The sequence below is a fragment of the Eisenibacter elegans DSM 3317 genome, from assembly GCF_000430505.1.
Classification (GTDB): domain Bacteria; phylum Bacteroidota; class Bacteroidia; order Cytophagales; family Microscillaceae; genus Eisenibacter; species Eisenibacter elegans.
This window is the reverse complement of the sequence record NZ_KE387153.1, coordinates 292,213-349,883: the sequence shown is the minus strand read 5'-3', so window position 1 is coordinate 349,883 and position 57,671 is coordinate 292,213. Positions and strand designations below refer to the sequence as shown.

At 45.6% G+C, this 57,671-nt stretch carries 54 protein-coding genes, 2 tRNA genes and 2 pseudogenes (2 of these 58 only partly in view); 17 read left to right on the top strand and 41 right to left on the bottom strand.

The window, feature by feature from the left end; genetic code table 11:
* The 4 genes in view from G499_RS20290 to G499_RS0115150 are tightly spaced (at most 6 nt apart) and all read right to left on the bottom strand, a layout consistent with a single transcriptional unit that may run on beyond the window.
* Positions 1–570: the 5' portion of an iron-containing alcohol dehydrogenase gene (locus G499_RS20290; protein ID WP_051296301.1), read on the bottom strand. Its footprint begins 483 nt before the window's first position; only the first 570 of its 1,053 coding nucleotides appear in the window; the start codon lies at positions 568–570; the stop codon falls past the left edge of the window.
* A 4-nt stretch (positions 571–574) separates the two neighbouring features.
* Complete coding sequence (gene pcaF / locus G499_RS0115160; RefSeq protein ID WP_027000641.1) at positions 575–1,783, bottom strand: 3-oxoadipyl-CoA thiolase; 1,209 nt, start codon at positions 1,781–1,783, stop codon at positions 575–577.
* 4 nt (positions 1,784–1,787) lie between these two features.
* Positions 1,788–2,567 (bottom strand): CoA-transferase subunit beta, encoded by a 780-nt coding sequence (locus G499_RS0115155; RefSeq protein WP_027000640.1) that lies wholly within the window; start codon positions 2,565–2,567, stop codon positions 1,788–1,790.
* A gap of 6 nt (positions 2,568–2,573) precedes the next feature.
* The gene (locus G499_RS0115150) at positions 2,574–3,398 is read right to left on the bottom strand and encodes a CoA transferase subunit A (protein WP_027000639.1); all 825 of its coding nucleotides are present in this window, start codon (positions 3,396–3,398) and stop codon (positions 2,574–2,576) included.
* 239 nt (positions 3,399–3,637) lie between these two features.
* On the opposite strand from G499_RS0115150, the gene G499_RS0115140 reads away from it, so the two are divergent.
* Positions 3,638–4,633 (top strand): YheT family hydrolase, encoded by a 996-nt coding sequence (locus tag G499_RS0115140; RefSeq protein ID WP_027000638.1) that lies wholly within the window; start codon positions 3,638–3,640, stop codon positions 4,631–4,633.
* Here G499_RS0115140 and nuoK read toward each other — a convergent pair.
* From nuoK to G499_RS21290, 5 genes are all read right to left on the bottom strand, one after another.
* Complete coding sequence (gene nuoK, locus G499_RS0115135; protein ID WP_027000637.1) at positions 4,623–4,928, bottom strand: NADH-quinone oxidoreductase subunit NuoK; 306 nt, start codon at positions 4,926–4,928, stop codon at positions 4,623–4,625. The genes G499_RS0115140 and nuoK overlap by 11 nt on opposite strands.
* Positions 4,929–4,940: 12 nt before the next feature.
* Positions 4,941–5,828, bottom strand: a complete 888-nt coding sequence (locus tag G499_RS20285; RefSeq protein WP_051296300.1) for a leucine-rich repeat domain-containing protein — start codon at positions 5,826–5,828, stop codon at positions 4,941–4,943.
* On the bottom strand, positions 5,828–6,406 hold the full coding sequence (locus G499_RS0115125) for an NADH-quinone oxidoreductase subunit J family protein (RefSeq protein ID WP_027000636.1): 579 nt from the start codon (positions 6,404–6,406) through the stop codon (positions 5,828–5,830). The genes G499_RS20285 and G499_RS0115125 overlap by 1 nt, the downstream gene beginning before the upstream one ends.
* A gap of 120 nt (positions 6,407–6,526) precedes the next feature.
* Entirely contained in the window at positions 6,527–7,105 is a 579-nt protein-coding gene (locus tag G499_RS0115120; protein ID WP_027000635.1) for a fasciclin domain-containing protein, read from the bottom strand.
* Positions 7,106–7,243: 138 nt separating this feature from the next.
* Complete coding sequence (locus G499_RS21290) at positions 7,244–10,078, bottom strand: PAS domain S-box protein (RefSeq protein WP_154658484.1); 2,835 nt, start codon at positions 10,076–10,078, stop codon at positions 7,244–7,246.
* Positions 10,079–10,252: 174 nt separating this feature from the next.
* Here G499_RS21290 and G499_RS0115110 point away from each other — a divergent pair, with 174 nt between their 5' ends.
* From G499_RS0115110 to G499_RS0115080, 7 genes and pseudogenes are all read left to right on the top strand, one after another.
* The gene (locus tag G499_RS0115110; RefSeq protein ID WP_027000634.1) at positions 10,253–10,852 is read left to right on the top strand and encodes a methyltransferase domain-containing protein; all 600 of its coding nucleotides are present in this window, start codon (positions 10,253–10,255) and stop codon (positions 10,850–10,852) included.
* A gap of 60 nt (positions 10,853–10,912) precedes the next feature.
* A complete protein-coding gene (locus G499_RS0115105; RefSeq protein ID WP_027000633.1) occupies positions 10,913–11,359 on the top strand; it encodes an SRPBCC family protein in 447 nt (148 codons plus the stop codon).
* A gap of 95 nt (positions 11,360–11,454) precedes the next feature.
* Positions 11,455–11,787, top strand: a complete 333-nt coding sequence (locus tag G499_RS0115100; RefSeq protein ID WP_245576756.1) for a hypothetical protein — start codon at positions 11,455–11,457, stop codon at positions 11,785–11,787.
* A gap of 219 nt (positions 11,788–12,006) precedes the next feature.
* Positions 12,007–12,390: an NINE protein gene (locus G499_RS0115095; RefSeq protein ID WP_035727716.1), complete on the top strand. Its 384-nt coding sequence runs from the start codon at positions 12,007–12,009 to the stop codon at positions 12,388–12,390.
* A gap of 430 nt (positions 12,391–12,820) precedes the next feature.
* Positions 12,821–12,898, top strand: a pseudogene (locus tag G499_RS22570) (NINE protein); the annotation flags it as partial.
* Positions 12,899–12,916: 18 nt separating this feature from the next.
* The gene (locus tag G499_RS0115085) at positions 12,917–13,216 is read left to right on the top strand and encodes a DUF1707 domain-containing protein (protein WP_245576755.1); all 300 of its coding nucleotides are present in this window, start codon (positions 12,917–12,919) and stop codon (positions 13,214–13,216) included.
* 27 nt (positions 13,217–13,243) lie between these two features.
* Positions 13,244–14,068 carry a PhzF family phenazine biosynthesis protein gene (locus G499_RS0115080; protein ID WP_035727713.1) on the top strand — a complete coding sequence of 275 codons (825 nt, stop codon included), beginning with the start codon at positions 13,244–13,246 and terminating at the stop codon, positions 14,066–14,068.
* 62 nt (positions 14,069–14,130) lie between these two features.
* On the opposite strand, the gene G499_RS0115075 is transcribed toward G499_RS0115080, so the two are convergent.
* The 14 genes from G499_RS0115075 to G499_RS0115005 all read right to left on the bottom strand — a co-directional run bounded on the left by G499_RS0115075 (position 14,131) and on the right by G499_RS0115005 (position 27,166).
* Positions 14,131–14,352, bottom strand: coding sequence for a hypothetical protein (locus G499_RS0115075; RefSeq protein ID WP_027000627.1), 222 nt, complete (start codon positions 14,350–14,352; stop codon positions 14,131–14,133).
* A 203-nt stretch (positions 14,353–14,555) separates the two neighbouring features.
* The gene (locus G499_RS20275; RefSeq protein WP_051296298.1) at positions 14,556–16,058 is read right to left on the bottom strand and encodes a bifunctional metallophosphatase/5'-nucleotidase; all 1,503 of its coding nucleotides are present in this window, start codon (positions 16,056–16,058) and stop codon (positions 14,556–14,558) included.
* 141 nt (positions 16,059–16,199) lie between these two features.
* Positions 16,200–16,640, bottom strand: coding sequence for a cytochrome c maturation protein CcmE domain-containing protein (locus tag G499_RS0115065; RefSeq protein WP_027000626.1), 441 nt, complete (start codon positions 16,638–16,640; stop codon positions 16,200–16,202).
* A gap of 28 nt (positions 16,641–16,668) precedes the next feature.
* Positions 16,669–16,893, bottom strand: a complete 225-nt coding sequence (locus G499_RS0115060) for a CcmD family protein (protein ID WP_051296297.1) — start codon at positions 16,891–16,893, stop codon at positions 16,669–16,671.
* 21 nt (positions 16,894–16,914) lie between these two features.
* Positions 16,915–17,646 (bottom strand): cytochrome c biogenesis protein, encoded by a 732-nt coding sequence (ccsA, locus tag G499_RS20270; RefSeq protein ID WP_051296296.1) that lies wholly within the window; start codon positions 17,644–17,646, stop codon positions 16,915–16,917.
* 668 nt (positions 17,647–18,314) lie between these two features.
* On the bottom strand, positions 18,315–18,569 hold the full coding sequence (locus G499_RS21915) for a hypothetical protein (protein WP_154658483.1): 255 nt from the start codon (positions 18,567–18,569) through the stop codon (positions 18,315–18,317).
* 13 nt (positions 18,570–18,582) lie between these two features.
* On the bottom strand, positions 18,583–20,475 hold the full coding sequence (locus G499_RS0115040; protein ID WP_027000623.1) for a hypothetical protein: 1,893 nt from the start codon (positions 20,473–20,475) through the stop codon (positions 18,583–18,585).
* Complete coding sequence (rffA, locus tag G499_RS20265) at positions 20,468–21,601, bottom strand: dTDP-4-amino-4,6-dideoxygalactose transaminase (protein ID WP_035727710.1); 1,134 nt, start codon at positions 21,599–21,601, stop codon at positions 20,468–20,470. The genes G499_RS0115040 and rffA overlap by 8 nt, the downstream gene beginning before the upstream one ends.
* A gap of 3 nt (positions 21,602–21,604) precedes the next feature.
* Positions 21,605–22,441, bottom strand: a complete 837-nt coding sequence (locus G499_RS0115030) for a class I SAM-dependent methyltransferase (RefSeq protein ID WP_051296295.1) — start codon at positions 22,439–22,441, stop codon at positions 21,605–21,607.
* Positions 22,442–22,459: 18 nt separating this feature from the next.
* The gene (locus tag G499_RS0115025; protein WP_027000621.1) at positions 22,460–23,857 is read right to left on the bottom strand and encodes an FAD-dependent oxidoreductase; all 1,398 of its coding nucleotides are present in this window, start codon (positions 23,855–23,857) and stop codon (positions 22,460–22,462) included.
* Positions 23,854–24,546 carry a WbqC family protein gene (locus G499_RS0115020; protein ID WP_027000620.1) on the bottom strand — a complete coding sequence of 231 codons (693 nt, stop codon included), beginning with the start codon at positions 24,544–24,546 and terminating at the stop codon, positions 23,854–23,856. Before G499_RS0115020 ends, G499_RS0115025 begins: the two co-directional genes overlap by 4 nt.
* On the bottom strand, positions 24,543–25,598 hold the full coding sequence (locus tag G499_RS0115015) for a hypothetical protein (RefSeq protein ID WP_154658482.1): 1,056 nt from the start codon (positions 25,596–25,598) through the stop codon (positions 24,543–24,545). The genes G499_RS0115020 and G499_RS0115015 overlap by 4 nt, the downstream gene beginning before the upstream one ends.
* Positions 25,558–26,241 carry a class I SAM-dependent methyltransferase gene (locus G499_RS0115010; RefSeq protein ID WP_081413829.1) on the bottom strand — a complete coding sequence of 228 codons (684 nt, stop codon included), beginning with the start codon at positions 26,239–26,241 and terminating at the stop codon, positions 25,558–25,560. Before G499_RS0115010 ends, G499_RS0115015 begins: the two co-directional genes overlap by 41 nt.
* Entirely contained in the window at positions 26,231–27,166 is a 936-nt protein-coding gene (locus G499_RS0115005; RefSeq protein ID WP_154658481.1) for a glycosyltransferase family 2 protein, read from the bottom strand. Before G499_RS0115005 ends, G499_RS0115010 begins: the two co-directional genes overlap by 11 nt.
* Positions 27,167–27,307: 141 nt before the next feature.
* Here G499_RS0115005 and G499_RS0115000 point away from each other — a divergent pair, with 141 nt between their 5' ends.
* On the top strand, positions 27,308–28,915 hold the full coding sequence (locus tag G499_RS0115000) for a long-chain fatty acid--CoA ligase (protein WP_245576754.1): 1,608 nt from the start codon (positions 27,308–27,310) through the stop codon (positions 28,913–28,915).
* Between the two features lie 64 nt (positions 28,916–28,979).
* Here the strand turns inward: G499_RS0115000 and dnaA are convergent, their stop codons facing one another.
* The 3 genes from dnaA to G499_RS0114985 form a co-directional block, all read right to left on the bottom strand.
* On the bottom strand, positions 28,980–30,455 hold the full coding sequence (dnaA, locus tag G499_RS0114995; RefSeq protein ID WP_027000615.1) for a chromosomal replication initiator protein DnaA: 1,476 nt from the start codon (positions 30,453–30,455) through the stop codon (positions 28,980–28,982).
* Between the two features lie 179 nt (positions 30,456–30,634).
* Positions 30,635–33,025, bottom strand: a complete 2,391-nt coding sequence (locus G499_RS0114990) for a TonB-dependent receptor (RefSeq protein ID WP_245576753.1) — start codon at positions 33,023–33,025, stop codon at positions 30,635–30,637.
* A gap of 14 nt (positions 33,026–33,039) precedes the next feature.
* Positions 33,040–34,302, bottom strand: coding sequence for an alkaline phosphatase family protein (locus tag G499_RS0114985; RefSeq protein ID WP_027000613.1), 1,263 nt, complete (start codon positions 34,300–34,302; stop codon positions 33,040–33,042).
* Between the two features lie 359 nt (positions 34,303–34,661).
* On the opposite strand from G499_RS0114985, the gene G499_RS0114980 reads away from it, so the two are divergent.
* Positions 34,662–35,573 carry a leucine-rich repeat domain-containing protein gene (locus G499_RS0114980; RefSeq protein WP_027000612.1) on the top strand — a complete coding sequence of 304 codons (912 nt, stop codon included), beginning with the start codon at positions 34,662–34,664 and terminating at the stop codon, positions 35,571–35,573.
* Between the two features lie 220 nt (positions 35,574–35,793).
* Here the strand turns inward: G499_RS0114980 and G499_RS22050 are convergent, their stop codons facing one another.
* On the bottom strand, positions 35,794–35,967 hold the full coding sequence (locus G499_RS22050; RefSeq protein ID WP_161627765.1) for a hypothetical protein: 174 nt from the start codon (positions 35,965–35,967) through the stop codon (positions 35,794–35,796).
* 65 nt (positions 35,968–36,032) lie between these two features.
* Positions 36,033–36,260, bottom strand: coding sequence for a hypothetical protein (locus tag G499_RS0114970; RefSeq protein ID WP_027000610.1), 228 nt, complete (start codon positions 36,258–36,260; stop codon positions 36,033–36,035).
* A 212-nt stretch (positions 36,261–36,472) separates the two neighbouring features.
* Here G499_RS0114970 and hisF point away from each other — a divergent pair, with 212 nt between their 5' ends.
* From hisF to G499_RS0114955, 3 genes are all read left to right on the top strand, one after another.
* The gene (gene hisF / locus G499_RS0114965; protein ID WP_027000609.1) at positions 36,473–37,228 is read left to right on the top strand and encodes an imidazole glycerol phosphate synthase subunit HisF; all 756 of its coding nucleotides are present in this window, start codon (positions 36,473–36,475) and stop codon (positions 37,226–37,228) included.
* Between the two features lie 125 nt (positions 37,229–37,353).
* Positions 37,354–37,426, top strand: a tRNA-Lys gene (locus G499_RS0114960).
* A 108-nt stretch (positions 37,427–37,534) separates the two neighbouring features.
* Positions 37,535–37,607, top strand: a tRNA-Lys gene (locus tag G499_RS0114955).
* A gap of 222 nt (positions 37,608–37,829) precedes the next feature.
* Here the strand turns inward: G499_RS0114955 and G499_RS0114950 are convergent.
* Together G499_RS0114950 and G499_RS22435 are read right to left on the bottom strand one after the other, a co-directional pair.
* Entirely contained in the window at positions 37,830–38,132 is a 303-nt protein-coding gene (locus G499_RS0114950) for a hypothetical protein (protein ID WP_027000608.1), read from the bottom strand.
* A gap of 104 nt (positions 38,133–38,236) precedes the next feature.
* The gene (locus G499_RS22435) at positions 38,237–38,362 is read right to left on the bottom strand and encodes a hypothetical protein (RefSeq protein WP_281171874.1); all 126 of its coding nucleotides are present in this window, start codon (positions 38,360–38,362) and stop codon (positions 38,237–38,239) included.
* 318 nt (positions 38,363–38,680) lie between these two features.
* On the opposite strand from G499_RS22435, the gene G499_RS0114940 reads away from it, so the two are divergent.
* The 4 genes from G499_RS0114940 (at position 38,681) to lpxA (ending at position 43,301) form a co-directional block, all read left to right on the top strand.
* Positions 38,681–39,916 (top strand): HD domain-containing protein, encoded by a 1,236-nt coding sequence (locus tag G499_RS0114940; protein ID WP_027000607.1) that lies wholly within the window; start codon positions 38,681–38,683, stop codon positions 39,914–39,916.
* Between the two features lie 51 nt (positions 39,917–39,967).
* Positions 39,968–41,017 (top strand): UDP-3-O-(3-hydroxymyristoyl)glucosamine N-acyltransferase, encoded by a 1,050-nt coding sequence (lpxD, locus tag G499_RS0114935; protein ID WP_027000606.1) that lies wholly within the window; start codon positions 39,968–39,970, stop codon positions 41,015–41,017.
* A gap of 111 nt (positions 41,018–41,128) precedes the next feature.
* Positions 41,129–42,529, top strand: a complete 1,401-nt coding sequence (locus G499_RS0114930) for a bifunctional UDP-3-O-[3-hydroxymyristoyl] N-acetylglucosamine deacetylase/3-hydroxyacyl-ACP dehydratase (RefSeq protein ID WP_027000605.1) — start codon at positions 41,129–41,131, stop codon at positions 42,527–42,529.
* Entirely contained in the window at positions 42,519–43,301 is a 783-nt protein-coding gene (lpxA, locus tag G499_RS0114925; protein ID WP_027000604.1) for an acyl-ACP--UDP-N-acetylglucosamine O-acyltransferase, read from the top strand. Before G499_RS0114930 ends, lpxA begins: the two co-directional genes overlap by 11 nt.
* Before the next feature lie 478 nt (positions 43,302–43,779).
* Here the strand turns inward: lpxA and mgtE are convergent, their stop codons facing one another.
* From mgtE to G499_RS0114865, 11 genes and pseudogenes are all read right to left on the bottom strand, one after another.
* Positions 43,780–45,159 (bottom strand): magnesium transporter, encoded by a 1,380-nt coding sequence (mgtE, locus tag G499_RS0114920; RefSeq protein WP_027000603.1) that lies wholly within the window; start codon positions 45,157–45,159, stop codon positions 43,780–43,782.
* A gap of 5 nt (positions 45,160–45,164) precedes the next feature.
* Complete coding sequence (locus tag G499_RS0114915) at positions 45,165–45,893, bottom strand: MgtC/SapB family protein (protein ID WP_027000602.1); 729 nt, start codon at positions 45,891–45,893, stop codon at positions 45,165–45,167.
* Positions 45,894–46,093: 200 nt separating this feature from the next.
* Complete coding sequence (locus G499_RS0114910; RefSeq protein WP_027000601.1) at positions 46,094–47,461, bottom strand: HAMP domain-containing sensor histidine kinase; 1,368 nt, start codon at positions 47,459–47,461, stop codon at positions 46,094–46,096.
* 22 nt (positions 47,462–47,483) lie between these two features.
* Positions 47,484–47,762 (bottom strand): four helix bundle protein, encoded by a 279-nt coding sequence (locus G499_RS0114905; protein ID WP_342663941.1) that lies wholly within the window; start codon positions 47,760–47,762, stop codon positions 47,484–47,486.
* Positions 47,763–47,857: 95 nt separating this feature from the next.
* Positions 47,858–48,079, bottom strand: a pseudogene (locus tag G499_RS22565) (winged helix-turn-helix domain-containing protein); the annotation flags it as partial.
* A 567-nt stretch (positions 48,080–48,646) separates the two neighbouring features.
* Positions 48,647–49,810, bottom strand: a complete 1,164-nt coding sequence (locus tag G499_RS0114895; RefSeq protein ID WP_245576752.1) for a linear amide C-N hydrolase — start codon at positions 49,808–49,810, stop codon at positions 48,647–48,649.
* Between the two features lie 123 nt (positions 49,811–49,933).
* Positions 49,934–50,698 (bottom strand): hypothetical protein, encoded by a 765-nt coding sequence (locus tag G499_RS20260; RefSeq protein WP_211231628.1) that lies wholly within the window; start codon positions 50,696–50,698, stop codon positions 49,934–49,936.
* Between the two features lie 816 nt (positions 50,699–51,514).
* Positions 51,515–51,886: a GxxExxY protein gene (locus G499_RS0114880; protein WP_027000597.1), complete on the bottom strand. Its 372-nt coding sequence runs from the start codon at positions 51,884–51,886 to the stop codon at positions 51,515–51,517.
* Between the two features lie 109 nt (positions 51,887–51,995).
* A complete protein-coding gene (locus G499_RS21285; RefSeq protein ID WP_051296293.1) occupies positions 51,996–56,075 on the bottom strand; it encodes an Eco57I restriction-modification methylase domain-containing protein in 4,080 nt (1,359 codons plus the stop codon).
* A gap of 6 nt (positions 56,076–56,081) precedes the next feature.
* Positions 56,082–56,906: a KilA-N domain-containing protein gene (locus G499_RS0114870; RefSeq protein ID WP_027000596.1), complete on the bottom strand. Its 825-nt coding sequence runs from the start codon at positions 56,904–56,906 to the stop codon at positions 56,082–56,084.
* A gap of 4 nt (positions 56,907–56,910) precedes the next feature.
* Positions 56,911–57,671, bottom strand: partial view of a helicase-related protein gene (locus G499_RS0114865; protein ID WP_027000595.1) — the 3' end only. 2,617 nt of this gene lie beyond the right edge of the window; the window shows 761 of its 3,378 coding nt (coding positions 2,618–3,378); its start codon lies off the right edge, out of view; the stop codon is at positions 56,911–56,913.

Below are 57,671 nucleotides of genomic sequence, written 5' to 3'. Positions count from 1 at the left end.
CTGTTGGTAGCTGAGTGGATTGTTGGGCTGGGCATACAAGCCTTCCACCAAGTGAGCCAAGGCGTTGGTTGCGCTCGTGAGTGCGATTGTTGCAGGCAAAGACTGTGTGAGGGCGGGGTCATATATAATAAGTTGTGGCAATACCACCTCATCACGCCCAACGGTCTTTTTGCCTTCGGTAGAGATGCCATAGATATTGGTCATCTCCGAGCCAGAGTAGGTAGTGGGCGCTGCCCAAATGAGCTTTTTGGTTTCGAGCGCCAAGGCTTTGGCCAAGCCTATGGCAGAGCCACCCCCCACGGCCAAGAGGAGGTCTGTGGTAGCGAAATCGACCAAGGCCAAAGCCTCGGTTACCAGCGTTTTGGGAACGTGTTGGGCGATTTGGTCAAAATGATAAACCAACTCCAAGTCAGGATGGGCTTGTACCCAAGCGGCTAGGCCTTGCTGGCGTTTCCCTGCAATCAGAAAAACACGACTTTTACGGCCTTGGGGGGTGTATTTTTCCAAAGCCTCTAGCAAGGGACTGCCAAAGGATACTTTTGTTGGAAATGATTGGTAGTCAAATTTCATCTGTTTATACTTTTTCTATCACAACAGCATACCCTTGGCCTACTCCCACACACATCGTGGCCAAGGCATAGCGTTTGTTTTGATTTTGTAATTCTTGAACAGCCGTTTGCACGAGGCGTGCGCCCGACATTCCCAGTGGGTGTCCTAAGGCTATGGCACCCCCGTTGGGGTTGATGCGCGGGTCATCGTCGGCCAAGCCCCAAGCACGGATACAGGCCAAACTTTGCGCCGCAAAGGCTTCGTTTAGCTCAATCACATCCATCTGCTCCATCGTCAGACCGGCCTTGGCCAAGGCCTTGCGTGCGGCCTCTACCGGACCTATGCCCATTATCCTAGGGGCTACTCCTACTACAGCGGCACTCAGGATGCGCGCCTTGGGCTGTAGCTGATATTGTGCAACCGCTTCGCCAGAGGCCACCAGCAGGGCAGCAGCACCATCATTGAGGCTGGAAGCGTTTCCAGCAGTAACAGTGCCCCACTCTTTCCGAAAGGCAGGCCGTAGTTTGGCCAGCGCCTCTAGGCTTGTATCAGGGCGGATAAACTCATCGGTGTCAAACAAAACCTCTTCTCCCTTTTTTTTAGGCAGGCGGATAGGGGTAATCTCCTGTGCCAAACGCCCGTTTTGCTGCGCTTGTGCCGCCTTTTGTTGGCTGTGGTAGGCAAATAAGTCTTGGTCTTCGCGGGAGATATGATACTCATCCACAAGGTTTTCAGCAGTTTGCCCCATCGCCTCTGTACCATACATTGCTTCCATCTTGGGGTTGACAAATCGCCAGCCGAAGCTGCTGTCGTAGAGTTGGGCATTGCTGCCAAAGGCTTGTTCAGCCTTGGCCATCACCATCGGCCCTCTGGTCATTTGCTCTACGCCACCGGCAATGAACAAGTCCCCATCGCCACTACGGATAGCACGCACGGCGTGTATTACTGCCGACATCCCCGAAGCACACAGGCGGTTGACCGTTTCTCCGGGCACGCTCACGGGCAAACCAGCCAAAAGCAAGGCCATTCGGGCCACATTGCGGTTGTCTTCACCAGCTTGGTTGTGGCAGCCCAAAATCACATCTTCGATGGCAGCAGTGGGGAGTTGTGGGTTTTTGGCCACTAAGGCTGAAATGACTTGCGCTGCCAAATCATCGGCACGTATAGTCGAAAGCCCCCCTCTGAATTTGGCAATGGGGCTTCGGGTGGCATCTATGATAAAGGCATCTTTCATATCATCAAGCATTAGCAGCGGTTTGACTATGGGCAAGGCGTGTTTTTTCGTTCAGGGTACGCAGGGTGTGCAGATAGTGTGCGTCGGGCGATTCAGTAGTAGCCAAGTGTGGCGCTACTTTCAAATCCCAGCCTGTTTGCGCCCGTACCTCGGCTACCGTTACGCCGGGGTGCGTGTGTGTAAGCACAAACTCCTTGCTCACGGGGTCGGGCTTTAGGATACCCAAGTCGGTGATGATGGCCACAGGGCCTTCGCCCCGAATACCTAAAGCTTGTCGGGCATCCCCTCCATCCAGATACCCGGCAGAGGTAATAAAATCGACTTTGTCTACAAAACTACGGGGGCTTTGGCGCATCACCACCAAGGTTTGGCGGGCGTTGGCCGCAATTTCGGGAGCACCTCCCGCACCGGGTAGCCTTACTTTGGGCTTGTGGTATTCCCCAATGACGGTCGAGTTGATGTTGCCATACTTGTCTATCTGTGCACCTCCCAAAAAGCCGATATCGATTTTGCCGGCCTGTAGCCAATAATTAAAAATCTCAGGCACAGACACTACCATTCGGCTGGTCTCGGCCAGCTCATCATCCCCGATAGACAGTGGTAACACATCAGGACGGGTATCTACCGTTCCCGATTCATAGATCAAGACAATCTCCGGGGCGTGTGTCAGGCGTGCCAAATTACAAGCGGCGCTTGGCAGTCCTATGCCCACAAAACATACCTGCCCGTTTTGCAGCATTTTGGCCGCCGTAATGGTCATTATCTCATCTTTGCTGTATTCCATAAGGTATTAGTGTTGGGGGTTGCTAAGTATTTGTTGCGCTATCCATTGCTGAAAGCCCTCGCGTGAGCGGGCAATCTCATCCCAAGCCAAATAAAAGGCGTTGTTGCGTTTGTAATAGCCCATTGCATAAGAGGGGGCAGCGCCTTTGGGCACAAGCGCCACGTTATTGATAACCCAGTGTGGGATGATGCAATCATTGGCGGAGCCCTCAAACTTGTCTACGATTTCTTCTACCGTAACTACTACTTTTTGGGCTGCTAGCGCTGCTTCTTTCTGCACCCCCACAATACCCCACAGGCGTACATTGCCTTCGCGGTCGGCTTGTTGGGCGTGGATAATGGTTACATCGGGCTGTAGGGCACGCACGGCGGCCAAGCTTTCGCCAGTAAACGGACAGGTTACCCAGCGGATATGTTCGGGGTTGAGCCTTGCTAAGTCAGTACCCAAGAAGCCGCGCAATACGGCAAAAGGCAATCCCGAAGCCCCGGCCTGATAGGCATTGGCCATGGCGGCGTGGCTATATTCTTCGATTTCGAGGGGCTGCGGATAGCCCTGCTCGTAGGCATCTCTGAACCGATGCAGCGAACCTACCCCCGGGTTGCCACCCCAGCTAAAAATGATTTTGCGAACACAGCCAGCCCCTATCAGCTGGTCATACACCAAATCAGGCGTCATACGGATGAGGGTCAGGTCGCGGAGACCCTGCCGAATCAGCTCGTGGGCTGCTGCAAAGGGAATTAGATGCGTAAACCCTTCTAAGGCCAAGCTTTGTCCTGATTGAACATTGGCCGCGATGGCTGCTGAAAGGCTAGTAATTTTGGGACTGTTCATAGGCGTATCAGCGTTAAAAATCAAGATAAATAGAGAGTGACAGGTTTATGAGTTATAACATTAAACGTTTAAACGTTTTTAACAAAAACCTACAGTTTCTTCAAAAGGTTTCCTGCCCAAAGCCCTAGCCAACCCTCGGAGGGTAGCTTTTTGCAAAATCATAACCTAGGACAAGAAAATACTAAGGATTATTTTGGAGGTGGTTTGTTCCAACGGGTAATTTTTAACAAATTTGCGTTATGCCATTACTACCACACTCTGATTATCAGGCCTCTCCGATACTTTTCAACGGGCATTTGCAAACGCTTTTCCCTTCGGAGTTTCGCCGCATCAAGGATGTTCCCTACCGGCGGGAGCGTCTTGAAACACCAGACGGTGATTTTTTAGACTTGGACTGGTCATTGTGTCAACCCAATCAGGGGCGTAGCCGCTCCTTGGTCATTCTTTCGCACGGGCTTGAAGGTTCGTCCATGCGACCTTATGTGTTGGGGATGGCGCGGGCGTTTGGACAGGAGGGTTGGGATGCCCTGGCTTGGAACTATCGTAGCTGTAGTGGGGAGATGAATCGGCTGCCGCGTTTTTATCACGCCGGCGCTACCGACGACTTACACACGGTTATCACACACGCCCTAGGGCTGGGCTACCAACGGATGATGCTGATAGGCTTTAGCTTGGGTGGCAGCCTTACGCTCAAATATGTAGGGGAGCGAGGCCGTAACACGCCTCAAGGTTTGAAGGCTGCTATTGCATTTTCTACCCCTTGCGACTTGGCCTCTAGCTCCAAGCGCCTCTCCACCAAGGCAAATTATGTGTATTTGAAGGTTTTTTTACGAGATTTTGCCCAAAAGGTGCGCCAAAAGGCCGCATTGATGCCCGAAGCCATCGACCCCAAGCTGATGCAAAAAGTGCGGACTATCGAAGATTTTGACAATTATTATACCGCGCCGCTCCACGGCTTTGCCTCTGCGCAGGATTACTACCGCCAGTGTAGTGCGAAGCAGTTTTTGGAAGGTATCCGTATTCCGACCCTGATTGTCAATGCAGCCAACGACCCATTTTTAGCCCCCGAATGCTACCCTCAGCAGGAAGTGGCTGCCTTGTCGGATGTTTTTTTGGAGATGCCCCAAAAAGGCGGGCACTGTGGGTTTGTACCTGCTCAGGCTCGTGCCAAGCAATATTGGTCGGAGCAACGGGCGTTACGGTTTGTACAAGAAGTACTAGGAGCTAACCTTTGAGTTGGTGGACTTCGTCCAACCAAACTGTGCGATAATAGCGGTATACCCTGATGACGATAGCAAGGCCTACACTGATTTCGGCGGCGGCCACCACGATGACAAAAAGGGCAAAGGTCTGGCCCTGTAGGCGGACGGGGTCATACTGGCTGAAGGCCACTAGGTTGAGGTTGGCGGCGTTGAGCATCAGCTCAATACCCATCAGTACAACGATGGCGTGGCGCTTGCTGACAACGGCCAATACGCCCGCACTAAACAAAAAAGCAGAGATGTAGAGAAAATAACTTACCGGAATCATCATTGTTGGGGGCTAATCACGTTGGGCTTCCCACTGAATGCGGGTATTAGGGAGTTGGATTTGAAGTCCGCGTTGGGCTTCGGCAGGGATTTTGGGCTTCCACCAAAAGAGTAGTTCGAGCTGGGGCATGCGCCCTAGCACTTCGGGGAGCTGCCGGAGGGGGTTGTAGCTCAGGTCGAGGCGTACCAACTGGGGAGTATCGGCCAAGGTGTGGGGCAACTCTCGGAGTTTGTTTTTGTATAAATGCAATTCGGTTACGGCTTGCCATCCGCCAAGATCTGCCGGTAGGTGGTCGAGTTTGTTCTTGCTTAGGCGAATGCGCCGGAGGGTTTGCATTTGCCCTACACAAGAAGGGATGTAGCGTAGTTTGTTACCATAGGCATAGAGTAGGGTCAGGCTATCAATTTGACAAATGTTAGAAGGCAACTCCCTCAGGCGGTTGTAGCCTACCTGTAGGGTGTGTAGCTTTTTGAGCTGGCCAATGCTTTCGGGCAGCTCCCGCAGGCGGTTGCCATAGACATCGAGTAGTTCGAGCTTGTGCAATTCGCCCAAACTATTGGGCAAAGCCCGCAGTTTTTTATTGCTCGAAACAATCAGTATCCGCAAGTTGCTGAGGCGGCCAATGCTTTCGGGCAGCTCCCGCAGGCGGTTACCGGAGAGGTTGAGTGTGTGTAGGTTTTTGAGTAAGCCGATGGTGGCAGGGAGTTCGCGCAGGTCTTTTTTACTCAAGTTCAAAATCTTGACAGCCTCAGGGTTGGCCAAGGCCTCTGTTAGGGAGGTATAAGTAGGGTCTTTTTGCAAAAACTCCATCCGCTCGCGCACCTCGTCGAGATAGCCTTGGGCGGGTAGTGTGGCTGCCCACAGCATGAAGCAAAGACTGAATATTGAGAATCGTTGCATTAGTCTTGAGAATCTGTTTTGGTAGGATGAGCAGCGATGACAGCAGCACCCACAAGCGCCACCAAGAGGATGAGGGCTGATACTTCAAAGGCCAACAAGGCGTAGGTCATTAGTTGGTAGCCAAGGGCGGGCGTGGTTTGGTAGGTAGCCGGAAGGGGACGAGCGACAGCTTCTTCTATCCAAGGGCGGTGCTCAAAATCGGCCAAATGAATAAGGTAGGCCAATCCTGCAAACAGCAACAAGCTCAACAACACCCCCAACCAGAGGCCTCTTGCCGGCGACACAGGGCCTTCGGCAGGCTTGACAATGCGCTCGTGTAAGAGCATTTGTAAGCTGTCGGGGGCTTTGTGGGTAAGCATAATACCAAAAATCAGCAAGACCAAAATACCTCCTACATACACCACCAACTGTGCTACGGCGATAAACTCAGCGGCGGCTAGGGCATAAAGCGCAGCAATGCCCAAGAGCGCACCCAAAAGGGCGAAGGCGGCATACAAAAGCTGGCGGGTAGCCAAGACTACCAAGCCCGAACCGACCGTCAAGGCGGCAAAAAATGCAAACAAACCAAGGAGTAGCATACGCAGAATAAGGCTATCAGTATGATTGAGCAGGCTAAGGTAGCAAAAAAATAATGATGGAAAAACAAAAAACCCTTCCGAAGAAGGGTCTAAAATGCTAAATTTTTATGTTTTTAGCAATTATTGAGCATTGGGTGGCAAGATTACGGCATCGATGATGTGTACTACGCCATTGAGGGCTGTTACGTCGGCAGCAGTTACCTTGGCTTTTTGGTTGAGTTGTACACCGTCGGCAGTATTGATGGTGATTTCAGCGCCATTGAGTGTGGCGGCTTTTTGGTTGTCGGTTAGGTCAGAAGACATTACCGAACCTTGCACTACGTGATACTTCAAGATATTGGCCAGTCTTTCCTTGTTTTCGGGCTTTAGCAGTTCGTCAAGGGTTTCGCCAAGAGCAGCAAAAGCTTCGTTGGTAGGAGCAAATACAGTAAAGGGGCCGTCACCTTCTAGGGCTTCTACTAGGCCGGCGGCTTGGAGGGCAGCCACTAGCGTAGATAGTTCAGGGTTGCTCTGCGCCAAGGCTACGATTGCCTTTGGAGCTTCTTCCATTGGAGCCACTTCCTCTTCTTGTGGTTCCATCTCGGTTTCGGTCAGTTCGCTGTCTTGGGCTTCGGTTTCTCCACCGCCGCCACAGCTAGTCAACAATACCAAGGGACTGATAAACAGCGCAATAACAAATGAGAGCAGGAGCTTTTTCATAAGCAACAAGTTTAGTTTGTGTAAGTGTGAACAATATGTTCTTGTACAATAAACAACTTGCTTGCGGGATTGTTTTTTTTCGCCTTGGTTTTGTGCTATGCAGCTTATTGCCTTAGGCAGGCAAATACCAGCTCGGAGTTACTCCGATGATTTTTGCACTTGCTGTAGTTCTTCTTCCTTGGCTTTAAGTTCTTTGCGCAACTCGGAGCGGGTTTTTTCCAGTTTTTCGATAGACTGTCGCTGTGTTTTTACTTGCCGTTGTAGTTTGTCAAACTCCTTTTCTTTCTTGCGAATTTCGGTAAGGTCTTTGGCAAACATCGCCACTCCATTGACTGCACCCTGAGCATCAGTAGTGGGGTAGAAAGTCATCTCATACAACGAGGCTGTATGGGTGCGGTAGTTGTGTATAAATTCTTCGATGCTAAACTTTTCGCCATTGAGGCAACGTTGATATAACTCCTCAAACTCAGTGGTTTTGTTTTTGGGGAATGTCTCACTGATAGGCAAGCCGTTGGCCAATTGAATACCCATATCTTCATAGGTTGCACGGGCCTTTTCGTTGAAGCCGCTGATAAGCAGTTGGCTGTTCATCGTGATGATGATTTCATCGGTGTTATTGATGATGGCCCGAAGGTTCGACTCTTTCGATTCAGTCTCTCTTTGGCTGGCGATGATGGCCTTTTCAGCTTTTTTGCGTTCGGTAATATCAATGATAAATTCAATGATTTTGTAGGGCTTACCGTTGTTGTCCAAGATGGGGTTGAAGCTACCTTGCAACCAAACCTCTTCCCCATATTTGGTAATACGGCGCATTTCGGCAGAGTAAAACTCGCCGCGCTGCAATCGCGCCCAAAGCTCTTTAAATTCTTCGCTTTCAGCTTCTTCAGGAGGGACAACAAGGGTATGAGGCCGTCCTACTAGCTCTGCTTTGGTATAGCCCATAATCTGGGTGAAAATCTCATTGACTTCCAAGAAGTTGCCCTCTACATCAAACTCTACTACAGCATTGAATCGGCGGAAAGAATCAAGCTGTTGTTGGAAGTCGAGGCGAGCGTTTTTCTCCAGTGTTACGTCAAACCCTGCTTTAATGACCTTGTAGGGCTTGCCGTTTTTGTCATTGATGGGAGAATAAGTAGCCCGTATCCACTTCTCCATACCGTTGCTAGCTAGGCGTTTATAGGAGCCAGAGGCTGGCTTACCATTTTTGAGCAAGTCCCATATTTCTTCAAACTCGCGTACGGCATACTCATCATAAGCAGGGATAAATGTTCGGTAATCGCGCCCTACTAGGCTTTCTGCCGATTCCTTGATACCCATGGTATCCAAAAACAACTTATTGACCGTGATGATACGCCCCTGCATATCCAGTTCGGCGTTGATGAGTGTATTTTGGAGGGTATAAGATTGTGCCGAGAGGATTTCTTCGTTCTTACGCATCTCTTCTTGTGCACGCTGAAGTTGTTCGAGGTTGCGTGCCATTTCGCGCTCTTGTTCCTGCATTTGTAGCGTAATGGCATTAGACTCTTCGAGCAAGGCCTTGGTGCGTTCGTTAGACTGGGTGCTATTCAGGGTAGCGGCTACGTTTTCGCCTAGGCGTTCCAAAAACTCTATCTCATAAGGCTTGAACTCTTGGAAAGAGGCTAGTTCGATGATGCCGTAAGCTATTTCATTGATTTTCAGTGGTATGATCAGCAGGCAGCGTGGGCGCGCACCACCCATACCCGAGCTGATTTCGACATAGTTCTCGGGGATTTCGGTTAAGTAGATGGTATCCATATCTTTATAAGCTTGGCCAGCCAAGGTCTCACCTATATCGATGCGTTTGCTACGGTATTTGCGCCTTTCGTAAGCGTAGGCTGCCGCTAAAGACAGGTGTACATCCTGAGGGTCGTCGCGATTGACCACAAAGAGTGCCCCTTGAGTAGCATTGGTGTACCGAACGATATTGGCGATAATCTCATAGGCGAGGCGTTCGGTGTTGTTGTTATGTGTTTGTAAGATTTCGGCAAACTTGGCCAAGCCTTCCGTAACCCAAGAACGCTCTCGTTCTTGGGAGGCTACTTGCTTCATCCGCTCACGCATTTCGATGAGGGCAAGCGCCAGCGTATCGCTTTCTATGCTTTCGTCGCTGGTATATTCTACATCAAGATTTCCTTCTTCAATTGTGCGGATAAAGTCCGTCGCATCCCGAATCTTATCAATCAGTCGGTTGAGCGCGTCGCTAATCAACCCTACTTCGTTCTCTGTCTGTAAGTCTATTTTGCGGCTCAGATCTCCGTCGGCAATCAATTCGGCTACAGAAGTTACCCTTTTGAGTGGCAAGAATATCAGCCAGCGCAACAATAACAAACCAAAAGCAATAAAACCTAGGTTGATCAAGAAAAGCACCAAGAGAAGGTTGTTGGCATTGTCTTTTTTCTCTTCCGAAATTTGGCTATAACCGCGCTTAAACTTGTTGCTGGCTACGGTCAGTTCTTCGAGTAGGTTTTCGAGAGTATTGAGCTGGTTTTGCATCGAAGGATTGGGGATAGATATAATCCCACTCTGGATAAATGCCGGAGTACGCCGGATTTGCTCTATTTGTTTTTTGAATTCCTTCCAAACCTTATAAATCTCTGTTAGTGAACCCGTAAGATTAGGGTCGCAGGGCGGAAGCTCGTAGCTCTGCCGATTAAATTCATAAACACCACCTTGATTCAAGATATTGAGATTCAGGTCGATACTGTTGGTCGCTTCATCAATAGCAGGCCGCACACTGGCCTTATCACGAGCCAGTTGGTTGGCATACACTACCAATTGGTTGGCCGTGTTGATGTTTTGGTCTACCGCCTCCAAAAGTATTTGGTATTTCTCCAAACTGACAAAATAGCTACCTGTTAGGATATAACTGGTAGTAATCGTAATGAGGAAAAAGTTGAAAAACAGGGCTGTACGAATACGTGCCGAGTTGCGTAGTCTGAGTCTTTGTGCCATAATGGATGTGCCTACAGGTTTGCAAAAGAGAAAGACTGGGGCTTGGGGAAAACTTTTGCCAAGCCAAGCCTGTTTGCTTTGGTAGCGGCTCACTTGCTTGTGTAAGCAAATATAAGGCTTTTTTTAGCTTTATGACCGTGAGCTATTCACCTTTACACAAAAAATAAGCCTAAAATGTCTTCTTCAGTACCTTCACTTACTCCTGATTTTTGGCAAGCCCGCTACGAACAGTCGCAGATTGGCTGGGATATAGGCGCCCCCTCTACACCGCTCAAGGCCTACATCGACCAGTTGGAGGATAAAAATTTGCGTATTTTGCTGCCCGGTGCAGGCAATGCCTACGAAGCAGCCTACCTTTGGCAACAAGGTTTTCGACAGGTGGTTGTGTTGGATTGGGCCGAAGCGCCTCTCCAAGCTTTTGCGGCCCAACATCCCGATTTCCCGAAGGAACAGCTCATACAGGCGGATTTTTTTGCCCATCAAGGGGAGTATGACCTGATTCTGGAACAAACTTTTTTCTGTGCCCTCGACCCAAAACTGCGCGCAGAATATGCCGCCAAGATGGCGCAACTTTTGGCACCCAAAGGCCGGCTAGCAGGGGTATGGTTTCATCAGGTATTTGAAAACAACCAACACCCACCCTTTGGAGGCAGCGCCGAGGACTATATCCCTCTTTTTGAGCCATACCTACAGCGCAAACACAGCGCGTTGTGTCATAACAGTATTCCCCCAAGAGCCGGAACAGAATGGTTCTTCGTTTGGCAACTGGGGTGAGCACATTGCCCCCAAGCTAACTTCCATTGAGTATATATACCCCACCAATTTCCGAAAGCAATGCGACTATGTCTTCAGACTAAAGTACAACAGCCATACAATCAGGTATTTGAGGGCTTTACCCAAGAGCTATTCCTGAGCCTAAACCCTCCGTTCCCCAAGGTGAGGCTAGAGCGATTTGATGGCTGCCTGACCGGCGACAAGGTGGTGATTAAGCTGTGGTTTGTCTTTTTTTGGCAAACTTGGGAGGCTTACATCACTCATCACGAACACCTCGAAGGGCAGGCCTGGCTATTTGTAGACGAGGGAGCCAAGCTCCCTTTCTTCCTCAAAAAATGGAAACACCACCACCGAATGATAGCCCAACCGGATGGCGGTAGCCTCATCGTTGATGATGTACAATACCACACCCCCGGAGGCTGGCTGATGGATTGCTTGATGTACCCGGCCTTGTGGTTGCAGTTTGCCTATCGAAAGCCCATTTATAGGCGAATGTTTAAAAAATAAGGTCAAAACCAGAGTGTGAAAAACATTAAAGAAACTATCCACAGGCAATAACGGTTAAAGGATAGGAACAAAATCAGAACTCATTTGCTATGCCTGTGATTGTTGTTTGGCCACGTATGAAGTTTGCCTCCGGAATGGCGCTCTACCCGTTTATTTTTTTGAGCGATGCGGGAGATATGCAAAATCGCATCCTCATTAATCACGAACGTATTCATCTAAGGCAACAGCTAGAGCTACTCATTCTGCCTTTTTATCTGATTTATATCTTCAACTATATCATCAATTTATTGTGGTATCGCAATCACTATCAAGCCTATATGAATATAGTGTTTGAGAAAGAAGCCTACCGTAATGAGCACAACCTACACTACCTCCGTAGGCGCTGGCCTTGGAGCTTTATCACCTATTTTTTTAGAGCAGGGCGATAAAATCATTCCCCAGCGCTGGACAGAACCCCTTACTGAGATGTATGGAACTGATTGCGTGAATCTTGATATAGCCTTGGTTGGTATAATTCCGGTGATGCATAAATAAGAGTCCGAATTGGGCTCAAAAAATTGCCGCAAAGCTCAACCAGATCTGATGTTTTCGCGTTACAAACAGAGGCACAACATCTATTTATCGAACAAAACTAACTATACAACACAATGGAAAGAAAAGAGAAAAAAAACAAATATGTAGCGGCAATTCTAGCGGGTTTTTTTGGCAGTTTCGGAGTACATCGGTTTTATTTGGGGCAAAATAGTATGGGGGTCGGATACCTCTTGGGAACATTCAGCATCATTGGTTTGCCAATAGTATCCCTGATTTCTTGGGTGGATTTGATAGGGTTTTTGATTATGCCCGAAGACCGATTTGACGAACGTTACAATGGAGCATTACTAGCCAATGCCCGAAAAAGTTTCATAGGCCAACCAACGTCAGTTGTCAATGTCGCCGATGAGATACGCAAATTGGACGCACTTTTTACAGATGGCATCATTACTTTTGAAGAGTATGAACGCCGCAAACAACGGCTCATCAACTTGTAGAAAGTTAACCTTATTATTTGTAAGCCTTTCCTCACACGAGAGGCTTTTTTTGTGAAAATACATATTTTTGAGTATTTACAACAAAGCCAACAGGCTGTATCTTTGCAACAAGCCTTCAAAAAAAATCAAAATCCCCCCCTATCCTTCAACTTTTTTCTTTTTTTGCACAAAAAGCATTTTAAGTGCGGAACAAAAATCCAACAATGTGTGTATTGGCTAAAGTGTAATGTTATTCTGCACCAAGATGCACTTGGCTTGAGGATTCACAAGGTGTTGGCAATCTTGATGTTCAGGAAAATGCACGAGTTTAAAAATTCTTCGAAAAGCTTCAATTAAGTATAATGTCTCATACAACTAATTATTATGGGCACAGGCAAGGTTTCTTATAAAGATAAAGGCATAGCTGCCATTTTAGCTTTTTTTCCTAGGATTTATAGGTGTGCATCGCTTTTATCTTAATCGCCCACAACAAGGACTGATATACTGTGTAGTGCTGGGCGTGTCTTTTCTGGTGGCGATAGCCCTTATGGCTACGATACCCTTATATGGCATTATTTTAGGCTTAGCCCTTTTGGGTGTTTATATTGTAATAATCACATTGGTCCAAATAATCGAAGCGATTATGTTCGTAACCATGTCTCAAGAGATTTTTGATGCACGATATAATCAATTATTTGTAACGGCAAACCAAACAGTAGCGACAAGTAATGCCTCTGTTTTTGGTATAAATCATGAGATAGCCCGCTTAGATACGCTTTTTACAGAAGGAAAAATTACCTTTGAAGAATATGAGGAGCGGCTTAAAAACAAGCTCACCAATTCCTAGTACAAATCCTACGCATTGTGCGAGTATATGCATAAAACACTACAAATTCCCATTTATCAGGTAGATGCTTTTAGCAATACGGTTTTTGGAGGAAATCCGGCGGCTGTTTGCCCTTTGGATGCGTGGCTACCTGATTCTGTTTTACAGAAAATAGCTGCTGAAAACAACCTTTCCGAAACTGCTTTTGTTGTTGCCCAAGGGGAGGGCGTATATGCCTTGCGCTGGTTTACACCCATTGCAGAAGTAACGCTTTGTGGGCATGCTACCTTAGCCACTGCCTTTGCACTCCGATACTGGCAACACAGCCATGCAGACATACTTCACTTTGATACACTTAGTGGCCGCCTGACAGTGCAGGTAGCCCCTGATGGTTGGTATTGGCTCGATTTTCCGGCGGATACCCCCACACCAGCCAGTGTGCCAATGGTATTGGAAGAAGCCTTGGGGATTGTGATAGATAAGGTCTGGAAAGGCCAATCAGACTATATGGTGCGCGTGGCCGATGCGGCGACCTTGCGTGCGCTCAAGCCTGATTTCCGGCAGTTGGCCAAACTAGAGGCACGTGGGTGTATTATTACGGCCAAAGCAGATGGGCATACTCCTGAGGCTGACTTCGTATCGAGGTGTTTTTATCCTGCGCTAGGGATAGATGAAGACCCTGTTACGGGTTCAGCACATACACTCCTAGTACCCTATTGGGCTAACGAGCTACAGAAAAGCAAACTTCAAGCCGTACAAATCTCCACTAGAGCAGGGCATTTGCACTGTGTTTGGGAGGCTGGCCAAAGGGTACAACTAGCAGGGCAGGCCGCCCCTTATTTGGCAGGGGTATTGACTGTACCTATTGACTAAGCACAAAAAAAGCCCTTCGGACAGAGGGCTTCAAAAATGATATAGCAATAGATAATTGACCGCTAAAACAGCAAGTTGGCTTGTGTTCGGATGTGTGCTGCTTCTCCGTCGGTAGGAGCAGAAGCCATATGCTTTGCTAATACTTCTTCTTCTTGAGGGCTAAAGCTTTTCTTGCGGCTTTCGATAGATTGCTCCCAAAGGAAATCAAGGTAATCTGAGCCAGCACCTTGAGGTTGATCGAGCAAACCCTCTGTCTTTTTGTTGATAACGGTTTCTTGGTCCATAAGTGTGCTAAAATTAAAATTCAACAATCATTATGTAATTGAGTGGTTCTGGTTTGTTAGTAGAGCATTATTGTTATAAGAACACACTATACATCTGGCTCAAAGGTACGCATATTATCATAATATTTCAAGAGGTAATTGATTTTTTCTCAGATTTTTGCCCGAGCTTCCTCTCCGGTATTTAGGGGAGGGGCTGAAGGACTTTATTTAGCTTTCAGATAGGCTATCAGGGCCTTACGGATGTCGCTGCGTGGGTCTGTGGGGGTGTCAATATACATCACTTCCAAGACTTGAGACTTATTAGCCTCATTCATAAAATCCATATTTTTTTCCTTGCCCGTAAGTAGGTAGTCATTCAGCGCGACGTGGTAGTTTTTGTTGGCTTGAATCGGTTTGTTATTGATCAGCCATTGGTCTTTTTTCTTGCTGATACGGCTGTCGTGTTGGAGGTATCCGCCGGAGCCTTTGTTGGCTTGTCCTGCTTCTAATAGGGCGACGAGGGTGGTTCCAGTGATGGCCGCCTTGACGACTTGCCCACCAAAGGGCAGAATGCGCATAATATCATACTGAGTGAGTTGGCCACGGACTTGGTCGTCGATGCGGATAGCCCCCCCACCCACAAGTCCACAGTCTACTTCTTTGCCCCAAGCTTCTCGCATGGCATCAGCCAAAATTTGCCCCATGTTGGTTTGGCGGTTACGGACTTCTGATTCGCGGGCTTCGAGTGGTTCGGTGAGTTGGGTGATGACTTCTTCGGGATCAAAGCCAAGGTTGCGCATATACTCAAAGGCGATGTTAGTCCAATGTTCTACAACGGCCTTGGTATTAGGCTCGTGAGGGATTTGCTCATCGAGCAGGACGAGTTCGGAGTCGATATAGGTTTGTTGAGTAGCAAAATCATAGCGCAGGCGGTGTATGTAGGCCGTGCGCGCATTGGCATCGGCCTTGGCGATGGTGGTGTTGCCAACTTGGTGAAGCATGTGGTCGTGGTCGTGGCCGCCCATTAGCAGGGGTATGCCGGGTATACGTTCAGCAAAAACACGGTCTTCGGCTTCGTTGAGGTGGGTGAGAGCTACTATGCTGTGGGTAAGAGGACGCAGGCTGTCGTAGGCTTGTGCTGCCGATTGGTACATGTCAGTAAAGTAGCTGTGGGGCGGGTTGTTGTAGGGCAAGCAAATGCCGATAAGCCCAAGGCGGAGGGTGTCGTTGCCATTATCGGCAGGGATGAGCAGGGTTTTGGCGCGGTCAAAGGGCTGCCCACGGCGTGTAAAGGGGCGCACACCTTGTGTTGTTTGATGAAAAGTATTGGTAGCTATCCACTCAAATTCAGAAAGTTCAATACGCTCAAGCAGCTCGCTTTCACTGATATCGAATTCGTGATTACCAAAACAAACAAAATCTACACCAGCGGCATTCATGGTTTCGACCATCTGACGGCCACGAATGGGGCGGTCTTCATACTTCATTGTCCCAAAAACGGAAGGGTTGAGGAAATCACCCGAAAGTACCAGATATGTATGTGGGTTTTGTGCTTGGAGTTGTTGTTTGAGAGCGGCCACACGAGCCAAATGGCCGTATTGTCCTCCGCTCACACCACCAATTTCATACACATCATTGATATGTAAAAAAATCATCTCAGCTTGCTGGGCGGATAGCAGCGAAGGGGGAAGGAGGGTTAAAAACAACCAAGCAAAAAGATGTTTCATTTTTATTTACGATTTACGATGTATGATTTGGGATTTATGATTTACGATATATGATTTACGATTAAATCGTCAATCTGACATCGTCAATCATCAATAGAAAAAGCCCTAGGTTATAGGGCTTTTAATACGTAATAAGGAGCACTAGGGTTTGATGCTGGCTTCTTTGATTTCGAATTCGTTTTCTTGGTATTTAGAGGGGCACTTCATCAGGATTTTAGAGGCGAGGAAAGTATCTTTTTTCTCACCGACCATTTTGCCAATAATCACTACTTGCTCCGAGCGCTCGAAGTCTGCCGGCTTAGGGTTGCTATAGACCACGCGCTGGGGTTTTTGATCATTGTCTATCAAGATAAACTCAAAGTAGTTGGGGTCTTTGATAGGGTCATAGTGCATGCCTACGATTTGGCCCATTTCGTTTTTTTGGAGCGTACCAACTACGTGGATTTGGTTGTTGCGACCTTGCTCTGCAAGCGCTTTGGCTTCACTAAAGGTTACATACTGGCTGGCGTTGCCGGTAGTAGAGACAATGATGCCAATAACAACAGCAATCACGACCAAGACGATGATATGAGAGATTTTCATAGTAATTCGGGTTTTGTGGTTGGCTGGATTAGTCTTCTGCTTCGCGCTCAAGGCGGCGCAACTTTCTGTCTATTTGAATGAGATAGCCAAAAAAGCCTATCATTACAAGAGCAAAAACGGCAGCGACTACATATAATTTACCGTCAGAAACCATCAGGCTATCGAGTTTGGTTTGGGCTACGAGCTTTGTGGGGGCGCTGACGAAGAGTAGTAGTGCGGCTAAGAGGGTATATATCTTGTGTTTGGTGTACATAGGGTTAATGAGTTGAGTGGGTTATTCGTTGATTTTGGCTAAAGAAGGTTTTTGTTGGAATACCTTCGCTGCTTGGCGGCGGGCAGTTAGCTTTCGCATACGAATTTGGAGATCTACCAGCCAAGCACCCAAGAGTGTCCAACCAACAACAGCGGGATAAAAGACCATTCGCATGCGGCTGTCGAGGTCGTAGGAGTTGAAACCTGGGTTACCACCATTGCCAGGGTGCATCGAGTCTGTCATTCGAGGGAGGATGAATAACAGCGGAATAAGTAGGGCATAGGCGTATAGGTTATACACAGCAGAAATTTTGGCGCGGCGTTGGGGGTCTTGTAGGGAGCCGCGCAACACAAAGTAGGCAGCATAGATGAGCAAGGAAACAGCCGACCCGACCTGCTTGGGGTCATTGTGCCAAGGGCTGCCCCAAGTGTATTGAGCCCATATCATACCAGTTACGAGGCCAAGGATACCCATAAACATCCCAACATTGGCCGAGGTAACCGAAAGCCAATCGTGTCGTATATCATTGCTACGCAGATAACGGATAGCGCCTACCATAGAGGCAGTGAAGATGAATATCATCCCAAACCACATCGGTACGTGAAAATAGAGATTACGGATGCTTTCGTAGATGATGGGCAAATCGGGCACCCGGAAGGTCATCCCAGCGATAACAGTGTATAACAGTAGCGCGATGCTCATCCATTTCCACCAAGTGATACCTTTGGGTGTATGTTGATTTAAGCTTGTCATTGTGGAATAGTCAAAAAAAGTGTAAACCTAATACCTGATTACACTTTAACAAAAGGCTTGTATAAGCACTTTGTTTGTGTATGGGCAAAGATACGGCTTTTTTCGAATTTTTGGGATGATAATTGTCAGCTATTATGGCCTTTGTGCAAGAAGTAGTTTGCAAGAAAGTGAACCGTAAAAACCGACCAAAGCAGCATTAGGGGGAGAGCCTGTGTCAAAAATCGCCATTCCGAAGACCCTAGTATCAGCGGAAAAAAGACCAGCGCATATCCGTAGGGGCTCCAAGTCATCATCGAAGTACCTTAGGTATGTGCGTATCCTGCACGGGTATTAACTTGTAAAAAACCATTGCCCCACTACTTGGTAATTACGCCACCCCCAAGGTATAAGGAGTATCAGCAGTACAAGCGCTGTCAGCATTGTTTTTTGTATAACTGCCTGCCAATCCCAACGATGTTTGCCATATAAAGCCTAATCCAATAACGAGGTATAATAGGGCAAAATACGGTTTTAATGCTGTCAGCCACGCCAAATAAAAGGAAGCCCAAAATAGCCAACTGAGCTTTTGTGTTTGTTGATAACGCACATAGCCGAACACAAAGAAAATCAATAAACTGGTAGCCAAACGCTCAGGCAACAACCATAATACCCAAATAGTTGTGTAAGTGCTAAGCAGGTACCCCATAAAAGCCGCCCAATAAACCCACTTTCGGGGCACACAAAACATAAGCCAATAGCGCCACCACTACCGAAACAGCGTGTAGCACCAACTGGAACAGCACCAAGGCATTATAAGCCCAAGTTTTGGGCAGCCAAAGCCTAAACCCATAATGAGGCATCCTTCCGGCATAGACACGTTCACCGGCTTCGTTATGAAAGTAATAACTGCCGCAAATTAGGTGTCGACGAGAAATGGGCATCATAAGCAATTGTTTTTTATCGAAACAATACAAGGCGCTCACCACTGACAGGGTCAGTATAGCTTTCCCGAACGTAAGACTCAATCAGAGGAGGCAACTCAGCACTCGCCTGCACAAAGCCATACTGAATCTTGTACTGGCGGATAAAGTCCAACTGTAACGCCGCTACGGGGCGCGTCTCTTCTTGATGAGCTTGTACATACTTATAAAACCGAGAAGCGTGGAGCGCCTGCCTGTATACGTGCGCAAAGTGACCGCCTGGCGGCTGATCGACCGGGATATCAAACACGGACAAGTCTGTGATATGTGCTCGGTCTGTCCATAAGTTTAGGTGTTGCCCAAGCGTGATGATGTCAGGAGCTAATAGCGGGGTGGCATAACTTGAGGGGGATTTCCACGCCACTCCGGCGTGATGGGGGAGGCCTTCCATATGTTTTCGCACGATGCTGACATAGCCGGGGTTATAGGGTTGATGCCTTTGGGGTATTTGCAAAAATTGATAAACTCCCAAACCCACACTCAAGCCCAATACCAGCCCCGCAAGGAGTTGTTGGGAGCGGCTAGCAGCCCACCAAAACCCATAACACAAGACCATAAAACAACCTATGTGAAGTACAGGAGTGGCGACATTGGTCAAAAACTGCAAGGCATTCACTTGCTTGTTAAAAACGGCCCAAGCCAACAAACCACTGAGACACAACCAGCCAAATACGCCATAAAACGCCCATACTTGCCTGCCAAACATTATTTGTTTGGGCAAACACAACCACCCCACCAGCACAAAAGGCAGATACAGCACCCCTAGTCGAAACATACTACCCACAAAAATATTCACCCCCGTCCGACCTGCGCCCCAAATGACACCTACTTGCTCACTCTGTACCTTGGGCGAGAGTAGGTAATAGAACAAACCAATGAACCCTGCCGCCAGACAGAGAACCAAGGTTTTTTTGACAAAGGCGCTAGCATTGATTTGTTGGAAATATAGCCCCCACAAGAGCCAGCAACCCAAACTCACAAATACGGCAGGGGCTGTCGGGGTGTAATAAAAGGGTAGAATCATCAATACATAAAAAACACGCCTAAATTCCCTTTGCAAACAAAACACCACAGCAGCACATACCCAAACATAAATCCACAACAACTTGGGCATACTCCAAGCGGTAGTCGTAAATACCCCCACCTCTGCCATCAAGGGCAGTGCAGCATAAAACGGAAACCAAACACAACTAATCCACAAACTCAAAAAGCCCAAAGCAGAGGCATAAAAAGGCGGAATCTGTAACCACTGCAAAATGCTGCACAAGCCCAAGTAGTACAAAAGTGTCAACAAGGCAAAACTCACCACCACCAGATGGTACAGACTCAGCAGCCGACTACTCCAGTATTTGCAAAAGGCCACCAACCAAAGGTCGGCATAGTGATAGGGACTCCACGAGGGGTTGGAGAGATTTTGGAGCAGATGTCCTTCAGTCTTTGTTTGTAACAAATGGTTGGCCGCCTTGGCATAGAATACATAGTCTTCGTGTGGTAAAGCCCAATGTGTATCAAAAGCTTGTGCCAAATAAGCATACAACACAAAAAAAACGCTTCCCCAAAATACGGCCATAGATAGTTGCCGGAGCTCGTCTTTAAGCGGCTTTTGAGCAAACTGCTGAGTATCATTTTTCCTCGGCAAGTACGCCAACACTAGGGCGACCAGTCCGCCCAACATCATCGTTCGCCCCCAAGTTTGCAACAAAGCAAAAACAGTAATGCTGACACTGATACCCAAGGAAATACGCAAAAAAGCATCCCAGGGTGTGTGCTCCCCTTGGATGCGCAGCCAGCGGCAGAGCACCCATCCCAGCCCCCAAGACCAAAGCAGCAGCAGCAGAAAAGTCAAGTAATACCCCAAAATCTCAAGCATAGTATTGGTAAATATGATGTACAACTTCTCCCAAACCCTCTTGGCTTAGCTCATAAAACAGCGGTAGCCGCAGGAGTGTATCCGCATAACGGTCGCAATGGGGGAGGGGGCGGCCATCGTGTTTGGAGTGGTAATAAGGCGAGCGGTGTAAGGAGAGGTAATGAAACACGGCCCAAATACCCTGCGCTTTCAGGCTTTCGATGAGGGCGCTACGCTCTTCTAGGTTGTTGCAAAGCACATAAAACATATGGGCATTATTACTAGCACTGGGGGGCAGGGTAGGGAGCTGTAGCTTTCCCGCATCTGCAAGGGGTTGTAAGGCCTCCTGATAAGCTTGCCAAAGCTGTAACCGCTTTTGCTGAATATCCTCCAGGCACTCCAACTGTGCATACAAAAAAGCCGCGATGATGTCTGAGGGCAAAAACGAGCTGCCAATGTCCACCCAGCCATACTTATCCACTTCTCCCCTAAAAAACTGCGAGCGGTTGGTGCCTTTTTCACGGATAATCTCGGCGCGGTTGGCAAACCGACTGTCGTTGATGACCAACATTCCGCCTTCACCCGAAATGATATTCTTGGTTTCGTGAAACGAAAAAGCAGCCAAATGCCCGATACTTCCCAAGGGACGGCCTTTGTAAAAGCTCTCAACAGCCTGTGCGGCATCCTCTATCACCCAAAGCCGATATTTTTCGGCCAAGGCCATCACCGCATCCATATCACAGGCCGCTCCGGCATAGTGTACCACAATGATGGCCTTGGTCTTAGGGCTGATGAGCGCCTCTACCGTCGATACATCCAAGTTGGGGTGCTCCGCCCCACTGTCTGCAAAGACAATCCGCGCCCCACGCAACACAAACGCATTGACCGTACTGACAAAAGTATAGCTAGGAGCAATGACCTCATCGCCGGGCTGTATGTCGAGCAAGATAGCGGCCATCTCCAGCGCATCCGTGCAGGAGCTCGTCAGCAGGCATTTGGCAAAGCCATAGCGCTGCTCAAAAAAACGATGACAACGTGCTGTAAACAGTCCATCGCCCGAAATCTTACCCGAAGCCACCGCCTCTTGGATGTAAGCCGTCTCTTTGCCCGTGAGATAGGGCTTGTTAAAAGGAATGCGGATATTCATCAGTTATCGTTTTTTTGCTACAGCAATGAGAGAGCCTCCCCAAGGGAGTGAAATACCCAGACGGATCAACCCGATATCCAAGCGCATTAACCCTGAAAATACGCGATTGAGCAGCGGGTGAAGCCTTAGCTCCTGCATACTCAGTTGGAGGATTTCGTCCTTGCTCAAGGCACGGTGTCGGTACTTTCCCCGTACTATCCGCGAAAAATACATCAGAGGGAAGAGCGTAAAGACAAAAGCACTCAGATATTTGACCTCAAAGCCCGCTTGGGTGAGTTTGCGGTGTAGCTCTTTGCGGTGGTAGCGGCGTTTGTGAAAGGCAATATCGTCGGCCACACTCCACATAAACTGATATTGTGGCACACTAAGTACCAAGTGCCCTCCGCGTTTGAGCGACTTGAAAATTTCCCGCAGCACCTGCTCATCGTCGCTGATGTGTTCGAGGACATCAAATGCGCCCACAGCCTCAAAAGCATCTTCAAAAGGCATTGACGTAGCATCAAGCTGAATAAATGCTACAGAAGGAAGCCGCTTTTGGGCAAACCTAATGCCTTCGAGGTGTATTTCAGAACCCTTCAGCTGATATTTGGGAAAGCGTTTTTCTAAGCCAGCCAGCACATAACCCGTCCCACAGCCTATCTCCAATACCGAAGCCGCTCCTGTACCCACATATTTGCCAAACAAATGTTGAATCACTTGATTGCGGGCAACAAACCAAAAGTTACGGTCTTCTACTTCGTACAACAACTGAAAACTTTCCGCAAAAAAACCATCATTTTCAGCTGCCAATGCCGGAGCATAGCACTTGATACCGTCGATGAGTTGGAATGCTTGAGACATAAGTGTGGAAGTGATTAGTTAATCCGAGTCTTTACCAATGGCAACCATCCCTTTGACGGCAAACAGGTCGTGAGTGGCTCCTAGAGCATTTTGAGCGGCCAAAATACCTGTTTTTACGGAGTGGTGCATATTGTTCCACTTGTACATACTGTTACGTCCGGCAAGGTGTAACCTAGGAATCTGACCCAAAATATCAAAAACTGTGCTCGTGTATTCTTCATACCCTCGGAAGTAAATGGGATAGGCTTGGGGGATTTTGACTATCTCAAAGCCCAGCGGCTGCGACTGTGTCAAGCCCATATACTGCAAGTCAGCCAGTGCTTGTTGCAGAATATCTTGGGTTGTTTGATGCCAAATTTCATCCGTATCAAAACAGTTGTACTCCAAACCCACGCCTACTTTATTGGCCTTGGCCAAACCAAAATCATAATTCCCAAAATTAGTTACCCGAAGTGCCTTGACGGCAGGGTCGTGAATGTCTATCCAATGCTCTCGAAAGGTTTTAACAGCTTCTTTTTCAAACACCAAGTTGACCAATACAAGATGACGATATTGAAGCGAAGCCACTGCCTGTTGTAATTGTTCAGACTGCGCTTCGGGCAATACCAATATCTCGCCCAAGGCATTGAGATGAATCGTACTGATAACATCGGTAAAATGCACATTACGTTCGCCAGTGCTAAAATCCGCCAAAAAACCATCCGCTACCGGCATCAGTCGGGTTATTGTAGTTTCCGTACGAACTTGCACATCGGGCGAGGCTGATAACCGCTCCATCTGAGCCGCTACCAGTCGCTCAGAGCCACCATCAGGAAAAGAAAAGGTCTTGATGATAAAGTCTTTGTCCTTGGTCAGCGATTTGACCACCATCGTCGAGAGCGAAGATTTGATGCGTTGCCCTGCCCAGTTGGGCGAGATTTCGCTACAGTCCAACCCCCAGATTTTCTCATTATAAACCTTGAAAAAGTGCTCAAACAGCGCTGCACCAAAATTGGCCTTTACCCAGTCCTCGGCAGAGTTGATAGGGCGGCGGCTAAGCTTAGCACCAGCAAAGCTTGACAAAAAAGCCCCCACTTTTAGTGGCCCCAGCTTGACAAAAGCATTCCAAAGGTTGAGTGGCGAGTGGATGTATTTACCCTGATAAAAAATGCGGTTGTTGCGGGTGTAGGTACGCAGTTGACCTGCGGGCAAAAGCGATTCCCAAAACCGCAATACATCTTGGTCTTTGTCAAAGTAGATATGCGGCCCTAGCTCAAACTTCACCCCGTCTACCTCAAGTGTGCGGGAAAGCCCGCCCGCGTGAGTGCTTTTCTCTACAATATGAGTAGGTGTTTTTGCCTCTGCCAGGGTCAATCCTGCGGCCAAGCCACTAAAGCCGGCACCAAGTACAAGTATATTTTTGGTAGCTGTTGTCATAGCCAAATATAAGCAGGGATTTCACTCCATTCCAAATGTGCAATCATATCCACTATCGACACCCCTTGTTCAAAAGGCGTAGCCAGTTGTTTGTATTGGGGGTAATTGGGGTATGTCTTATACACCAAATCGATGCCCTTGGCCTCAAACAACCGCTCTTGACCATCGAGGTACTGACGGGCGGCTTGTCCCGAGATATAGGTATCGGCTTTGAGTTGTTCCAAAATTACCAATAGGCGTTCTACTCTATCCAAGCCTTCAAGAGGGAAGCTGCGCGCATTATAAAACTGTATATTACAGCCCAGTTTTTGGCTGATATACCGAATCAAATACTGATTCAGTGTAGACAAGTGTGTCCAAGCTTTTTCTTGCAAATAATCAATCATCAAAGCCTCTAATTGTGCAAAATGAGGCGCTTTTTTATACGCATAATACAGCGACTTAAAGTGCTGTGTCTGCCAGTGTTTGTCAGTAATCAGTACCTCATCGATGGCAAGGCGGGTAGCTTGTGCTGCAATCGGAATGCTCAACCATTGCTTGCCGTTTTTGGGATAAATGATATTGCGGTTACGCCAATCATTTTTGGTGTATTTCACACAGTCATAAAACACAAACGCATCAGCGCCCTGAATAAGGTCAAAATAGCCTTTCCAAGGAAGGTAATTTGACTGTAAGATGACTACTTTCATAAGGTGATATTCAGCTCAATAGGTTGTATTTGTCCTGTGTCAAATAGTTTTTTGATAACCTGACACGTTTGAAGTGCCTGCGCTTCAGTATAAGCAGGGTCATTAAAAAGATTGACAATATGTGCGGCTACTTGGTTGCTGTAAGGCAAGTTGGGCGATTGGGGTGAAAGATACGCTTGCGCATTGGCATAATGATTACTAGCAAAAAGCCCTGCACCAAAAAGTGCTTCTAGCAATACAGCGGGCTTGTCTACTAATAGGTGATAGCGCCAAATATCTGACGCAAACGATACTTGCCAAGGAGAGGGCAACTCCTGACGGTACAGCTGATTAAGGGTGGCTTTGTGTGCGAGGATAGCAGGTAGTTTTTCAGATACAATAGCTTGATAAAGGGTGATATCGCAATCAACCCCTGTATCAACCCAAATCTCAATAGACTCAAATAGTTGGTAGTTGAATGAATGAGTCCCCTTAACAACACCTTTCCAGTAGTTATCTAGTTGGTAGTAGACCTTTGAAGCCGCTGCTCTTTGTGTTTCAAGGAGAGGCTTCATCTCCAAAGTTTGTGCTTTGGCCAAAGGCAACAACCCAAACGCGCCCTGCCCAATACTGAGCACCTTCCCTTGTCCAGTACTGAAAAGCACCAAGTCAGCCGTATTGGCAATCTCAGAATCCGAGAAATCAGGCACTGACAAGCAAGCATCCATTATCAAACAAGGAGTATGCGGACGCAAACGCGCTACAAGCTCCTTAGGCCAAGCTTGGCCATAATAATTGACCAGCAAAACCCCTGTGTTAGGACAAGCTTCCAATTGTATCTCAATATCCTCAATAGCCTGATGGCCAATATCATAAAAGTAGACGCGCTTCCCTAAATCCAAAAACAAAAACGGTACTGAAAAACAAACACTGCCCGGCAACAACCAACTTTCAACAGAAGCCACCAAAGGGCTTTCCAAAAAGCGTTTCAGTATCCCCAACGCACGGTTTCCATATACCAATGTACGCGGCTCAGGCATCAGGAAAGTATTTCTTAAAGTCAGGATGCGCATACTGTGTAGCCATAAAACTAGGCTGAAAAACAGCATAAGAAACCTCAAACAACGGCGAGGCAGTATTGAGTGTACAAAAACGACTCAACTTGCGCTGAATAAAACCAAAGGTCTGCTCAGGAGACAAATAATACAAATCCTCAGCCCTAAAAGTACTGTAGGTCGTCAAACCATTAAACGACAAGCCAATGGTAGAAAGGTGAAACGCCGCTTGCACCAACTGATACACAAACTCTTCCCACGCATCAGCAGCCACGCTGCCCAGAATGTTGAGTGTTCCACTAATCACCACAAAATCAAACCTTTGTGGAATTTCCTCCGAAGTAATATCCACATTCATCAGGGTAATCTCGGGATACTTTTCTTGGGCGGTGGCCACCATTTCCGGCACTATCTCTATGCCCGTATACTCGTGTGCAATGTTTTTTTGCAACAAATATTGGTGCAAATCACAAACCCCTGAGCCAATATCACAAATCGAAAAACCCTCAGGCTTGATGCGCAAAAGCGGTGCCAACAACTGCTCAAAGCGCTCATACTGTGTCGTAGTATTGTTTTGGAAAGTACCTTTGGGGCTGTCGCCATATTTCAAAAAGTTGGGCTGATATGCCTCCAACTGCTTTTTGATAATCTCATTCATCATGGATATTGATTGATTGTTGCACCAAGAATACAGGGCGATGCCGCACCTCGATATAAATATTGGACAAGTAGCGCCCCATAATGCCCAAGATAAGCAAATTCAGACTGCCAAAAAAGGAAACAAAAACCAACAAGGTCGTATACCCCGGCGGCACATCAGGATAAAGCAGATAACTTGCCAAGTTCCAACTCCCAACGGCCACACTAAGCATCACCGCAAACAAGCTGATATTGATAAGATACTCCAAAGGCTTATTGGTCATCGCCAAAATAATGTCCAACATCAGGTGAAAACGCTTAAAAAAACTGTAATTACCTTTGCCCTGCGTTCGGCGTTGGTTCTCCACCTCCAAAACAGTATGCTTTAGCCCAATGTCGTGCGTAATACCTGCCACTACCCGCACGCGCTCATCATAACTGTTGTAGTGCGCCAAAAACCGCCTACTGAACGCTTTTAGCATCAGTTGGTTAGGGATAATATTGACCTTCAACACCCGAATCAATACCCACCAAAACAACTTCGACGAAAGCTCATCCCGCCAGTGATTGCGGCGTGTAGACGTTGTATACACAATATCGTAGCCCGCCTCTATCTCCCGATACAGCGACGGAATCATCTCAGGAGGGTTCTGTAAGTCAGCATCCATAATCACCGTTACAACTCCCTTGGCATAGCGCAGCCCCGCACTAACGGCCATCTGCTGCCCAAAATTCCTACTCAACTGTATTCCTCGTACCTTGGGGTTGGCTTGGCAGGCCGCACGGATGGCCTCCCAGGAGTCGTCCGGAGAGCCGTCGTCTACCAAGATAATCTCAAAAGACTCCGTAATATAGCTTACAGCTTCGGTAATACGGCTGACCAGCGGCGCTACTAGGGAGGCTCCTCGGTATACAGGGCTGACGATAGAGAGTTGAATATCAGGCATAAGCAGGTGCTTAATCAAGGTCAAAGGCTGTTTTTTATACTGAAAACACAAAACAGCTTGGCTAAAATGCGTATCTTGAACAGACTTAACAAGCAAACATAGTATTTTCTAATCTACCCAAAAACACTAAACGGAAATTTTATGCTCAGCATGCAAAACACGCCCTTCAATTTGGCGCAATGTTTGGCCTTTGCAGCCAAATACCACCCACAGCAGCAAGTCATTACCCGCCGCGTAGAAGACGACCAAATCGTCAGCCATAGTTACGAGACCATCTACCGACGTGCGCAGCAGTTTGCCAACGCCCTCGCCAAACTAGGCATCAGCCACGGCCAATGTGTCGGCACCATTGCCCTCAACACCCACTGCCACCTAGAGGCTTGGTATGCCATCTCAGGCCAAGGGGCTATCTGCCATACCATCAACCCACGCCTCTCACACGAGCAGATGATCTATATCATCAACCACGCCCAAGACCAATACATCCTCATCGACCCCATCTTTTGGCCCCTCATCGAAGGGTTGCACAGCCATTTTCCTAAGGTAAAGGGCTACATCGTCTTGACCGAAGAGGCTACGATGCCCAAAACAGCCCTGCCCAATGTCTATTGTTACGAAACCTTGTTGGCTGCCGAACCCATGCAGTTTGCGTGGCCTGAGTTTGACGAAAACAGCGGCTCCTCGCTCTGCTATACCTCCGGTACTACGGGCAACCCCAAGGGCGTGCTCTACACCCACAAGTCCAACCTCTTACACACCTATGCTGTCAGCCTGCCCGATGCCTTCGGGCTTACGGCCAGCGATACTATCTTGGTGGTAGTGCCACTCTTTCACGCCAACTCTTGGGGCATTGCCTATGCAGCCCCCATCACAGGTGCTACGATGATTATGCCCGGCAAACGGATGGACGGAGAGGCTATTTATGAGCTTATCGAGCGTTACCAAGTCAATACCGCTGCTGGCGTGCCCACTGTGTGGACTGCCTTGCTCGAATATGCCGACACCCACCAAAAAACGATGAGCAGCCTCCGCGACGTGGTCGTGGGAGGCTCGGCAGCGCCACCCTCTATGCTGAGGGCTTTCAAAGAAAAGCACCAAGCGGACTTGTTACATGCTTGGGGAATGACCGAAATGAGCCCGCTCGGAACCATCAACCGTGCCGTACCCCAGCTCAAAAACCTCCCCGAAGAGGAGCAGTTTCGCTACCGTATCAAGCAGGGTAGGCCTGTTTTTGGGGTAGACATCAAGGTGGTGGATGAGCAAGGGAAGGAGCAACCCCGCGACGGCGAGTCTGTCGGGCATTTGTTGGTCAAGGGCAATTGGGTAGTGCATACCTACTATGGCGACGACAAGCCCTCCGTCGATGCGGATGGGTGGTTCGACACTGGCGACATGGCTACCATCGACCAATATGGCTACATGGAAATCGTAGACCGCGCCAAGGATCTCATCAAGTCAGGCGGCGAATGGATCAGCTCTGTCGATATGGAAAACCTCGCCATGGGACACCCAGACGTATCGATGGCCGCTGCCATCGGCATTCCGGACGAAAAATGGGGTGAGCGTCCGATGTTGGTAGTGGTGCTCAAGCAAGGCAAACAACCCGACAAAGAGGGCTTGCTGACCCACCTCAGCGCGAAGTTTGCCAAGTGGCAATTGCCCGACCGCATCGAGTTTGTGAGCGAAATCCCCCTGACGGCTACCGGCAAGTTTAGCAAGCTGACCTTGCGCAAGCAGTTTTTATCCTAAAAAAACAACCCTGACGGTGTATTCAACACTGTCAGGGTCATTCTACAGGCTCAAAGGCCAGGCCTTACAAGCTCTTCAATTTCTGACGAATCTCGTCCACATAAGTACGGACATCCGTGCGGGTTTGGATGTAGTCGTTGATGGTTTGGATAGCGTGGATGACCGTACTGTGATCGCGCCCGCCAAAGTGATAACCAATAGATTTGAGCGAGAAACTGTTGGCGTGTTCTTTTACAAAAAACATTGCCACTTGTCGGGCAATGACAATCTCTTTTTTACGGGTTTTGGACTTCATATCCTCCACACTGATCCCAAAGTATTCGCCTACGGCTTGTTGGATTTCGTCGATGCTGAGCTCGCGATCGCCACCGTTTTGTACAATCTGCTGGACAGCATTTTTGGCCATCATCAAGGTAATGGGGCATTGGTAGAGCGAAGCCTGAGCAGTAAGGGAGGTCATTACCCCCTCTAATTCGCGGATATTGCTGTCAATACTGTTGGCCAAATATTCCACTACTTCATCGGGCATCTCTGTAGACTCGCTTTGCATCTTTTTGTGAATAATGGCCATACGCGTCTCCAAGTCAGGCTGCTTGAGATCGGCGGTTAAGCCCCACTTAAAACGAGATAAAAGCCTGTCTTCCAAGCCCTTAAGCTCCTTAGGTGGGCGATCGCTCGTCATAATGATTTGCTTGCCCGACTGATGAAGGTGGTTGAATATGTGGAAGAAAATCTCCTGTGTTTTGTCTTTTCCTGAAAAGAACTGGACATCGTCAATTAGTAAAATATCCACCCCCATATAAAAGTTATTGAAACTTTGCAGGTCGTTGTTGGTGATAGACATTACAAACTGGTTGGTGAACCTGTCGGAAGAGACGTAGAACACTTGCTTTTCGCCGTGGTGTTTGCGGATGTAATTGCCGATAGCTTGCATCAAGTGTGTTTTGCCCAACCCTACACCGCCATATAGCATCAAGGGGTTAAAAGCCGTTACACCTGGGCGTTCGGCTACAGCCACCCCGGCAGAGCGTGCTAGGCGGTTGCAGTCTCCTTCGATAAAACTATCAAAAGTATATTCAGGATTAAGCTGAAACTGTGCGTAGAGTGGGTGGCTACGAATGCTTTGTTGGCCTACATAGGCTTGTTGTTGTTGCTGTTGTTGGATATATCCACCACCATTAAAAGTAGGTGTTTTGGGGTGTGGTGCTTTGGCCGATCCTTGCGGAAAATAGGGATTTCCTTGGTTTCCTACGCCAAACAGACGGTTGGGGTTAGGCTTGTCTGTCGTGGTGTCTTCGAGGGTATATTCTAAACGGGCAGTTTCACCGATGGCTTTGTCGAGGGCGCGGCGCAGCAATACGACATAATTACCTTCTATCCATTCATAAAAAAACATACTCGGCACCTGAATTGTCAATACATCATCTTTCAGTTGCACGGGCACTATTGGCTCAAACCAAGTACTAAAGGCTGTGTCGTCAATATGTGCCTTTATCTCCTGTAAGCAGGTTTCCCAGATGGTATGATGATCTTTTTGCACAATAAATACATTGGTTGGCATCTCTTTCCTTCTACTTTATTTTGGTGTAGGTTTTTGCTGCGGATAACAAAAATGCGAAAAAAACGATAGATTCCGAAGGCTTCCTTGCGATACTTGTGCCAAACTTATCTAAAGTAATGAAAATCAGCTATATATTTTCGGCAAAGCAGGCTACTGTCTCAAAATTTGGCCAAGACCTTAAAGTTCAAAAAGCGGGTAGACAGCCGGTTAGGGACGGCATATTGGCGACGGTCGGTGTCTTGTACCCACGTGTAAGAAATCGTATTGGGAGTCCCCAGCACATTGAGCACATCCAGCCCTATGGCTAAGGATTCGAGGTATTGTTTGTGCAAGATAGTCTTGGAAAAGCCCAAATCTACTCGGCGATACCAAGGGGCATTGAGCGCCGCCCGAAACTCAGGGCGCTGGGGAGGGCCAAAGGGCAGGCCTGTACCCAAAATCATATGTAAATTTACGCGCCAAGTAGGAGCTTTGGGGATATAGTCCTCGAAATAAGCCGCAAAAGTCAGCCGTTGGTCAGTGGGGCGACGAATGTATCCACGTCCGTCGCCGGCGATGTTTTCGCGTGTACTCAAAATCCCTAAGCTAAACCAAGAGACCGCTTCACGCACAAACTCCCCACTCACGCGAAAATCAGCGCCTAGGGCATAGGCTGTGGCGCTGTTTTGAGCAAAATAGCGGATTCGCACATCTTCTACATCATAAGGTACTACATCCCAGAGGTATTTGTAGTAGCCCTCGCCGGTCCATTTGAAGCTGCGCCCCCATAGTTCAAATACGCTTTCAGCACCTACAATAAAGTGCCAAGATTTTTGTGCTCTTAGCGAGAGGTTTAGTGTTCCCTCGTTATTGCGTAACTCTCTAAAAAAAGGTGGTTGCGCATACATTCCAGTAGCCAATTTTAGCGCCCATTCACCCTGCCAATCGGGCAAGAAAGCGTACTGAAACCTAGGACTGAAGAGCCATTCGTCGTTTAAGCCCCAACGAGTCAGGCGCAGACCATAGTCGAGCAGGTGTTGCTGGCGAGTGCCCCAGCTGAGGGTATGCTGGAGGTAGGCGCTCCAACGCGATACCGCAAACACATTTGTTACATCTACACTACGGCGCGGGGTAACAAAGCCCACCGAATCCAAAAAGCCAAACTCTCGAAATACGTCCGAAATCTGCTCGTAGCCATATTTTGCCCCCCATTGTAGTTTTTGTTGTTGGTTGATGCGCCATATGTTTCGCCATTCGAGACTACCCATCAGGGCTATAAAGCGGTTGCGTGCCGACTGGTATTCTGTGCCAATATCGCGACTGTTGGCCAGCCGGTTGCCTCCCGACCCATCAATAACCAAATTAGACAGGCGATACCCCGCCTCGATATCAAAATACTCGCGCTCTAGGGTGCTGATGCCTGATAGAATCCAGCTACTGGTATAACGTTCGTTCCAGCGATGTTCGAGCTGGAAGGCCTGTTGCCAAACATCATACTGTACAACCTCGCTGCCTTCAAAAGCCACTTGTAGGCTGAAAGCCTGCTGGGTTGTACCGAAGTCAGTGCGTGCATTAGAAGGTTCTAGGAAGTAGCGGTTTTGGGCATAAGCCGTTAAGGACTGTAGGCGTGTATGAGCGCTTATTTGGTAGGTAGCAAACGCTTGAACATCCGTAAACCGGGGAAAATACTCTCCTTCTACAGGCAGGGTCGCCAACAGGTATCGGGCATCTTTGTGGCGCACACCAGCCACAAAGGAAAAGCGGCGGTTACGGCCTACTCCTTTGATGTGTGCATTGGCTCCTAGCAGCCCTAAGGTCAGCCCGCCTCCCCATTCTTTAGGGACCAAGTAATTGACATTGAGCATAGAGGCCAGCCGGTCTCCGTAGGCTGCTTCCCAACCACCGGCAGAAAACTGGACTTGCTGCACCAAGTCGGGGTTGATAAAGCTCAAGCCCTCTTGTTGTCCGGCGCTGACTAGCTGTGGACGATAAGTTTCGATATCATTGACATAGACCAAGTTTTCCTCAAAGCTCCCGCCGCGCACAGCATAGGTTGATGATAGCTCACTGTTGCTGACCACGCCGGGCAAGGTGGCCAGAATTTTATTGAAATCTCCAAAAGCCGAAGGCATCCGACTCAAACTAGCTGGCTCGATGGTATATACCGAAATGCGGGTGTCGAGGTCTTGACGGCGGTCTTCTACCACAACATCGGCCAGTGTACCGTTGGCCTGAAGACGGACACGTAAAATACGCACCTCCTCGGTCGATAGCTGCAATAGCTGCTCTTGGGGCAGATAACCGACACGGCTGACCCGTAGCCGGAGGGGTTGATTGGCGGGCACCGACAGGCTAAAGCGCCCCAAGGAGTCGGCATTGGTTTGTAGGTTGAGGCCTTGTACTGCTACAACAGCATAGGGCACGGCTTGCAACTGCTCGTCTACGACTTGTCCTTGTAGTTGCGACTCTTGAGCTTGGATAGAGGGCATTGCCCAGAGCAGCCAACACAGCGCCCCAAAAAGCATAGGCAGCCTGCTGCCTATGCGCTCAACAATGCCCCCAATCTTCATATAGCTATCGGTTGTTAGGGTTTGTAAGGCTGGTAAATATCTTGCAATACCTCAATGCGTCCGTCGATATCGGCGGGTATTTGCAAGTTCAGAATCTTGGCCACCAGCGGGTATACGTGTACCAATTCGAAGGCTGGAATGCGGAGATTTTGGCGTATATTAGGCCCCCACGCATAAAATATCCCGACCATTTCTGGGCAATCATAGGGATCATAGCCGTGTTGGCCTTTGAGCGGGCGTTTTTGCCAGTGCTGTGTTTGTTCGCCTACGCCTAGATAATATGGGGCTTTGGCTATTACGAGTATATCGCCAATGCGGGGGTTGTTGTTGTAATTGAGGTGAGCCGGAATATCGGCTTTCCAATAGCTTTTGAAAGGCAATTCCTTGGGTAGGGCTTGGAGTTGGGCATAGACTTTTTCGAGCTTGCTGCGTTCATCACTGTGGATGTGTACGTGGAAGCTGTTGCTGGTAGCGCTTACCTCGCTGAGGTCTACCAAGGAGGCTAAGTCAATGAAGTGTTCGGGTAGGTTGGGCATTTGCAGCATCCCGTGGTCAGAGACAATGAGCAAGTTGATAGGCAAATCAATACTGCTGACCTCTTCCATCAAAAGCCCCAACAGCCGGTCTGCCTCTATTAGGCTTTGGCGCTGTTCTTCACTTTCGGGGCCGTGCTTGTGCCCGGCCTCGTCAGTAATAGAAAAATACAACATCACGATTTGCGGGCGCTCTTGGGCGGGCATCTCAAACCAAGCTTTTACTTGCTGGATACGGGCTTCATTGGTGATGCTTCCATCGTATCGATAAAAATAGTTAGGTTGGCGCTCGGGGTCATTGATTTCTGAACCAACCCAGAAAAACGAGGCCGACTTGCGGCCTTGCTGGCGCGCCAAGGTCCAGATAGGTGTGCCGCTATACCAGTAGGGGTCTTCTACCTTGTCGCGGTCTTTGATGCGGTAAGTTTCTTGGCGCTTGGTATCAAAAAATGTATTGTCGATGATGCCGTGTGTGCCGGGGTGCATCCCTGTGGCTAAGCTGTAGTGGTTGGGGAAGGTTTTGGAAGGGTAGGCCGGTATCAGACCATCGGCAGCAGTACCTTCGGAGATGAGTTTTTTGAAATTAGATAGGTTGTGTTGCTCAACATAATCATAGCGAAAGCCATCAAAAGAGACCATTACGACATAGCTTTCGGCTGGGTTTTGTGCCAAGAGGTTATGGAAGGATACAAGCGCCAAGCAATGTAGACTCAGAGCTACTTGTAATAAAAACTTTCTCATCATTTTTTTGAATAATCGCATTTGGAAAGGCTGGAATACCATTTTTGAAAAGCCAAATATAGCAAGCCTCTAGGGGATTCACAATTTTTCAACTTCAGACCTGCACTTCCATTGACAAACCGTGCCACTGTACCCTAGGTTATACCACTGGATATTTTTGGCTTTTGTTGTTGTACTCATTTTATAACAAGATTCATAAGATTTGGGGATAACTACAAAGGGCACAAAGAACGGGCAAGGATCAACGCGCTCAAATGCGATGAATCCTTCAGCCGAGTAAATGCTGGAAAATCCTGATGACCATTTTGGTTTGACGATTGTTCTTAGCAAATTCGCAATAACATACTTACCAATCAATCCTGATGAAAACACCCTCCATACTTGTTTACAATGTAATTGCCCTTGGGCTATGGCTATGTTTAGTTGCTTGCGAAGGCAAAAAAAGCACCACAACACTTGACCAAAAGGCGCTTGACAAGGCTGAGGAGTTTGCCTCTCTCGAAAGCGCACTCAAAAAGCCCCAACAAGTCCACAAGCTCAAATTGGAAGGTGCTCAACTCAAGACCCTGCCCGAGCAGTTCAAACAATTGACCAATCTACAAGTACTGAGCCTAGAGCTGAATACCGAGCTAGACCACGAGCAGGCCGTTGCTATACTCCAACAATTGCCCCAACTTCAACAGTTGTCTTTAGCCGAAACCAATCTCAAGACCTTGCCCGAAGGCTTTAAGGACTTACAACAACTACAAGTATTGTGGCTGGGCTATAATGAAGCCATAGACCTAGAACAGGTCTTGCCTATTTTGGCAGCCTTACCCCAACTACGCGAGCTACATCTGGAGGGTTGTGCTCTTGAGACTTTGCCTGAAAGTATTGGACAGCTCAAGCAGCTCAAAGACTTATATCTGAGTTTTAACAAATTACAGACCCTGCCATTAGCTATAGGGAAGCTAGAAAACCTAGAGGTCTTGGCCTTGGTACGCAACCCTCAGCTAAATTTTGTAGAGGCTGTAGATCGCTTAGCGGCCTTACCTTTGCGCACGCTTATGCTTGACAAGAACGAGATTGTTGCCTTGCCACAAAGTCTTACCAAGTTGAAAAAACTAGAAAATCTCTGGATTAGCGAAAACCAGTTGACGGTATTGCCCGAGTTTTTGAGGGAGATGCCAGTGCTTAATCACGTATGGATATTCAGCAACCCGCTGACCCAAGGTACTGCCGACAGCCTTTCATACTTCTTCCCAAAGGCCAAGATAGAGTTTGGAACAGAATAGGGGCAGTGCAGTACCTGCTAAGTACTTAGAGCTTTGTCTAAATTTTCAGCGCGGCACTCAAAACAGCTGATTTTTGCGCTGGTACTAGGGCAAAAAGCGCACGCGCTTGCTTGTTTAGCCCACGATTTTAATCGTGGGAGGGCTACGGCGAGCATTTTTCACGAAGTAGCGGCTAAAAATCAGCGTTTTGGTGTCGATGAAGAGAATTTTAGACAAGTTCTTAGCAATCTTTGATGGGGCAAGGCATACGCTTCCCTTTGGGGACTACCTTGTGGGGTTTGCGGCGTTTGTAGGGCTGAGGCTTGCAGGCGCTAGCCCCAAGCCATAGTGCCAAAAAGCAGACCGCAAAAAAGCGCAGCCTGCGGCTTTTCAGGGCAGGAGTGGGTATGGTCATTAGCAATAACAAATCAAAAAAAACAGGAAGAAACTGCCATACAAAGTAAAGCGACAAAAAGCAAGCTATTTTTTCTTGCCTCGTGGTCTGCGACCGGTTGGGGCTGCCAGGTCGCGCTTGGCAGGCTTTTTAGGAATCCATTTGTCTGTGCTGCCGCCACCATACGAAGCGCCGCGTTTGCGCGCCTTGATATAATTAGGTTGGCAAGAGGGGGCTGTAAGTCCCAAAGTACCAACCATCAAAAACAAAACAAAAGAGTGGGGTAGCCACTTGAAGTACTTGCGGTGTTTCATAGAATCTCTCTGTCAACAAAAATGCTTGGCAAAATTGCCGGCACAATACGCATACATAAGCACAAACGTAGTGCCAGCTTAGTTTGGTACGCTAGGGGCAAATTTAAACCTTTTGTTGTAATGTGAATTGCTCAACACTAAAATAGCTTCAAAATATCTGTATTTTTGCCCCCTTATTGCGTAGCTAGGCATTAAAGTTGATAATAAATATTATGCTAACAAAAAGAATCATTCCTTGTTTGGATGTTAAAGACGGCCTGACCGTCAAAGGAGTTCAGTTTGAAAACTTGGTAGTAGCCGGAGATGCTGTGGAGCTAGGCAGCCGTTATGCAGCGGAAGGAGCTGATGAGTTGTGCTTTCTGGACATTACGGCCACCAACGAAAAGCGTAAGACCCTGGCCGAATTGGTGAAACGTATTGCAGCCCATATCAACATCCCTTTTACGGTAGGAGGGGGCATTAGCAGTGTGGAAGATGTATGGGTACTGCTCAATGCAGGAGCTGATAAGGTGACAATCAACTCTGCGGCGGTATATCGCCCCGAATTGATTAGCGAAGCAGCCCAAGCTTTTGGCGCACAGTGTATCGTTGTGGCGATTGATGCCAAAGCCATCGATGGGCACTGGTGGGTACATACTCACGGTGGGCGCAGAGCTATTGACCGCCGCCTCAATGATTGGGCCAAAGAAGCACAAGAGCGAGGTGCCGGCGAAATCCTCTTTACGGCAATGAATGCCGACGGCACTAAAAACGGGTTTGCTCTAGAAGCTACCGCAGCCCTGAGCCAATTGTTGAGCATTCCTATCATTGCGTCGGGGGGGGCTGGAAAGCCCGAACACTTCAAAGAGGTATTCCAACAAGCTCAAGCAGATGCCGCGCTTGCAGCCAGTATCTTTCACTTCAATGAAATCGGAATTCCTGAGCTGAAAAAATATCTTGAGCAAGAGGGAGTTAGGATAAGACCTTGAAAAAAGTTAAAAAAAGCCCTGTTAGGGCTTGCACTTTCAAAAAGCCTTCGTACCTTTGCAATCCCAAACGGAACGAAAGTCAATCAAAAAAGCACTGAGTTCCGCTTCTTATTGAAAAAAGGTCTGATCCTTTAGCTCAGTTGGTAGAGCATCACACTTTTAATGTGAGGGTCCTGGGTTCGAGCCCCAGAGGGATCACAAAGCTTCTCAAACATTGTTTTGAGAGGCTTTTTTTCTGAAAATCTCCAATGGAACGAAAGTCAATCAAAAAAGCACTGAGTTCCGCTTCTTATTGAAAAAAGGTCTGATCCTTTAGCTCAGTTGGTAGAGCATCACACTTTTAATGTGAGGGTCCTGGGTTCGAGCCCCAGAGGGATCACAAAGCTTCTCAAACATTGTTTTGAGAGGCTTTTTTTATTGGGACAATGGTGATTTTGTGGAGCCTCTTCTTGGCACAGGCAAGTCTGTACTATTAGTAAGTATATCAAGACTCACAGGAGCTTTATGGAAAAATAGTCCGGAGCTACAGCTCCGGAACAACAAGAAGTCTCTCTTTTCTTTGAGCTAAAATTTCAAAATGCTCAGCGGAGTGGGAGAGGGCTTAATTTTTCTTCTTTTTTCCAACCTTAAAGTTGGTGCTTCCGCCCGTAACACGCCCATCATTACCATAGATATACTGAGAGTTGTGCTCCTTGTATTCGGGCATCGTGAGGGTGTGTGTGGTAGATTGTTGGCGCAGGAGTATCGAGCCAGAGGAGTAGCGTACACTATCCTTAGAGGGGGAGGTGGCGAGACTGTCCCGTTTGGGCGAGAGCGAGAGGCTGTCAGAGACAGGTTGCTGTGTTTGGGCGTTTGCGCTCAAGGCTGCCAAGAGCAAGAGACCAGAGAATAAGAGTGCTTTCATAGAGGGACAGAGATTTGATAAGGAATGTGGTTTGTATCAATGTGGTTTGTATCAAGGTATGCTTCTTTGAAACGATGAGGCAAGACGATTAGTTTGGATGAGGGCTACTTGTCTGTTTTTTCGGCCAAGAAGTTGCTGAAATTAGTTTTGTTGGCAGAGCTATTAAGGTCATCATTGGCCACATTGAAGTACTGCCTGCGTTTAAATTCGTCGCTGAGCAACAGGGCCAATCTTTTACTTGGGCTGCAGTAAGACAGGCCTCTTGTGAAACCCTGATAGCGGCCTGAAGCTTTCGGGCTTCACTATTATTTTGTTCATTACAAAGAAGGGTTTAGGGGTGGTACAAATAAGGCAGCAATTATGTTGCCATCACACCCTATACTGTGATGATGCCAACTTGTTACAATCAAAAGAACAGTATACCCAGTCAAAATTGGTTGGGGAAACCTATGTACTGAAAGCCCTCAAACCAAGTGAATCTTGGTATAATTTGCCCTTTTGCTCAAAAATGACGTATTTTCGAGAGCAATATACATAGCCCCTTCTGTATGATATTACCCTACAACAAGCGCAAGATAATCAACGACCCGGTTTATGGGTTTATCAATATCAAGAGCGACTTGATCTTTGATCTTTTGGAACACCCCTATTTTCAGCGCCTGCGGCGTATCCGGCAGTTGGGGATGGCCGATTATGTGTATCCGGGGGCGCTACACACCCGCTTTCATCACGCTTTAGGGGCTATGCACCTGATGGGAGTTGCGCTCGATACCCTCCGACACAAGGGCTATGAGGTTTCTGACCAAGAGTTTGAGGCAGCACAAATCGCTATTTTGCTACATGACATCGGCCACGGCCCAATGTCACACGCCTTGGAACATACCATCCTTTCGGGAGTACCTCACGAATACCTGTCGCTCCAGCTGATGGAAGCTCTCAACCGACACTATCAAGGGGCGTTACAACTCACTATCGATATTTTCACGGGTCGTTATCCGCGCCCTTTTCTACACCAATTGGTATCGAGCCAGCTCGATATCGACCGGATGGATTACCTCCAGCGAGACTCATTTTTTACCGGCGTATCCGAGGGGACAATCGGTGCCAGCCGCATTATCAAAATGCTGGCGCTGCACAATGATGCCCTAGTGGTAGAAGAGAAGGGTATCTATAGCATCGAGAATTTTCTTACTGCCCGCCGCCTGATGTATTGGCAAGTATATCTGCACAAGACTAATGTCAGCGCTGATGTGATGCTCATTCAGCTCATCAACCGCGCCAAGCAACTTGTGCAACAAGGCCAAGAGTTGTTTGCCCCCCCAAGTCTACACACCTTTTTGGCCAAGGAAGTGAGTATGGATGATTTCAAGCAAGATACAAACTACCTCCGGGCCTTTGCCAACCTAGATGATTATGACATCTGGGCCTGTATCAAGCTTTGGGTAGACCACCCTGACAAGGTGCTTTCGCGCATTAGCCGGATGCTCTTGTCGCGACAGCTTTTCAAAGTACGGATGAGTCGCGAACCTATCAAGCCCGAGCAAGTCAAGGAGCTCCGCAAACAGCTCCGCAAGCAGTTGCAGCTTGATAAAGAAGAAGCTAAATACTTTGTAGTCAAGGGAATAGCGGCTAATGAAGCCTATCTTTCGGATTATAATACAATCAATATCTTGTGTAAAGATGGGCGTGTGATTGATATTGCCCAAGCCTCTGATTTGCCCAACATCAAGGCCTTGCGCAAGGTAGTCAAGAAATATTATTTGTGCTGGTATCACCTAATTTAGCGCTGCATTTTCTAAATTTGCGGCAATTCGCTCATTTTTGACCTCTATTGAATGAAGTTCACAGTCCAACAGATTGCCCAACTAATAAACGGCGACATCCAAGGCGATGCACAAGCTACCGTGGCAACCATTGCCAAGATAGACGAGCCAGCTCCTGAAGAATCGATTTGCTTTTTGGCCAACGATAAATACGAGAATTTTTTGTATACCACTACTGCTACGGCGGTAATGGTACGCAGGGGCTTTGTCCCTAAAAAAAGCGTACAAACAACGCTTATTTTTGTAGATGACCCCTATATTGCGTTTACCCGGCTTTTGGGGCATTATCATAAGTTGACCAACCCGCCCAAAGTAGGTATCGAACAGCCTTGCTTCATTCACCCAGAGGCCAAAATTGGCCAGAATTGTTATGTGGGCGCATTTGCCTATATCGACAAGGGAGCAGTCATCGGGGACAATGTACAGATACATCCCCAAAGCTATGTGGGCGAAGGCGCTAAAATAGGCGCGCACACTGTCTTGATGAACGGCGCACGCGTACAGGCGCATTGCAGTGTTGGGGCGCACTGTCAGATACACCCTGCGGCCGTTGTAGGCAGCGACGGCTTTGGCTTTGCTCCACAGGCCGATGGCAGCTATGTCAACATCCCACAGTTGGGCACAGTGATTGTAGAAGACTATGTCAGTATCGGAGCCAATACCACCATAGACAGGGCTACCTTTGCCAACACAGCCACCATTATCCGAAAAGGAGTCAAACTGGACAATCTCATTCAAGTAGGGCATAATGTTGAAATAGGCGCACACACGGTCATCTCAGCGCAGTCGGGCATCTCCGGCTCCACCAAGATTGGCCAATACTGTGTGTTGGGCGGGCAAGTAGGGGTAGCCAACTCCCTTAGCATCGCCGACCGGGTGAAAATAGGGGCGAAATCAGGAATCAACAGGAACATCAAAGAGGAAGGGCGCATACTACAAGGCTATCCGGCGTTGGACTTTCAGGGCTTCCTCAAATCATCGGTTATTTTCCGCAAACTCCCCGAGCTCCAAAAACGGGTCGAAGACCTTGAAAAACACCAACGTAACCATACCGCTGAATAACGAAGCGCAAACCCTCTTACGAGCTCCCAAGCAGCCTTTTGGGCAATTGTTTGGGCTGACTGCTCACAAAATCGGAAAAAACCTTAAATTTGTTGCCACAAAACGAGACCTATGAACATAAAACAACATACCATTAAGAAAGCCGTGCAACTATCCGGCGTAGGTTTGCATACCGGGGTACCGGCTACAATGACTTTTTTGCCAGCTAAGCCCAATCACGGCATCAAATTCCAGCGGGTAGACATCGAAGGCCAACCAACCGTAGATGCTGACGTAGACAATGTGGTAGACCTCTCTCGTGGCACGACCATCGAGCAGAGTGGCGCACGCATCCATACCGTAGAGCACACCTTGGCGGCTATCGTAGGCTTACAAATCGATAACGTACTGATACAGCTTGACGGCCCCGAGCCTCCCATTATGGATGGCAGCTCTATCAAGTTTGTAGAAGCACTACAAGAAGCCGGTCTCGAAGAACAAGACGCTTTCCGTAATTATTACGAAATCGATGAGAGCATTATTCACCGCGAAAGCGATAAGGACATAGAGCTGGCCGCAATGCCTCTCAATGACTACCGTTTGACGGTAATGGTAGACTACAACTCTTCGGTATTAGGCAGCCAACACGCTTCCATTACACACATCAGCCAGTTTGCCTCTGAAATTGCTTCGTGCCGTACTTTTTGCTTCTTGCACGAGCTGGAGATGCTCCACAAACAAAACCTCATCCAAGGCGGAACGCTCAACAATGCCATCGTGATTGTGGACCGTGTAGTGGCCGACAACGAACTGGATTACTTAGCCAAGCTCTTCAACCAACCTAAGGTAGAAATACGTAAAGAAGGTATCCTGAACAACGTGGAGCTGCGCTACAGAAACGAACCTGCTCGCCACAAACTCCTCGACTTAGTAGGAGATTTGGCACTGGTAGGCCGCCCTATCAAGGCGCAAATCTTGGCAGCACGCCCCGGCCACGCCGCCAACATCGCTTTTGCCAAGAAAATCAAGCGCCAAATAGAAGCCAAGAAAAAAGACAGCCGCATTCCTGACTATAACCCCAAGCTGCCGTCTCTGCTCGATATCAATCAGATAGGTCAGATGTTGCCACACCGCTACCCTTTCCGGTTGGTAGATAAGATTTTTTATCTTGATGATACTTCTGTGGCCGGTATCAAAAATGTTACTATCAACGAGCCGTTTTTCCAAGGGCACTTCCCCGGCAACCCTGTGATGCCAGGAGTACTGCAAATAGAAGCTATGGCTCAAACAGGTGGTATCCTTGTGCTTAGCACCGTACCCGACCCCGAAAACTATTGGGCATACCTAATCGCTATTGAAAGCTGCCGCTTTAAGAAAATGGTACTCCCCGGCGATACAGTGGTCTTCAAATGTACCCTGACGCACCCCATCCGCAGAGGCATAGCCAAGATGCAGGGTCAAGCCTTTGTAGGCGATAATTTAGTTTGTGAAGCTGTTCTCTCAGCAAGTATTGTTAGAAAAGATGAAAAATAGCCCCCTAGCCTACATACACCCCGATGCCAAGATTGCCGATGATGTCGTCATCGAACCCTTTGCTACCATCTATGAAAATGTAGAAATAGGTGAAGGCACTTGGATTGGCCCCAATGCGGTCATTATGCCCGGCGCACGCATCGGAAAGCACTGCAAAATACACCCGGGAGCGGTAATTTCGAACATCCCCCAAGACCTTAAGTTTGAAGGAGAAGATACGACAGTTGTCATTGGCGATTATACCACCATCCGTGAGTGTGTTACGGTCAATAGAGGTACAAAAGACAAGTTTACGACCCAAGTAGGCAGCCACTGCCTGCTGATGGCTTACGTACACGTGGCGCACGACTGTATCATTGGCGACCACTGTGTGATTGCCAACTCTGTACAAATCGCAGGGCACGTCAGTATCGAAGATTATGCCATCGTAGGCGGCACGAGTGCCGTCCACCAATTTGTCAAAATTGGTGCACACGCAATGGTCGGCGGCGGGTCGCTTGTCCGAAAAGATGTACCCCCGTATATTATGGCTGGAAGAGAACCCCTTAGCTACGATGGCATCAACTCCATCGGCTTGCGCCGCAGGGGCTTTAGCAATGAAGCCATTGGCAACTTGCAGCAAATCTACCGCATCATTTTCCAGCAGGGGCTAAACATCACCAACGCGCTCAAAGCCGTAGAAGAGGCCATCGAAGACTCTCCGGAAAGAGCACACGTGCTAGACTTTGTGCGTAGCTCCGAGCGCGGCATTATCAAAGGCAACCGTGTATAGTCAGCATCACACATACAGCTAAAAAAACGCCCCCCTACCAAAAGCCTCAACTTTGGGTAGGGGGTTTTCTTTGGGGATGCTGATAAAGCCGCATAGCGGTGAAAAATCCACATAAAATAAAAGAAAAAGACGAACCTCTGCCTATTTTATGTGGGCATGGGATTACACAAACCCCGCTACAGCTATTTGACATCAATAATAAAGCTAAAAGCGCATTAGTGATATTTTAGGTTCTTCCGTAAATTTGGCGCAAAGATAAGACCGGGTATAACTTCGATATTGAAAAATTACTTGATTTACCAGAGATATAGGTAACCAACCTTGAGGTTGAGCAGCGCGTTATCGGCATTTACTGCCGTACTAAATTAACTGAAAGCATAGGCTACTCGGATTACGGATTTAGCAATTTCAGCTTGTTTAGAAAGCGGATTTTAGTCAGTTGCCTCTAGCGCCAAAATCACGGAAGAGCCTTTAAAATTTACAGTGAGAAAAAAATTGTAGCTGTTCCAAAGTAGATGAGCAAGCCCGTAATGTCCACCACGGTGGTAATGGCAGGACTTGCAGCAACTGCAGGGTCACCTCCAAAACGCTTTACCAAAAGTGGTAATCCTGCACCAATTACCGTGGCAGTTACTACCTGCAAAGCCAATGCAAGTGAAATCATAAAAGCAATCAAGGGTAAGGAGTAGGCAGAAGGAATATTCGTTTCCCAACTCAGAAACAATACTTTGCCGTAAGCGAGCAATCCTAAACAAACCGCCAGCAACAAAGATATTTTGGCTTCCTTCCATAAAATTTTCAACCAATTGCGAACCGTAATTTGTCCCAATGCTAATGCCCTCACGACAACAGTAGCCGCTTGACTTCCAGAATTCCCCCCTGTATCTGCCACCATCGGCATATACAAAGCAAGGATGAGCAACTTCTCTAAGGCATTTTCATAGCTGTGAATGATGACACCTGAAATAATACCAACCGCTGCCAACGTAACAATCCAAACCACCCGCTTTTTAAAATGCTTAAAGGTGCTGGTGCCGATATAATCAAATGCTTCGTTGGCTTGGGCAATACCCATAAATTTTTGCATATCTTCCGAATGTTCGGCACGAATCACATCTATGGCTTCATCGTGGGTAACAATTCCAACCAACTGGTTTTCTCTGTTGAGAATGGGAATGGCTACCAAATCGTAGCGTTCAATGAGTTGTGCCACTTTTTCACGGTCTTCATCCACGAAGGCAAAAACAAAATCCTTGTGTAAGGCATTTTCTACCTTGGTGTATGGTTCTGCCATAATCAGGTCTTTGAGTGTAATAAAACCTTGTAATCGCTGATGGGAATCCACTACATATATGTAATACACCGTTTTTTTGGACGGAGCATCGCTTCTTACTTTTTCGATGGCTTCTGCACAGGACATTTGACTTTGCACAGTGGCAAAATCGGTGCTCATTATGCCTCCGGCTGTTTCAGGCGGATAGGCACTGAGTTTAATCACATCTTCCCGAACGGTTTTTGATAAGAAAGGGAGCAAGGAGGATTGCTCTTTTTGCGTGAGATGCTGAAAAAAATCTGCCCGATTTTCTGAAGGCATATTTTCAAATATCTGGGCAAAGCGTTTTTGTGAAACCGTCTTAAATAGGTTCAATTGTTTGACCATTGGAAACTCTGAAAAAATCAAACCCTGTTGCTCTAATGAGAAGCGGTCGAGAATGTTGAATAAATAGGTTTCATCAATAGCCTGTAGAATTTCGGCCACCTCCACTACCGGCATCTTTTTCATAACCGGAACCATTTCAATGATTTGGTCTATGTGCTGAAATTCTTTTGCGAGTTTGTGTAGTTCTTGGATATTCATAGTTACTAATCTGTTTGTTGCCCATTAATTTCCCAACTTACCTGGGTTACACCATATTCAAGGGTAAGCAAGCCCGCCAATTTTTCCATTTCGTTGTCGTGTTTTCCATTGGCTAAAATTTCTGCTTCTACATAAGTGTATGCAGGATTGCCGTTATCAGTGCTTTTGAGTGAGCGCAATTGAAGGTGATTGTCGTTTTTAAGCGCATTCAGTATCAACACCCGCAAGTGATTTTCAACTTGCTCCTTGCAGCGAATTTTAAAGGAATAGTAAAAAGAACCACCTTCCTCCTTTTTGAAAGTGAGTTTGCCGAGTTTGATGCCTAAAGGACGAAGCAGTAAGTGTGTAAGGATTACGGCAACTGCCACTATGGTCGCTTCTGCAAATAAGCCTACACCTGCCAAAGCACCTACCGCAGCCGAACACCAAATAGTAGCAGCAGTATTTAACCCCTGAATGCTTAATCCATCTCTTAAGATTACTCCAGCTCCCAAAAATCCGATACCGGTTACTATTTGCCCAATAATTCTGGTGGCATCACCTCTGTAAACACCATCGGCATCCACCGTAGAAGTAAGGGCGAAAGAAATTAGGGTAAAAGCTGCCGAACCCAACGAAACCAGCGTGTTGGTGCGAAGACCTGCACTCTTCTGCCTCCATTGCCTTTCAAAACCAATGGCAACTCCCAGAATGACTGCTAACGATAATCGTGTGGTGAAGTCTAATACGGTCATTTTGCTTTCTTTTTGTGCAATTCCACAACTACCTTGCACAGTTTGAAAGCACTGTGCAGTTTAGTTTTTGAATTTGCGTGTCTTACCAATGGGGTCTGAATCCATTTATTAAATATTTTGATGCTGCAAAACTACAACAGCCTCCCGTTGGAAGCTGTTAGAGACCTTTTAGAAAAAAATTATAATTTTATTAGAGCGGATTAGATGTGAGGCAGCTCAATGGTAAAGATTGTTCCCTCTCCTTGTGTAGATTGAACGCTTATGGAACCTTTGTGTAATTGAATAGTTTTTTGTGTGAGTGAAAGCCCAATGCCACTGCCTTCTGCAAATTGCTTGTTTAGGCCCCTATAAAAAGGCGTAAAGATGTTTTGTAAATCATCTTCCGATATGCCAATGCCTTTGTCTGTAAATTTGAGCTTAATATTTTCATCATTAAACTGAACAGAAACACTGCATTGATGCTCTTTTGAAAACTTACATCCGTTTTCCATAAGATTAGCAAATGCCACTTTCAAAAGATATTCGTTACCATTTACGGATATTTGATGATCATTTTCAAATTCCTGTTCAAATGCAATATCGATTTTGTAGTTGGGGTTTGCCTTTTGTACTTGTTGCCGTGCATCCATTAAAATCTCATCAATACGAACCGATTTAAAAACAATTTCGGATGGGTCATAGCTTGCTTTTGCCAAGTCGAGTAAGCTGTTAGAAATACGAACCAGTTTTTTTGCATCATTCAGGGCATTCAGAATGGCTGTTTTATATTCTTCAATAGTTCGTTCTTTATTGATTGATAGTTCTAATTCTGTAATAATGGCCGCAAGTGGTGTCCGCAATTCGTGGGAAATATTGGAAACAAAATTCTTTTGAGCATCAAAAGAATTTTCCAGTCGGTTCAGCATTTCGTTGAATGTGCCGGCCAACTCAGAAAGCTCATCTTTATTGCCGTTATTGTTCAATCGCAAGTCCAGATTGGTCGCAGAAATTATTTTTACTTTATTCGTCATTTCTTTTACAGGGTCAAATGCCTTTTTTGAAAAGTATAACCCTGCAATGTAGAGGAATAAAATGGAGACAATAAAAACAACAAAAATGTTCTTCATCAGACTGTTTAATTTACTGTATCCATATTGGTCATAAGCAGCAGCTGTTATAATATAATCCTTATTTTGAAAACCATAACGAAAACCTATTACCTGCCAATCTTCCTGATAAAATTTAATTTCACCCTTTTGATAGATATTATTTAACATTTCAGGTGTTTCCTTCACAAAGTCAATATCAACGGCATCGTGATAAAGTAAATTAAAACTGCTGTCATAAATAGCTACTTCAACTTCATTTAAAATTTGTCTATTACTTCTATAAATATCTTGAAGAGTTTGGATTTCTACTTTTGCATTGAAAAACAAATTTGCTTTGGTTAGAGCTTCTTTTCTTAATAAAGAATAAAATTCTTTTTCACGGTTTTCCTTTGCTGAAATATAGATTACAGAAGCAAATGCCAATAAAATAGTAGCAGTAATGAGTGTGAATAGTAAAGTAAGCCGTGATCTGATTTTCACTTCGTAAGTTGTAAGTTATGGGTTATAAGTTATGGGTTGTTTTTGAAGTAATTATTGCACTACGAAGCATTCTCAATAGTTCTTTAGCATCATCATTAATTGAAACAAATTCATCCGTTGAAATAAAGCCTGATTGATTTAATAACTCTATCCAATACAAGGTTTCATCACACTCTTTTTGAGCAATAGAAAGCTTGTGAATAAAATCAGGTTTGCTCTGTGCGTTTTGTGCCTCCCTTATATTTGCCCCAACTGAAGTTCCTGAACGCAATAACTGTTTGCTCAAAACTTTTCTTCGCATAAGTATTTGTATAATTTAATTACCCTCAAGGCAAATAAAAACGACTTTTCTTTTAATACTGATTTACTCATAACTTATAATATATAACTTATCACTCATAGCTCCTCCACCTTTAGTATAAATCCCATTCCTGATTTGGTATGAATGAGTTTTTTATCAAAATGCTTATCAATTTTATTTCTCAAATAATTAATGTAAACGTCAATGAAGTTAGTGCCCGTATCAAAATGAGTGTCCCAAACTTTTTCGGCAATTTCTACTCTCGATAAAACGCGTTCAGGGTTTTGCAGCATATACTCTAGAAGTTTAAATTCCTTATAATGTCGGTTATTATTAAATCGTAATTATTTTGAAGAGTAAGTTTCCTTCCTGAAAGTCCATCATATGCCAAAGCAGTTGCAAAGCCCTGTTCCTCCAATCCTCTTTGTATGAGTTTGGCTAATCTTTGGTTGTATTTTATAATTAAAATATGCGTTATTTAAAAGTTGTTTTCATATTTTATTTATGATTATACAAATTAAAAAATTACCAAAAGATTTTTATTTTTTAAAGGTGTTCGTAATTCGAAGTTTGCCAACACTATCATAACTATTCAATTAGCGCTGGCAATCATTCGCTTATTTGGCTCTTTTGGTTTTGCCTCGGGTGGTTTTTTGTGTTGGCAGGCAAAACCAAATGTGCCAATGCGGGTTGGTTGTCTTTTTTACACTGACGCACAACGGTTTTGCAGCTTTGCGTAGTGGCGGATTTCGGAGCTACAAACTGTCAACCTGCCACAAATGTTGATTTGAAAAACTACACTTCAATTTACCACTGAACCCGCTTTTTTGCCAAACTGCTACTAGCGTTTAGGGCTTCTGTTCTCCTCAATGAATAATTAATTTCTATTCCAGTCCCGCAAATTTGAACGGTTGTGCAACTTTAAAATTCATAGAAGATTCTCCCGAATAATTTTCATTATTTGCCAAACTTAATTTTTTCACTTTTCCTTTTTCACTAAAATCTATTTTACTGAATTCTATCCATACCACATTCGGATTTAACACGTTATCAAAATAGTAAACCAAATTCTTTTGGTCTGCGACTGTTCTCCATCGAGTAGAAGAAATATTGGGTGCTGTTTCTGATGAGATACCCAGCGGAACCGAACAGTTCCGTATTACTCCAAAAACACTTGCTAACGCTACTCTTGTATTATCTGTTTTTGGTATGGCATCAATGTAATAAGAGGCCCTTACAAATCTATCTGCCGCTCTGTTGGTTCCCGGAAGCATAACAGTACCCGGAATGCTTTTCCAATAGGTGTTTATAGCTAGTTGCTCTGCAAAAGTTGGCGAATTGGTCATGGTTACGTACGACTTATCATGGTGTATTACGAGTTTCCCATCTATATACTCAAAGATAGCATTATCACCCGATGCATCTGAAATTGATAAGTGTACCGTAGCAAAAACATTTGTGCCCGGAATATGCGATGAAACAACAACAAATTCTTCTCTTCCGAGAAATTCAACTGCTTCGGATACATTTTCAAAATTATCCAACACGTATTGTAGCCACAGTGAAACGGCAATGCCGGCTTTATCTTTATCTTTTTCAAATTTTGGATAAGACGACTCGGCTAACCATAACAGGTTTCCAACTAATCCTTTTTCATTCATTCCGTCAGATGAAGCAATATCCCAAGAGCTGGTAATAACACTTCCATATTTTGACTTCCATTTTACCGATGTACTTCCTGCTTCTCCGTTGCGTTCCATTCCTCTTGGGAAAACCCAGAGATTAGCAGGAATATCTCCCTTCCAATCCATTGAGCGAGCGGTAATTATTGTCCCGTTGGGACCTTGATAAACTACTCTTGTACAAGCGTAAGACTTGCTTGACATAATGAATAGAGCGCTTGCAAAGAATGTCGCTAAAAATACTTTTAATAATTTTGTATTCATATATTTTAATTTTAAGGTATTTTTGTTTTTGAGTAGAGTATATTTTGTTATATAGTTGTAGACCTCATTTAGCCTGACCGCTAACGTTTTGCGACTTGGCATAGTGATGAATTTTTAAGCGCTGAACTTCAATTTTGCACATAAGTTGAACCGAAGAACAACTATTGAATTTAGCACGAACCCGCCATTTCACCAAACCGCTGTTATGGGCAGTTATTCTTGTTATTAATATACAGACATATCAAGTTCGTCAAAATCTTTAATTTCTGATAATTTAATAAGCCTGTTTACATTTATTTCTTTCCACGTTTCTTTAAAAACTTCATCTCCACCTTGGGCGTTTTCGTTTGTATTAAATTTTTCCTGCTTCTTTTTAGTTAAAAAATTAATACTTATTTCGCTATCAATTACAGCACCACCATTACTTTCATCGTAACCTATTAATTCGAAATCAGATTCTTTATATCTAAAATTATATTGCCGATAACCATATCTACCTTGTGCATAATTGACATATAAATTACCTTTTTTAATTTCAACAGATAGTTCAGGTGCAGCATAAACCCCACCATCTTCGTTTTCAGATGAAAAACAGTTTTCGTTTTTTACAACCAACTCGAAATGGTTTTTTTTGTCGAACAATATAATAATCCCTCTTCGGTTACGGTCTAACTTTCCACGATATTCGTCAGTAATGATTTGCTTTTTGTCTGTTCCTTTTATGATAAGCACACAGTCTTCGGTTCCGTCTCTATTCAAGTCTCCACTTATTTTTTCAAAAACCACAAATCCTTTGGGTAAAAAGTCATTTGGATTTTTCTTCTGTTCACCTGTTAAGTTATGTTCGTCTGTCCTATTATTATTTGTAGCGCTTGTTTCAGAAACAGTTACACTTGTGTCAGAAACAGCTACAGTTGTTGTCTGTTCAGATTTTTGTTGTCCGCAACTTGCTAATAGCAAGAGTGTCAATGTGTAAATTATCTTTTGCATAGTTCTGAAAATATTAATATTTTTTGTGTATACAGTATTCTATCGTTGCCCACAACGGTCAGTCTGTCCAAAAACCAACTCTTGTGAAGATAGCAAAAAGCCAAGAAAAATCCATAGCTTAGGGAATAAAATTTATTACAGGCAAAGACAGGGCTACTTACAGCCTTACTGCTCCCCTTGAGGGGCTGGTATCTCCTGACAGTGTGGTGCGGCGTATAGACCTTTTTGTAGAAAGTTTAGACTTAGCTCCTTTGGGGTTTTTTGGCTAATTTTAAACCATTTATAGGAAAGAAATTTTGTGTTTTTCAAAGTATTCGTACCAAATATGCGTCTCGCTACGGGCTTGTATCGCCTTGGTACAGCGTATTTTAATGAGTTTTTAGACAGATTGACGTTTTGCAGCTTTGCGTAGTGGCGGATTTCGGAGCTACAAACTGTCAACCTACACAAAAGTTTGATAGGTGCACCCAACTTCAATTTTGCACGTCACCGCCAATTGAGGCAACACGCTGTTGGCAGCTGGCGTTCTTGTCCACTGTGTCTGAAAGTCGCTGTATGCTTGGGTTTTGGGTGTCATTGTCCGTTTGCTTTTTGGTCTGTACGTGTTTGGTGGTGCGTGGCGTTTTTTTCTCTGTGTTTCTCTGCGTTCTCTGTGGTGAGTTATTTGTTTACCACAGAGGGCACGGAGAGGCACGGAGGTTTTTTCTCTGTGTTTCTCTGCGTTCTCTGTGGTGAGTTATTTGTTTACCACAGAGGGCACGGAGAGGCACGGAGAATTTTTCTCTGTGTTTCCCTGTGCTCTCCGTGGTGAATTATTTAAATAATCCATCTAACGATTCCATCTTTTAAACGGCTGACGTTAAAGTTCATTAATAGACCTATTTTTATGTTGGCAAGTTTCATATACGTCATCAGTTGGGCTTTGTGTATTTCCGCTATTGCCTCAACTGATTTTATTTCAACGATTACTTTATTTTCTACCAATAAATCAATACGATAGCCGGCATCTAACTTCACATCTTTGTAAACCACGGGCAAAGCGAGTTGTCGTTTTACATGTAGTCCGTGGTGATTTAGTTCGTAATACAAACACTCTTCGTAGGCACTTTCAAGCAAGCCCGGACCTAAATTTTTGTGAACTTCAATTGCACAACCAATAATTTTCTCGGTTATCTGGTTTATTTCCATTTCTTATTTGTTTTACCACACAGGGCACAGAGGTTTTTATCTCTGTGTTCTCCGTGGTGAGTTTTATTGTTTTACCACAGAGGGCACGGAGGGGCACGGAGGGAGTTTTTTACCCACCCTCTACTATCCTTATCTCCTCCTCGGTTAAATCATACAGTTGGTAAACCAGCTCGTCTATTTGTTCTTCAAGTATTGAGGTATCGGCAATAGGATCATTTTCTTTAATAAACACGATTTTATCAACAAGTTTATTTAAACTTGATATGGGGAAATTAATTTCAGGTATTGGAATAAGGCCAATTTCATTGTTGCCAATATTAAAATATCCACCTGCCATTGAAAGAGAATTAAAATATTTCGAGAACCAATAGGAAACTAGTTTAGAATTTAGAATACCTGATAAGCTCTTTAATGAATCAGTTTCGCCTAAAATAATTGTTGTTGATTTACCTGCGCAATACTTTCCATTTTCGTCAAAATATGCTTCAATCCGTAAAGACATACCTGCAATTATTATTTTAGATGAATTTGATTGCTTTGTTCGGGTCGGATTAATATTATCCAAATCTTCTTTAGTTAAAATAGGTTGATGATATTGCCCCTTTATGTATTGTGTTTGTTTAACCCCCCAAAGTGTTTTGTAAGGATCAATAGTTCCAGTATTAACGAACTTGAAAAAATTCTTTTCTTTGTTTAATTCACGAAGAACTTCTTTGATTTGGTATGCCTCATTAACTGTTGCAGCACCAAGAATATTTGGAAATAAAGTTATTAGCTTTTTATGCTTTGTAATCTTTATAATTAAGTTTAAAATTTCAGGGCTAAAAAAATATTTATCCCAAAAGATATCACTAACGAATTGATTTGAATCGACTAGATTGAGTGTTTTAACCCTTTCAAGACCTTCCATTACTTTTGTAGAAACTTTATAATTATCAGGCTTTTGATTTGAAATTAATATAACAACAGGATAAACATCAGCTTCTTTAAAAACATCAACATTTGAATAATCTATCAATTCTCTAGGTGATAATTTACAAATTAAACCCCTGAGTGAGTAAGTATATTTAGCGGATACTATTTTATTGGGAATAATAAAAGCTAAAGTACCTTGATTTTTAGTTAGATTAATGCCCATTTCAGTGAAGACCACAAAGAGATCCCAGTTCCCCTCAGCTGAAGCAAATTTAAATTTCAAAATTTCTCTAAATTCAGGGTTATCCCTTGTCATCGTTTCCGAATCGACATAAGGTGGATTTCCTATTACAATATCAAAAACGCCAGCACTTGTATTAATGGGTTGTAATCCAAACATCCACTCCGGGTCGAACCAGTTTGCAAAAGTGTTTTGGTCGTAGGGGTCAAATGCTACAATTTGTTTTGCCACTTGTGTTTCCCAGCCATCACTTTCCAGCATTTTGGCAATTTCCAAACGCAGTTTTTTGTCTTGTTTTTGCAGGGCAATTTTTTCTTTGCGAGTATTGGCTGTAAAGTATTTATGTCGGAGTTCTTTCAATTCATTTTCTTTTACTTCAATATCCGGGTTTCGTAAAAGGGTTTGTTGCGGTTTGTCTAAACTAATCAGGGTATTAGCAGCTACAAATTTGGTTTCTAAGTTGGGCAAACTGCGAATGCCAAAATTTTCTTTGATTTTATCTACTTTCTGGTCAATTACCAATGAAATAAAGAAACGCAGTTTGGCAATTTGCACGGCAATGGGTTGTATGTCTATACCGTAAATGCAGTTTTCTATTAAGTACAGCTTACGCCCGTAATCGCTGGCATTGTTTTCAAATACATCGTTTATTTCTTCTAATCGCTTGGCCCGTTCCTCTTTATCGCCAATTTTAAATGCTTCTTCCGTTTCTTCAATGGCTTTTTTGCGTTGCAGGTCTTTCCAAAACTTATTTTCAGGGTCAAGCTTTTGGAGTATATGCACCATTTTGTGCAAAATACCCATAGGGAAAGCCCCTGAACCACAAGCAGGGTCTAATATCTTGCAGTTGTTAATGGCTTCAATCAGGTCTTTGGTTTCTGTTTCATTAAACGGATTGGGATTTTCTGAATAAGAAAGTAAATCTCTCAATCTTGTTTCAAGAAGCTGCTCCCCTTCAAGGGGAGCTGTCCGCAGGACTGAGGGGTTTTTAGCCTTCCACCCAAAATTCTTCTTAATTTCTTCCAACAAGCCATCAGGATTATCCCAAACTAATTTGTTTTCAAACCTTAATACTTTAATACCGGTATGTAACAAAAACAAATCTCTTTCAGCATCATATTCTGCTTGTGTTGCTTCAAAATGCCCTTGACCATCTAACTCAATGGCTAAATTTTCGCTTGGACAGTAAAAATCTAAAATATAGTTGGCAACGCTAAATTGTCTTCTGAATTTCCTTCCCAGTTGTTTACCTTTCAGCAACGTCCAGAGCTTGGCTTCGGCAGGTGTTAGATTATTTCTAAGTTCTTTTCTAAAAGTTTTTAAATGGGGTAAATTATTTAGACCTCTCCTTCCTTCGGACACCTCTCCTAAATCAGGAGAGGAGCTTTTTGAACCACCTCCCCCTTCGGGTACTTGGTTTTTATTTAAACCACCTCCCCCTTCGGGGACTTGGTTTTTATTTAAACCACCTCCCCCTTCGGGTACTTGGTTTTTAATTAAACCACCTCCCCCTTCGGGTACTCCTGCTTGAAAAGGAGGAGAGCTTTTTAGGTTTTTTTTGAGGTATTCCAGGAGCGATTCATCTACCATATAGTTTACAATCTCTCTTGGTGTGTAGAAACTACCTGTTTGTTTCCTTGCGGTGGTTTGTGTTTCCGGGTTGTAACTTGCCAGTAGGTTTTCAAACACTTTACCCAGTAATTCGGGGTCAAGGGCAATTTCTTCTTCTATCGGGGTGTTTTCAGCAACGGTGAATTTGTAGCTCTCCAAAAGGTTTATCAATCCTCTTGAACTGTAGCGTTTGTTCTTTGTGCCGTAAACTTCATTCAGGTCAACTTCTTTTTCTTCACCAAAGAAAATGTAATCGGGCACAGTGGCTTGTTTCTTCGGGTTGCGGCTAAAGCCGTCCACATATTCTATTTTGCCCTCATCGTTTGGTTTATCTAAACAGTCAAACAAACCACCATTTAAAAACGGAACATCTTTAAACAATGCCAACACTTCCTTTTCAGGAATGGTAAACAGGTCGGCATAGCGGAACAGGTTTTTTACTCCATATTCTTCTTTGTTGGTTCTGATGTCGCCTTCTTTGGCAAACTTGCGTTCTTCCATTTTTTGGTTTAGCGTTCCAAAAAACAGGTTCTGCAAAATGGCGTTGTAGTAGTTCTGTGATTTTTTGTTTTTGTTGAAGTCTTTCAGAATACTTGCCACAAACTCTTTGCGGAAAAGCGAAGCCGGAACCAACTGTTTTTCTTTGATAAACCAAATGAAAATAACCCGTGTAATCAGGCGAATAAGGTTGGTAGCATTGCGGACTTCCTTTTTCTTCTCCAAATCGTCAGGAAAAGAAACTTCATTCATAGCTGCGAAATACCAGTTTGAAAGGTCTTGGAAGAATTTTTTGTTGAGAATACTCACATCAAGCACTTCTAACCAGCGTTTGTGCAGTTCCACATAGTTTGTAACTCCTGCAGGTTTTACTAAGTCGAGCAAAATGCGTGCGTGTCCTGCGTGGGTGTTTTGTGTATGTATATCACGCAGCATAATCACTTTGCCCGCTTTTTCACCTTGTCGCCAGTTTTGCAGGTATTTAAAACGCTCGCTGATGGCAATAGAGATGACAGCTTCTTTATCAACGGTGTATTTCAGCACCAATGCCACCGGCATTCTTTGGCTGATGCGATTGAAAGTTCTCGTTAGTTCTGAGATTTCAGTTCGTGTCGGCTGCTTTTTTAATTCTAAAGCAAAAAGCATTAAGCCGTTGTAGTTCTTATCGCCTTGGTCAATGGCTTGTTCATAAGAATAGGTATTGTCAAACAAACCGGTTTGTTGAAATATTGAATCATCAATAATACCAATGAAATAGGTTTTATCAATGGCTTTAAAAGTGTCGTTGTCTTTGTAATGCTGCTTTAGCAAATCTTTTACAGGTAATGGCTCGGCAGTATTGGAGTTGAGTTTTATGTTCAACTGTCGAAACAGATGGGTGGCTGCTTCAAAAAGATTTGTTGTATTGAATATATTCAGATTCATAGTTGCTTACTTCAGTTTTTTAATGTGCATATTATTGACAAGCGATTGCATTTGCTGAATGGCGATTTGGTTTAATTGTTTCAGCCGCTCGGGTTGCGATAAGCCCTGATGAATGAGTACAGCGTTAATGCTTTCTAAATTGGATAGCACCACCAGTTGTTCAATGGTGGCATAATCACGGATATTCCCTTCTTTATCGGGGTTAGCTGCTCTCCATTGTTTGGCTGTAACGCCAAACAAGGCTACATTCAGCATATCGGCCTCATCGGCATACACCAATTGTATTTGAGCTTTGGTGAGTTCTTTTGGGATAAGATTTTCCTTTATAGCATCGGTATGGATGCGGTAGTTTACTTTGGCTAAAGTGCGTTGCAGGTTCCATTCTAATTTTAACCGGTCATTTTCATCAGCTTTTAGGCGTTGAAATTCTTTGATGATGTAAAGTTTAAACTCTATTGAAATCCACGAAGCAAACTCAAAGGCAATGTCTTTGTGAGCAAAAGTTCCGCCATACCTGCCCGATTTAGATATAATGCCGATTGCATTGGTTGATTCAATCCACTTTTTGGGCGTCATCACAAAACTGTTTAATCCGGCTTGTTTTCTAAACCCGTCGAATTCGACGGGTTTAAAATTTGGGTTGTAAAGCATTTCCCAAAAGCCCAAAAGCTCAATGGTATTTCGGTTTCGCATCCAATTTTTGATAATATCATCCGTATTTTCAGCATCTTTGTGTCTGGCGATATCCGTCAAGGAAATAAAATCATCATTCTCGCTTTTAAGAATGGTTATTTCAGTTCCTTTTACATCTATTTTAGAATTTTTTGCCATTCGATTACTTATTTGAGATTACAAACCAATTTATCAAATCGAAATTTTCTGCCTTGAATTTATCTTCCAGTTTCTTTTGTTCAGGCGAAATCTTTTTAGGCGTTACATCACCTGTAAACAAATCCTGAATTTGATTTACGGCTACAGGAGTTGCTTGTGATTTAACCCAATTGCTGACGGCATCAGCCAGTTTATCTAAAACGGCTTTGTCGCCTTTATCAATGTTTTTGGGAACGTAACGAGCTTCCAGTTTGTGATTGCGAAGCAGGGTCAATATTTCCTGATTGTTGCTTAATACCAGTTTGCCTCTTTTGCCATCTTCAATGTTTTGATGCAACAAATGAATTTCATCATAAACGTGGTCTAAGGCTTCATCGGGTCGTTTCGGATAACCCAAAACCGCCACAATGCTGTCGGGCATGGATGGCCATTTTCGGTTGGGCTTGAATTTGAAACCTGTGAAAACCCCGTTGGGTATTTTTTTAAAAAATTCTTCGTTCTTTTTGAAGAATTCAAAAAGTTCTTGGCGGAACTGCTCTAATGAAAGATCGTTTAATCCCAAAGTATCTTCACTGGTTTCTACATCGTCCCAAGTTATTTGTAACTGCTCCAACATCTTTTGGGCTTGTTTTGGCAACAGCGGATTTTCTTCCACCATTTTATGCAGTTCGGGAGTCATTTTATCGTCCAGTTCGGTTCCAACTACCGTCATGAGTGCCATACGGTTTTCAACTCTTGATTTCAGGTTAAGATAATCTTCATAGT

What these genes read in the sequence shown, in the direction of transcription:
- G499_RS0114915 (WP_027000602.1), bottom strand. Translation starts at nt 45,893, where the DNA reads ATGACCGTATTAGACTTCACCACACGATTATCGTTAGCAGTCATTCTG.
- G499_RS0115085 (WP_245576755.1), top strand. Translation starts at nt 12,917, where the DNA reads ATGGCTACGATACCCTTATATGGCATTATTTTAGGCTTAGCCCTTTTG.
- G499_RS0115000 (WP_245576754.1), top strand. Translation starts at nt 27,308, where the DNA reads ATGCTCAGCATGCAAAACACGCCCTTCAATTTGGCGCAATGTTTGGCC.
- G499_RS0115155 (WP_027000640.1), bottom strand. Translation starts at nt 2,567, where the DNA reads ATGGAATACAGCAAAGATGAGATAATGACCATTACGGCGGCCAAAATG.
- ccsA (WP_051296296.1), bottom strand. Translation starts at nt 17,646, where the DNA reads ATGACAAGCTTAAATCAACATACACCCAAAGGTATCACTTGGTGGAAA.
- G499_RS0115120 (WP_027000635.1), bottom strand. Translation starts at nt 7,105, where the DNA reads ATGAAAAAGCTCCTGCTCTCATTTGTTATTGCGCTGTTTATCAGTCCC.
- G499_RS0115040 (WP_027000623.1), bottom strand. Translation starts at nt 20,475, where the DNA reads ATGCTTGAGATTTTGGGGTATTACTTGACTTTTCTGCTGCTGCTGCTT.
- G499_RS0115125 (WP_027000636.1), bottom strand. Translation starts at nt 6,406, where the DNA reads ATGCTACTCCTTGGTTTGTTTGCATTTTTTGCCGCCTTGACGGTCGGT.
- G499_RS0114905 (WP_342663941.1), bottom strand. Translation starts at nt 47,762, where the DNA reads ATGCGAAGAAAAGTTTTGAGCAAACAGTTATTGCGTTCAGGAACTTCA.
- G499_RS0115140 (WP_027000638.1), top strand. Translation starts at nt 3,638, where the DNA reads ATGCCATTACTACCACACTCTGATTATCAGGCCTCTCCGATACTTTTC.
- G499_RS0115005 (WP_154658481.1), bottom strand. Translation starts at nt 27,166, where the DNA reads ATGCCTGATATTCAACTCTCTATCGTCAGCCCTGTATACCGAGGAGCC.
- G499_RS0115015 (WP_154658482.1), bottom strand. Translation starts at nt 25,598, where the DNA reads ATGCGCATCCTGACTTTAAGAAATACTTTCCTGATGCCTGAGCCGCGT.
- G499_RS0114980 (WP_027000612.1), top strand. Translation starts at nt 34,662, where the DNA reads ATGAAAACACCCTCCATACTTGTTTACAATGTAATTGCCCTTGGGCTA.
- G499_RS20260 (WP_211231628.1), bottom strand. Translation starts at nt 50,698, where the DNA reads ATGCAAAAGATAATTTACACATTGACACTCTTGCTATTAGCAAGTTGC.
- G499_RS0115095 (WP_035727716.1), top strand. Translation starts at nt 12,007, where the DNA reads ATGGAAAGAAAAGAGAAAAAAAACAAATATGTAGCGGCAATTCTAGCG.
- G499_RS0114950 (WP_027000608.1), bottom strand. Translation starts at nt 38,132, where the DNA reads ATGAAAGCACTCTTATTCTCTGGTCTCTTGCTCTTGGCAGCCTTGAGC.
- lpxD (WP_027000606.1), top strand. Translation starts at nt 39,968, where the DNA reads ATGAAGTTCACAGTCCAACAGATTGCCCAACTAATAAACGGCGACATC.
- lpxA (WP_027000604.1), top strand. Translation starts at nt 42,519, where the DNA reads ATGAAAAATAGCCCCCTAGCCTACATACACCCCGATGCCAAGATTGCC.
- G499_RS0115150 (WP_027000639.1), bottom strand. Translation starts at nt 3,398, where the DNA reads ATGAACAGTCCCAAAATTACTAGCCTTTCAGCAGCCATCGCGGCCAAT.
- G499_RS0114895 (WP_245576752.1), bottom strand. Translation starts at nt 49,810, where the DNA reads ATGCCAAGTCGCAAAACGTTAGCGGTCAGGCTAAATGAGGTCTACAAC.
- hisF (WP_027000609.1), top strand. Translation starts at nt 36,473, where the DNA reads ATGCTAACAAAAAGAATCATTCCTTGTTTGGATGTTAAAGACGGCCTG.
- G499_RS0115010 (WP_081413829.1), bottom strand. Translation starts at nt 26,241, where the DNA reads ATGATGAATGAGATTATCAAAAAGCAGTTGGAGGCATATCAGCCCAAC.
- nuoK (WP_027000637.1), bottom strand. Translation starts at nt 4,928, where the DNA reads ATGATTCCGGTAAGTTATTTTCTCTACATCTCTGCTTTTTTGTTTAGT.
- G499_RS0114990 (WP_245576753.1), bottom strand. Translation starts at nt 33,025, where the DNA reads ATGAAGATTGGGGGCATTGTTGAGCGCATAGGCAGCAGGCTGCCTATG.
- G499_RS0114985 (WP_027000613.1), bottom strand. Translation starts at nt 34,302, where the DNA reads ATGATGAGAAAGTTTTTATTACAAGTAGCTCTGAGTCTACATTGCTTG.
- G499_RS0115075 (WP_027000627.1), bottom strand. Translation starts at nt 14,352, where the DNA reads ATGGACCAAGAAACCGTTATCAACAAAAAGACAGAGGGTTTGCTCGAT.
- pcaF (WP_027000641.1), bottom strand. Translation starts at nt 1,783, where the DNA reads ATGAAAGATGCCTTTATCATAGATGCCACCCGAAGCCCCATTGCCAAA.
- G499_RS0115020 (WP_027000620.1), bottom strand. Translation starts at nt 24,546, where the DNA reads ATGAAAGTAGTCATCTTACAGTCAAATTACCTTCCTTGGAAAGGCTAT.
- G499_RS21915 (WP_154658483.1), bottom strand. Translation starts at nt 18,569, where the DNA reads ATGATGCCCATTTCTCGTCGACACCTAATTTGCGGCAGTTATTACTTT.
- G499_RS0115080 (WP_035727713.1), top strand. Translation starts at nt 13,244, where the DNA reads ATGCATAAAACACTACAAATTCCCATTTATCAGGTAGATGCTTTTAGC.
- G499_RS0115105 (WP_027000633.1), top strand. Translation starts at nt 10,913, where the DNA reads ATGCGACTATGTCTTCAGACTAAAGTACAACAGCCATACAATCAGGTA.
- G499_RS0115060 (WP_051296297.1), bottom strand. Translation starts at nt 16,893, where the DNA reads ATGTACACCAAACACAAGATATATACCCTCTTAGCCGCACTACTACTC.
- G499_RS0114930 (WP_027000605.1), top strand. Translation starts at nt 41,129, where the DNA reads ATGAACATAAAACAACATACCATTAAGAAAGCCGTGCAACTATCCGGC.
- G499_RS0115030 (WP_051296295.1), bottom strand. Translation starts at nt 22,441, where the DNA reads ATGTCTCAAGCATTCCAACTCATCGACGGTATCAAGTGCTATGCTCCG.
- G499_RS21285 (WP_051296293.1), bottom strand. Translation starts at nt 56,075, where the DNA reads ATGAATCTGAATATATTCAATACAACAAATCTTTTTGAAGCAGCCACC.
- G499_RS22050 (WP_161627765.1), bottom strand. Translation starts at nt 35,967, where the DNA reads ATGACCATACCCACTCCTGCCCTGAAAAGCCGCAGGCTGCGCTTTTTT.
- G499_RS0114940 (WP_027000607.1), top strand. Translation starts at nt 38,681, where the DNA reads ATGATATTACCCTACAACAAGCGCAAGATAATCAACGACCCGGTTTAT.
- G499_RS21290 (WP_154658484.1), bottom strand. Translation starts at nt 10,078, where the DNA reads ATGGCACAAAGACTCAGACTACGCAACTCGGCACGTATTCGTACAGCC.
- G499_RS0115025 (WP_027000621.1), bottom strand. Translation starts at nt 23,857, where the DNA reads ATGACAACAGCTACCAAAAATATACTTGTACTTGGTGCCGGCTTTAGT.
- G499_RS20275 (WP_051296298.1), bottom strand. Translation starts at nt 16,058, where the DNA reads ATGAAACATCTTTTTGCTTGGTTGTTTTTAACCCTCCTTCCCCCTTCG.
- G499_RS20285 (WP_051296300.1), bottom strand. Translation starts at nt 5,828, where the DNA reads ATGCAACGATTCTCAATATTCAGTCTTTGCTTCATGCTGTGGGCAGCC.
- G499_RS0115110 (WP_027000634.1), top strand. Translation starts at nt 10,253, where the DNA reads ATGTCTTCTTCAGTACCTTCACTTACTCCTGATTTTTGGCAAGCCCGC.
- G499_RS0114870 (WP_027000596.1), bottom strand. Translation starts at nt 56,906, where the DNA reads ATGGCAAAAAATTCTAAAATAGATGTAAAAGGAACTGAAATAACCATT.
- mgtE (WP_027000603.1), bottom strand. Translation starts at nt 45,159, where the DNA reads ATGAATATCCAAGAACTACACAAACTCGCAAAAGAATTTCAGCACATA.
- rffA (WP_035727710.1), bottom strand. Translation starts at nt 21,601, where the DNA reads ATGAATATCCGCATTCCTTTTAACAAGCCCTATCTCACGGGCAAAGAG.
- G499_RS0114880 (WP_027000597.1), bottom strand. Translation starts at nt 51,886, where the DNA reads ATGGAAATAAACCAGATAACCGAGAAAATTATTGGTTGTGCAATTGAA.
- G499_RS0114970 (WP_027000610.1), bottom strand. Translation starts at nt 36,260, where the DNA reads ATGAAACACCGCAAGTACTTCAAGTGGCTACCCCACTCTTTTGTTTTG.
- G499_RS0115065 (WP_027000626.1), bottom strand. Translation starts at nt 16,640, where the DNA reads ATGAAAATCTCTCATATCATCGTCTTGGTCGTGATTGCTGTTGTTATT.